Genomic DNA, 57,671 nt, shown 5'->3' on the forward strand with positions numbered 1-57,671 from the left:
AGGAGTTTCAAAGCTATTGGAAAGACATCCACGGGCCAATTGCTGCAAAAATTCCAGGACTTGCACAGTATGAGCAAAACCACGTAGTTAATGTGATTCATTTGAGTTCAAATTTGCCGCAAGGAAGCCACTCGTTAGACGGCATTTGCAGGCTCATGTTTGAAGATGAGTCAGCGATGCAGGGTGTTTTAAAGCCGGAAATAACCAAAATCCTGCAGGAGGATGAGGCGAAGTTTATTGAGGGTCTTCAAACCGTTGTAATTAGGCAAAACCCTGTAGTTCCTATAGTGGACGAATTGCCATTGGTAAAGTGTATATCGCTTATTAGAAGACACAGGGATTTGACATTTGAAGCTTTCGAACACGAGTGGGATGAAATTTATGCAGGATACTTAAAACAAATTGAGGGTTTAAAACGTTATACGCAAAACTATGTGACTGGCCGTTCAATCGAGCGAAAACCGGCAACATATGAGCAAATGCCGATTGACTGCATAGACGAACTATACTTTGAGGACATTCAAAGTTTAGAGGCGGCCATGACTTCTGATAAGTGGCAAAAAACTATGGCACAAGCTGAAACTTTAATTGAAATGATCACAAGTTATATTGTTAATCCTCATAATGTATTTAAGGTACAATAAAGAAGCTTTGGTATTTGCTACCTTTTAATATTCGACAATTGGGAAGTGGGATGGTCCAGCCTTTAGCTCTTATAAAAATAATTAGTTTAGTAATCTGAAATAATAGTAAATTGACAATTTTTTTGACAACTGGATGATATTATCTGCCAAATTATTTCCGAGGATCTTTTTATTAATAATAAAGGCACCTATTAAGGTTGTCATAAAGACGAGTAAAAAGCTAAAAAGTTAGTAGACTATTTAACAACTGAAATCGGAAAAGGTGTCGTTTATATAAATCCTGAAGAAGATGTGAAGCTTGGCTTTGTGTCGGTATTGGCTTCGTATAACAGTAAGGGAATGGAATTTGATGGTGTCATTTTAATAGGACCCCAAAAATACGGGCTCAGGAATAATTTGTGTGTAGCATTGTGCTAAAAAAGTGCAAAAATAATGAAACACCTGCTTTTTATAATGCAGGTGTTTTCTTTTTAAAGTTTTACCTTGGATTTATATGAATTTATAATCTTATAATATTTTGATAATTAAAAATATATTGACATCTCAAAAACTATAACTTAATATAAACTTGAAAGGTGATTCAACTTTCAAGTTGTATAAAAAAGGTGGTGTGATATGAAGGAATATACATATACCCAAAGTTCTGCTCCAAAAACAGATCGGGGTACAAAAACCAAGCAAAAATTATTGGTAGCTGCAGAAGAAGTTTTTGGTGAAATGGGATTTTTTCAAGCTGGTATAACTGATGTAACAAAAAAAGCGAAGGTATCTCAAGGAACGTTTTACACTTACTTTCAATCAAAAGAAGATATCTACAGAGAACTGGTAATGGACATGCAAAAACAGCTTAGAAAAGCGATTAGGTTGGGGACCCAAGGGATTCATAATCGATTGGAGCTTGAAAAGAAGGGATTTGAGATTTTTTTTAATTTCCTGAAAGAACACCGGTACCTCTTCCGGCTATTTCGGCAGGCCGAGTTTGTCGATGAAAATCTTCATCGCAATTATTTTCAGACCTTTACTAAAGGCTATATTGAAGGTTTAGCAGAAGCTCAGGACAAGGGAGAGGTTCGCAAGCTGGATCCCGAAATGCTTGTATATATCTTTATGGGTATCACAGATTATTTAGGGATGAAATGGGTTTTATGGGAAAACAGAGAAGTTACCGATTCCATGATTGAGGAAGTGATGTCATTTATTAAATATGGTATAGCCAATAATTTGGATACAAAAGGAGAATAGAGCATGAAGGATAAGGTGGTAGTCATTACTGGGGCAGCTTCGGGTATTGGTAGAAAGACTGCTTCACTTTTTGCAGAAAAGAAGGCAACGGTAGTTATTAATGATATAAATGAAGCTTTGTTGAAAGAAGTGGAACAAGATCTATTAAAAACAGGTGCCACGGTTACCCCCATTATCGGGGATGTCTCCAAGAATTCCGATGTTCAATCTATGATGGCAGAAACTATCGAACGACACGGTAAACTAGATATCTTATGTAATAATGCAGGGGTCTGGTGGCCTGATAGTGATAATGATGTTGTAAATTTGGAAGAGGAGATTTGGGACAAAATCATCTCTATTAATCTAAAAAGTGTATATTTATGCTCAAAATACGCAATCCCGAAAATGATTGACAATCGTGGTGGATCAATTATCAATATTGCGTCAATGGCCGCCTTAAGGGGGTGGAAGAATATGGACGCCTATACTGCAAGCAAGGGAGGCATTGTTTCCCTTACCAAGTCTATGGCTATTGAATATGGAAAATACAATATCCGTGTTAATGCAATATGTCCAGGATCTATCAGAACCCCCCTTACGGAAAAGTCCCAAGATGAAGTGGGCTATCCTAGCACACCCTTAGGACGCGTCGGGCTACCTGAAGATATTGGCAAGACTATACTATTCCTTGCTTCTGATGACTCCGCCTACCTCACAGGGGGAATTCTCCCGATTGATGGAGGTAGAGCGGCAAGGCAATAGAAGAATCATTCATTTTTTACTTTTATAATAGAAGGAGGTAAATCTGTGGGATTAAGACCGCTGTCTAAAGAACTGAAAGAGCAATATGTAAATAGAGGATATTGGAAAAACAAGATAGTCTCAGATTATGTAGATAAAAGTGCAAAGTTATTTCCAGATAGGGTAGCTGTGATAGATGAAGATCGCTCAGCAACCTATAAGGAAATAGAGGAAAAATCACTAAGATGCGCCGCAGGATTATATCAATTGGGTGTGCGTCGCGGCGATGTAGTTTCTTTTCAACTACCCAATATCTTGGAAGCATTCTATATCTATCATGGAATTGCGAGACTGGGTGCCATCGCTAACCCCATCGTCCCAATCTACCGAGGGAAAGAATTGCGATTTATATTAAATCAGGCCAAATCAAAGGTCATCTTTATCCCTGATTTTTATCGCAACCATGACTATGTATCTATGTATGAATCCATAACTGGGCAGCTTTCACACTCGATTAAAACGATTGTCATCGGCGATGATATCGGTCATTTTACAAGTTTTAAAACCTTTATGGAAAATGATTGGGAAAATCATGTTGATTTTACAAGCATAGGACCTCAAAACGCAGACGATTTACTTCTTCTCTTATATACCTCAGGAACAACAGCAAACCCTAAAGGGGCTCTTCACAGTCATAACACAATTCTGTACGATGCGAAATATATAATGGATTGGTTTAGATTAAATGAAAGAGATGTCATATTTAATCCCTCGCCTATTACCCATATTACGGGAATTTTATGTGCCTTGAATATGCCATTCGTTTTAGGAGGAAAGGTAGTTCTTCAAGACAGATGGGATCCAGACCATGCGGTTGAAAACATAGGTAAGCATCATTGCAGCTTTATGATTTTCGCGACCCCTTTCCTTCAGGGGATCTTATCGTCACCAATCAGGAACAAATTTGATTTATCTTCTCTGCGATATATTTGTTGCGGTGGAGCAGACATGCCGTCTTCAATGATTGACAGAGCCTCAAAAGAATTAAACTGTACCGTCGTCCGTCAATATGGAGCTACCGAACTTCCATCCGCTACATGTACGAATCTTGATGATCTTCCTGAGAAAAGAAGTGCGTCAGACGGCAGGTGGATGTCACCGACAGAGGGAAGGGTTGTCGATGATAGAGGGGAATTGTGCCCAGCAGGAACCCAAGGTGAAATCCAATGGAGGGGCCCCGATATGTTCCTAGGTTATTTGGATCAAACCCTTAATGAAGATAGCTTTACGGAAGATGGCTGGTTCAAGACAGGGGACTTGGGTTACATGGATAAAGAAGGCTATATCTACATTACCGGTAGGATTAAGGACATCATTAACCGAGGTGGAGAAAAAATCAGTGTAAAGGAAATCGAAGATATCATTTACGAACATCCGGCTATTAAAGAAGTGGTAATTGTTGGTATGCCAGATCCTACTTTTGTCGAAAAGGCATGTGCATTTGTGGTTGTTCATGAAGGACAGAAATTTGACTGGGATGAGATGATTCGTTATTTGGGTACTTATGAAATTGCTAAGCAAAAATATCCGGAAAGACTTGAAATTATCTCTGAGCTTCCTAAGACTGCAAGCGGTAAGATTCAAAAATATATACTTCGCCAACAAATAAAGGAAATTGTAGGAGGGTAAAAATGGATTTTGCTTTTACGGATGAACAGATTGCATTTAGAAATGAAGTCAGGGCATTTTGTGAAAAAGAAGTAACAAAAGAGATTATGGATGAAATTTATGTAAAAGGGGATGAGCATTCACCAAGCTTCTATAAAAAGCTAGCAGAAAAAGGGTGGATTGGTTTGGATTTTCCCGTAGAGTATGGCGGATTGGGGAAAAAACAAATCGAGATGGCCATTTTTAGGGAGGAAACAGCCTATTATATGGCACCAATGATGTCAAATGAAATCAATAACATCTTGACCCATTCCATCCTTTTGATAGGTGACGAAAATCAAAAAAAGGAATTTGTTCCTAGTGTCGCAAAGGGAAATATCCTATTTTGCATGGGGTATACCGAACCGGGCTCGGGATCTGATCTGGCATCGTTGAAGACTCGTGCGGTAAAAGATGGGGATAAGTATTTGGTGAATGGTCAGAAGATTTTTACAACTAATGCCCATATTGCAGACTATTGTGTCTTGGCGGCAAGAACCGACCCTCAGGCACCGAAGCATAAAGGCATCTCCCTTTTTATCATCGATATGAAGACTAAAGGGATTGAAATTGGACCTTTATGGACGTTGGGTGGATATCGGGTAAACACTGTATATTTTGAAAACGTTATCATCGATGAATCAACTAGAATCGGAAGGGAAAATGAGGGGTGGAAAGCGTTAGCCCTTGCATTAGATATAGAAAGATCGGGACTTGTTTATGTTGGAAAGGCACGCAGAATCTTGGATGAAACTATCAAGTATTTAAACCGTGAAAAACCAGAATGCCTGGAGCCGAACCATTGGGTCTCCGAAAAATTAAACGGATTACTGGCTGAAGTGAAAGCTGCAAGATTGCTGACCTATCGTGTTCCATTAATGCAGGCTGAAGGGAAAGTACCTAACGGAGAAGCGTCTATGGCGAAATTATATACTACCGAGCTACTTAAGAAAGTCTCTACAACCGCTATTGAAGTAATGGGTAAGGACGCATTGTTGACACATAAAAGTATGAGAAACTTGGTGAATGGGCTTTTTGAGGAAAATTATCGTTCTTCAGCAATGGGAACCATTGTTGCAGGGACTTCACAAATACAGAGGGAAATCATTGCCAAAAGAGGATTACATTTAGCTAGTAAATAGCGGAAAGGAGTGAAAAGCTTGGACTTTAATCTAACAAAAGAGCAAAAGATGTTCCAGCAAACTTTAAGAAAGTTACTAGAAAACAAGGAAGTAGAAAAGAATAGTTTTTCACGTGATTTATGGGAACGTTTGGCTGAATTAGGAACCTTTGGTTTAGGGGTGTCTGAGGAATTAGGTGGATTCGGCGATGAATACGAGTTGATCCAAGTCACGGCATATGAACTCGGTAAATACCTTGTCCACTCGCCCTTTTATGAAACAGTGACAATCAGCGCACAGGTATTCGGAAAGCAGGAAGGCTCCGTTTGGAGAAAAAAAGTAGAGGAGATTATATCCGGCCAGAAAATAATCTCCTTCATAGACAAAGCTAATAATATTATAGCAGAAAAAGAGGATCTGAAACACTGGAGAATTTATGGGAAAGCTGAAGTTGTCTCCTTTGGACAAATAGCCGATGGATTTATATGTTCTGCTTCCAACACTTTGTTCTACGTTTCGAAAGATCAAGTAACTTCTGTGGATCTTGATTTTATTGATAACCGTCCAGTATCCCAAATTTATTTCGAAAACGTGATCGTTCTTGATCAAAATAGATTGTCTGAAGTTGGACAGTCTGAAAAAATTCTTGAGTTTCCACGGAAATTAGGTCGATTGTTCACATCCTCATATATGACGGGTGCCTCACAAGGCGCACTGGATTTAGCGATAGAATACATGAATACCAGAGAGCAATTTGGTAAAACAATTAGCAGTTTCCAAGCTTTAAGTCATTGGGCAGCGGATTTACAAACCATGAGTGATGCCGCCCTACTATTCACCAGGCAGCTGGGCTGGGAGATTACAAACGGTAATGATACGGAAACATCCATCCTTTGTCTGAAGTATGCTGCTCAGGTTTATAAGAACTGTGCAACTGCTGTAGTACAGATGGCAGGCGGCTATGGCTTTATGATGGAGTATGATATGCAGCATTACTACCGGAATGTTTTAGGTACGGAACAAATCTATGAAGCTCCGCAAAATATAAGTGTTGATTTAAGACTGAAAGATCAAAAAGAAGCTTCTCTTCTTGGAGTCACTATATAAATGCAATCGGATCTATTTAACTTAGATGGGCAGGTAGCATTGATTACCGGGGGGGCTCGTGGTCTTGGTTTCATTATGGCTAGGGCCCTCGGCAGGAGTGGCGCGAAGGTAGCCATTTGCGGTAGGAATGAACAGGTCCTCCACCAAGCCAAATTGGAACTGGAAAATGACCATATTGAATGTATGACCCTAGAGTGTAATGTATCGAATCAGATGGAAGTTGAGAAATGTGTTTCGAAAGTTGCGGCGGAGTTGGGTAACATTACGATTCTCGTAAATAACGCTGGGCGCATTGTTGAGGACGATCCCTTTACGATAGAAGAAACCCAATGGAGAAAGACGCTAGATACCAATCTGACCGGAGCAATGTTTTGTGCACAAGCGGCAGGAAAGATGATGGCAGAAAATGGCGGGGGGAAGATCATTAATATTGTTTCCGTGGCAGGGTTAAGGGGAATGCGAAGGCCTATAAAAACAACGGCCTACGGTGTTTCAAAGGCAGGTTTGATTTTACTGACACAAGAACTTGCTGTTAAGTGGGCGGATAGAGGGATTTGTGTGAATGCCATCGCTCCTGGCATCTTCAAAACGAGAATGACAGAGAGAATGTTAGAGAATCAAACAAACATTATAGAGGATTTCATCCCCGCAAAAAGGATCGGGAAGCAAAAGATTTAGAGGGTGTGATTATTTTTTTAGCTTCCGCAGCCGCAAACTATGTTACTGGGCAAGTCATTGCGGTTGATGGGGGACAGAGCTCATGGTAGGGAAAGGGGAAATGAAGTTGAATTATCAATATTTAGATGTTTCGATAGAAGATAATATTGCAAAAGTAACATTAAAAAGACCACCGGTAAACGCAGTCAACCAGGACATGTATCGGGAATTGAAAGAGGCATTTGAAAATCTCGGCAAAAATGACTATCAAGCAAATGTGGCAGTCCTTACTAGCGAAGGAAAGGTATTTTGTGCAGGTAACGATTTGAATGAATTCATAACCATGACCCCTGAGAATGGGATTGAGCGAATGAGGGAGGTACGTGAAGCATTTTGGGCGATTTATGATTGTGAGATACCCGTTATCGCTGCGGTGAATGGAGCAGCATTAGGGACAGGATTTGCTCTTGCTGCTAGTTGTGATCTAATTATCGCGTCGGAAAATGCAAAATTTGCACTGCCCGAAATCAATGTCGGTGTTTTAGGGGGTGCCAAATTCGGGGCGAGAATCGTACCAGAAATGGTTATGCGCAGAATGTATTTTACTGGAGAGGCGCTATCCGTTCAGGAAATCAGCAAATACGGTGCCATCACGGAGATTACATCGCCTGAAAACCTATTAGCCGTTAGCCTTGATTGGGCAAGGAAAATTGGCAGTAAAAGTCCAAGAGCGATTAAAATGGCCAGAAAAAGTTTAAATGGCTGTGAATATATGGATTTAAAAGAAGGATATAAGTTCGAACAGCAGTTTACTTGCGAGCTGTCCGGATACGAGGAAGCAAAAGAGGCAGTCAGAGCGGTCATCGAGAAGCGCAAGCCAGCATTTAAAGGCGTTTAATCATTTAATTTTTCAGGGGGAAGGATTATGAAGAAATTTGGAATGAAATCCTTAATTTTGTTTTTTATGCTTGCTCTTGTACTTTCTGGGTGTGCCAGTAAGGAAACGGCCACATCAAAAAATGGTTCTTCGAGTTCAAAAGATAATCCTGCAAAAAGCAAGGAAAGCACCAATGGTGATACCATAAAAATTGGTTTTATCGGAGCCCTAAGTGGCAGTGTTGGTGCCGTTGGCCAAGACATGAAAAAGGGCGGGGAATTGGCTGTTGAAATGATCAATGAAAAAGGCGGTATTAATGGCAAGAAGGTAGAATTGGTCAGTAAAGACACGAAAGGCAACCCTAAGGACGGCATACAAGCTGTGAGAGACCTGACACAACAGGGAGTTAAACTCTTTACCGGTGTTGTAAGTAGTGGTGTTGCCCTTGCCATACCTCCTGTGTTGGAGCAAGAAAATGCAATCGTTATGACTACTGCAGCCGGTGCAGATGAAATTACGGGCAAAAATTTTAATCGCCACGTATTCCGTGTCAGCGATAATGCCTATATGAGAAACACCTCAGCGGCCAATTTATTTTATAAGAAATATCCAAATCTCAACAATTGGGCTAATTTCTCTCCTGACTATGCATACGGCCATGCATCATGGGATGCTTTTAACAACCAAATGAAGAAAATTAATCCAAAGTACAAGGTAGTCAAGGATTCCTGGCCAAAGTTTGGAGCTACTGATTATAAGAATGAGATTGCGAGTATTTTAGCTGCAAAGCCTGATGCTGTTTTCAGTTCCCTTTATTCTGCTGATGCCATTACCATGTCTAAACAAGCTAAGCCATATGACTTTTTTAAACAAATAGGATTGTTTGTCCTGAATTCCAATGAAGGGGACATTTCCTCTGCATTGGGCAAAGATATGCATCCGGAATGGTCCGGAGTTCACTATTATGCGGAAGCATATGACAATGCACTAAATAAAGAATTTGTCGAAAGGTTCAAGCAAAAATTTGGGGCAGAACCAAATGGGTATAATTCAGAAACCTACGTCTCCATTTTTGCCTATAAGCAAGCCATGGAAAAGTCGAATTCTATGGATACGGATACTCTTATCAAGACGTTGGAAGGAATGAAATTTGATTCGGTAACTGGTCAAAGGGAGTTTAGAAAAGAGGATCACCAAGCCATCAAAGACATCGTTTGGGTAAAGGTCGAACCAGACAATAGCGACAAAGGCTGGAAGGTAACCGAAATTGAAATCGTTCCTGGGGCAGAAGTAATGCCGCCGCTAAATTAATTAAAAATAGAAGAAACGGGAGACTACCTCTCTCGTTTCTTTTATAAAAGGAGCAAGATACTATGGATGTATTGTTACTCCCGCTTGTAAACGGCCTGACTCAAGCTGCTGTGCTGTTTATGATTGCAGCAGGTCTGACATTAATATATGGGGTATTAGGTGTTATCAATTTTGCACATGGTTCTTTTGTTATGTTGGGAAGTTATCTTACGATGTTCTTTTTTGTAGGGAAATTCGATACCGTTCTCGGCTTATTTTCCTTTATTTTCATATCAAGCGTTGTAATTACGCTATTAGGTTGGGCTGTTGAAGTGCTTGTCATGAGAAGGATGTATAAAGCGAACGAATTTTATATGGTTCTTGCAACCTACGCTATATTGTTGATAATTGAAGGATGTGTAGAAAAATATTGGGGTGCTTCGCCTTTGTCATTACCGCTTCCCGATAGCCTGAATACGACTATTTCCATTTTTGGCATATCCGTTCCATTTTACTCTATCTTAATTTGCATAATAGGGATAGCAGTTATGGGTATTTTATGGTTTTTGATGAACCATACCAATTTAGGGAGAATCATCCGAGCAGCCGCAGCAGATAAAACGATGACTAATTCGCTTGGGGTCAATGTTCCTGCTTTGTTTACAGTCGTCTTTGTTATTGGGATTTTCTTGGCTGCCTTTGCTGGCGGTCTGCTTGCCCCAACTGTTGCATTATTGCCGAATATGGGGGTAAACCTGGTCATCCAAGCTTTTGTGGTGGTAGTGGTTGGAGGACTTGGAAATATAAAGGGAGCACTTCTGTCGGCCGTACTTGTAGGGGTATTAGATTCATTTTTAGGGTTTTATATTCCTGTTTTAACAGGAATTACATCTTATATTGTGATGGCAGTTATTTTAACGATACGTCCGCAAGGGTTATTAGGAAAGGTGGGATGATATGAAAAAATCCTCGATTTTCTTTATCATAATTCTACTGCTTGGATATTTCCTCGCCCCTCTATTTGTAAATAACGCTTTTAGCTTTAAGTTAAGTGAAATATTCATTCTTGTTCTTTTTGCTTCAAGCTTCCAATTTATCGCAAGGACTGCCGGGATGTTCTCATTGGGTCATGCTGCCTTTTATGGAGTAGGTGCCTATGCTTCGGCAGTATTAGTGCAAAAAGGTTATTCCATATTTTTCGTCCTATTAATGGCAGGAGTCATAGCTTTTCTCTTGTCCATGATCATTGGGTACCTAAGCTTAAGATCTACCGGGATCTATTTTGCGATGCTTACTCTTTCCTTGGCCCAAGTTGTTTATTTGGTTATATACCGTACACCTGCATTGGGAGGGCAGGATGGCATTCCGGGAATCCTCGCCCAACCTATTAATCTTTTTGGATGGGAACTAGACATCTCCAGACCCGAAAAATATTACTATGTCATTTTCTTTACAGTGGTAGTATCGATTTTCATACTTTATATTCTTACAAATTCATCCCTAGGCCATTTTCTGAGATCGATAAGAGAAAATTCAGTACGGACCTCTTCCTTAGGGATTAATGTTAAAAGGTATCAAATCCTGGCATTTGGGATTGCGGGTTTTTTTGGAGGTGTTTCAGGCGCATTGCTTTCACCACTAGAGGGGATCATTACCCCAGAAACACTGAGTTGGACACAATCAGCATTACCGCTCATTATTGTGCTGATTGGCGGCATCAATAGCTTTTGGGGACCTATCGTAGGTGCAATAACCTTCGAAATGTTATATTCATTAACCATTGATTCAGGAGCTTCCAATATTTATTTGGGGATAATTCTGTTAGCTATCGTACTCTTATTCCCTGATGGAGTGATTGGGGTTGGAAGACGTTTTATATCAATGCTAAGAACATCCTTTTCTAAGAAGAAGGGACGGAATATGGAAGAGTTGAAAGGAGTTGGAAAGCATGGGAACTCTGCAGCTCGAAGGAGTATATAAGGATTATCCAGGTGTGAAGGTCTTGAAGGATGTAAATCTTACAATAACTGAAGGTGAAATCCATGCAATCATTGGTCCAAATGGTGCCGGTAAAAGCACCCTTTTTGGTGTGATGAATGGGGATTTATTTGCCCAAAAAGGAACCATAACCTTTGAAGGGATCAATATGAATGGAAAAGGGCTGGACTTTGCAGCGCGGAATGGAGTAAGCCGTTGCTTTCAAGTCCCGAATGTATATATCAATCTTACGGTCAAAGAAAATATCCTTATTGCATTGATGTCAAAAAATAAAATAACTAGAAATAAATTATCCTTTAAAACGTTTTTGGCACCAGTAAACGCCTATGAGGAGAAAATCAAAGAAGTACTAGAAGAGGTCGGCTTAAGCGGGACGGAAAATCAACTAATTTATGAATTGTCTCATGGAGATAAAAAACGATTGGAATTGGCAATGGCCATAACCCTCGAGCCTACTCTTTTACTCCTTGATGAGCCTACCGCTGGAATGTCTCCAGAGGAAACCTCTGAAGCCGTAAAATTGATTAAGAAAATTCATCAAACACGAAATTTGACGGTCGTCATTACAGAGCACGATATGAGCGTTGTTTTTTCCTTAGCCCACCGGATTACTGTTTTGGACAGAGGAGAAATTATTACAACAGACGTTCCCGAAGAAATAAAAAAACACCCTAAGGTGATAGAAATCTATCTGGGAAAATAGGAGGAGAACATGTTAAGGATTGAAAAATTAAATTCCTATTATGGCACCAGTCATGTTCTACATAATCTTTCCATTATGATTAAAGAAGGGCAAGGTGTGGCTTTAATAGGAAGAAATGGGGCAGGCAAAAGCTCGACGATGAAGAGTATTATGGGGTTAATGCCAAGGGTGGATGGAGACATAACTTTTGCTGAGAATCCCATCAACAAGGAAAAAACCCATAAACGAGTTCGGATGGGAATTGGCTATGTACCTGAAGACAGGCGCATTTATAAAGATTTGACGGTAGAAGAAAATATAACGATTGCTGCAAATGCTATCAAAAAAGTAAGAAAACCCCTTGAACTAAATGAGGTTTGGGAAAATTTTCCACTTTTAAAGGATCTTCGAAAAAGAAAAGGGTCTGAACTCTCGGGTGGTGAGCAGCAAATCTTGTCCATTGCAAGAAGCGTGGTAGGGAGACCTAAACTCATTTTACTCGATGAACCAACAGAAGGTATTGCACCTATTATTGTACAAAATCTAAAAGAAGTCATTAAAAATATGATTGATCAAATGGAAGTAGCCGTATTGCTCGCTGAACAAAACATTAAATTTACAATTGATCTTACCGATTATGTTTATGTAATCGATAATGGGCAGATCGTATATTCCGGCAGCTCGGAAGAATTCAAGAACAGGGAAGACCTGCATCATAAATTCCTTGGGGTTTCCTCATAAACTTAAATTCCCTCTAGTATCCACTAGAGGTTTTTTTATTCTATAAACAATTGTTATTAAATTTCTCTTCAATAAACCTTATTGTAATTAGGTCTTATTGGAAAGTTCGAAAATTCTAATGGCAAACTATAACCAACTTTTAGACTCTTATTTTATTATAGTGCAAATACAGGCTTCATTATAATTTTGAAGGTAAGGGAAAAAATCCTCAGATCTAAGTGATTTGAGGATCTTTTTAAATTAATTTTTGGTATTTTATCCTCTATTTTCTAAACGGATGTAATTTTGGACAAATTGTCCTCATATTTATCCAAAGGTAGTTCGATAACACCCTTCTGGGGGAACAAAATATGGGTATTAATAATGGATTAGTTGATTCTCTCTCTACGATTTTTTATTATGGCATTTCCTGCAACTCAGTTTCCGATTAAACCCTTCAATCTCCCGCGAGCTCCTTCCCGCCATTGTTTAACAGCCGATACCGTTACACTTTCCCGTTCGGCAATTTCCCTGACGGATAGGCCATTAATGAGAGTGTACTGAAGCCATTTCCCTTGATTCGGAGTTAATATTTCCAAAAAGGATAACAAGATCTCTTTTTCTAAAGAGGGGTCATGCCGGCCATCAGGTGCCATCTCCCAGAATTCCTCCTCTGGACAAAAACTCCTATCCTTGCTTTTTGCCATTTTATTGAGTTCGATAAGTAGCTTGCCTCTAATATATGAATAAGCATAGTTTGTGAAATTCCCTTTTTCCGGATTGAATCGTTGGTTGGCCTCCCATAAAGAAATGAGGCCAAGTTGGTAAAATTCCTCCAGGTCTGTGTATAGATGAAGAGAGTGAATGATCTTGTGGATCATCGGCTGATATTGTTCTGCTAACTGTTCAAAGCTTTCCAACGTTAGGTCCTTTCAGGAAAGCGCGCTTATGCCTCTGTATTCCCGGGTATCTCTACCATAGCCGGATTTCCTAATTTCAGCGAATCCACTCATTTCTAATTTCGTGCCGAATTACCCTCTGAAAATGGCAAAATATACAGTCTTATTTCTAATTTGGAGTTGATTTTTAGAAGTTTCGACCAAAACTATATAAATTGAGATTGGGGAAGGTTCTTAAAGGGTATTTCTTGATCCAGAATAGATACCTTACATGAGAAGCTATTACAATGAGGTTGTTCAATCGAGATGAATACAAAAATTGTTGAGTTCCCTCAATTGGAAACGGAGAGAATTAAATTTCAAATATTAACCCTTGAAAATATGGTTGCCGATGGGGGATATATCATAAAAGCAGCGAAAACTTCATTGGAACGATTGAATTTCATTTTTTAAGATGAAACAAGGGTAAATGCTGCTGAAATAGATACTAATTAATCGCCGCCATGATAAACTTAGCACACCGTGAATTCACCCCTGAAATCAGATAGAGTCATCATTCAAGGTAGGCTCCGGGTCCCTTTATTGTTATTGCCATCCAAAAATGACCGAAAGTTGACGGTGTTGCCAGTCCAGAATTAGACGGTGTAATACCACATGAGTATATGTTGATGCTTTATAATAGCTTTCGCTGCATAATTATGACGCCCACTTTAAGGCTCCATACAAGAGGCTGTGTAGAAAGCGTCAAAATAATTTATAGGTATAAGTGGCACTTATACCCCATATTAAATATTGTTAATTCTCAATCAACGTATATCTCAATTATAATTTAAATAGACAGAATAATAGAAAAATAGACAAAATCACATTTTATATTATTTATTTCAGATGGAAAGAGAATGAAACCGTGCTGACAAAGGTAATAAAGAAAAAGTGTCATACACAAAACCCATTTTTCAACACGATGGTAGAAGAAGAAATCATGACCTATTGTGAGCAAAGAATTTTTTATAAATAGATTAGAAAATAATTTATTATTAGGGAGGAATATATAACGATGACAAAAATGAAGCAAAGTGAATTTGATCTTTCTGAGGCGGACATAAATGAAGATTTACTAAGAGAATTATCAGAATTCCCACTTCTTGAAGCACTTTTTGGAAGGCGTTCCCGCCGATTTTTTCTTGGAGCAGAAATACCTGACGGACCGCTTGCATATAAATCAAAACACGAACCAGTACCGCTAAATAATTTAGAAAAACTACTAATATTATTGGGGGTCAGTGGTGTAACGGGTTGGCATCATTCAGTTACTAGACATGAACGTTATAAACCGTATCTATCCAATTATTCTGGATCAGCGTCGGGCAGAACCCATCCATCTGCAGCAGGCTTTCATACTTCTGAAGTGTTTTTTACGGATGACACAGGGACATACATTTTCCGTACCCGTGATTTTGCACCAGAAGTGGGACGTTCAGAAAGTGGGAAACTTTCTACAAAGGAACTACTGCTATCACATCAAAAAAGAATTGAGAAATTATCTGACAATCGCCTGCATATTCCCAATTATGAGCCCTATATGGAGGGGCATAATTCTTGGGTGGCCAATAAGCCAGGTACGTTCTTAGTGTTTCCAGTTGGGGATTTAGCCCAGCATACACTTTTAAATTTATGCTTCTACGTTCAGAATGGACTAGTTATCTATGACGATATTAATCAACGGAAAATCCCAGGTTTAGAGAAATACAGACATATTGTGGATGTCGATAATCCGGTTCCCCTTAGCTTCCTTGATCAATATTCGCTTGCTGAACTATCTGCAGAATTAGCCACAGCAACATACTCAGGAATGTTATTGCAGCAAGCAATTGGGCTCGGTGGCTGGATGTTTGATGGAATTGATCGCTTAACCGTTTTAGGAGCCAGTGGTGATCCGGATGTTCCCGGTCTTGGCTTCCGCTATGATACAGATGAACGTTGGGCAATACCTAACCCAACAGGACTTGAAGGAGTGTTTACTTCGTTTACACCTCCACATTATCCGACCATGAGAGATGCAGTTGAAGCATTAGTGGAACGTAAATTTGGGAAGGACGGTCCATTTCATCCTGAAACAAAGGGGATTTGGAAGAATCCGTCGATCGTGCGCAGCAGTGCACAAGTTCATGATGAAGAATTTAAAGAAATTATTGCTCTACAGGCTCAATACATGTTTGATACATTCGGGAAATTTCCGGCAACCGTACCTTCTGTCTATTCATTAATGTACTTACAGTCGCACCATCTAGATTTGGAGTATTATGACAAACTATTTGATCCGCATTCATATTTATCCACCCATGCTGAGCATTTGAAAAAGTGGCATGGCATAAAGTTGTAACCATTAAACAAGTATTGTTACTTTCGATAAAAAAAGCTATGCAATTAGATGCCTGATGACACTGTAGCCATCAAGTTAAGCAAATTAATTCGGCTCTGTTATTATTCATTGTTGATTTTCGTATAGGTACGAGAATTCATAGGCGGAGAATTTCCGGCTAATGTATAAAGAGGAAGCTTAACAAGCAATTATAAGCGAAGAAATTCCGATTAACTGCTCTAAATAAGATAAAATCCAAAGATTTGGATCAAATAAACGGAAAAGCTTCCTTTATTTTTAAGGAAATAAGGGTATTTCCCAATTTAAACGGAATTTTTCCGTTTATTTTTCAAACACAGTAAAATCAACATTCAGTATAACAGAGCCTAACAAAAAGGAATTAATCGTGATAGGCACCACCCAATTATTGGATGGTGCCTAAGATAAAAATAAATGGTAGATTTAAGTAGTTATGTAGAGGAAGTAATAATAAAATAAAGTAGAGAACCATCCCCCTGTTTACCCTCGGTTACTTGTCGTATCGATAAAATGTGCCCGAGGTCGTGCACAATAACTCGCCTTCTTCATTGCGGACGTCCGCTTCCATGAATGAAATTTTATAGCCATCCTTTTTATAACGAGACGTTGCAATCAATTTTCCGGATTTCGTTGCTTTAAAAAAAGAGGTCTTCAATTCTAGCGATACATAAGGTACGTCCTTCAGCCGAAAGTTTAAATGACCCATCGCTGTGTCAGCGAGAAAGGTAAAGATGCCGCCGTGCACGATCCCAGCCGGGTTATACATAATGTCAGTAACCGGACACGTAATGGTACATGTTTTCGCCTCATCATCATAATTAAACTCAAACTGCAGCATATTGAACATAAATATACTTTCCGGTTTGATGGCGCTTGTATCATAAGCCTGCTCCATATGTGCCATAAATTCTTGCTTGTTCACCGATAATCACCCCATGTTAAAATTTCTCCCTTTATATCATATCATATTTTTCGGAATTCTTAGACTACATAACTGAATTAAGCTAAATCAGGTAATTCGTTTGTGATTGTAATAGTAACTATATTTTCTAGTTCACACGTTAAAGCCTCCATACTCTCAAATTCCAGGAGAAATAGCTACCGCTCAACGAAGGAATTATTGATGTTAAAGATAAAGGCAACTATTAGGGAGTGGAGGAAAAAATATAAACGGATTGCCATCATTCATAAAGATGAGAAAAAAGCTAAAAAGTTAGTAGACTATCTAACAACTGAAATCGGAAAAGGTGTCGTTTATATTAATCCTGAAGAAGATGTGAAGCCTGGCTTTGTGTCGGTATTGGCTTCTTATAATAGTAAGGGAATGGAATTCGATGGTGTTATTTTAGTGAATGTCAATGAAGAGTCGTTCCCGAAAGATGACCTGCATGCTCGCCTATTATATGTGCTGCTGACAAGGGCCCAACAGGAAGTGAAAGGATTTTATCAAGATAAGCCTTCGGAGTTGCTTGATGGTTATGTGAAACAGCTTGTAAAAGCGACATCTAAATTTGATGATATACTATAAAGAAGACTAAGGCGCCTATGATGGGTGTCTTTTCTTTTTATATTAGTGTTTACATTTGGAGATTTTATATAGTTTTATACGAACGGTAATAGACAGGAATGAAACATTAATTGCTATTCCATAACTTGGAAGAAGAGAGGATGTGAAGGTTTATTCTAGTAATAAACTTAAAGAGCTATACCATTATTCGGTGGAAAATGGGTTTACTGATATTTGGACTCCGAAGAAACTAATTTTATAAGGAAAAAGATAGGACATTTAATGAATGTCACCAAAAGAATTACTCTTTGAAGCTTGGATTGATGGCTTTGAGGAAAGTTTCGTAAATAGTGCTTGATATGTAAATCCATGCAAAAATACCTTCCGATGCACTCTAATTGGAGAGTTTTGTTTTATTTAGGTAGATATATGCTCCAAGCTAAATTTGAAAAGTAGTTCTGTTTTTAGTATGGCATAAAACCAATACTATGTTATCAATTTGAACGTAAGGGGGAGTAACTCCGGTAAAGGTTAAATGGGTGAGTAATCTAAGGTCCATAAATTCATAAAACTCAGTTTTATATAGTGGTATTCTGAGGGCCTTAATAGAGGCCCTTATTGTTATTGCTGAATATTTTCTTAGAAAAAATTCTAATAAAATAAACATTATTTTTGTAAAATATCTGGGCTTCATTTCGATAGAATTTGAGCCGAGGAGTGGTGGGATCTTCCAATTTGAAATTAGAAATAAGAAACGTCGAGCTAACGTGGGCTATAAAACTTTAGAGTATATTTACACAGGTGAAATGATACTTTTTCGTAGTTACTAGTAACTTTCAATTTTAATAATCCTAAGCCAATTGCTAAAAAGTTGACATATTATATATCCAATAAATTGAGTGATATAAGTAAATTTATAATAATTAACCAATTGTGAATTTTATAAATTTTAAGATAAATAATTGACTGTAGGTAATTAATATGCTAATTTATGGTTAAATATCATAAGGATATTTACAAACCTGGAAAACAATTCAAATTATAGTTCGGATAATATAAGTAAATCAATTTATAAAAGTTGTTATATATTATTCGAATACAAAAAGGAGGTGTTGATTTTAATGTAAGGGGTTACATATTTCGGGCTTGGTATCAACGAAGCATTAGACAAAAATTTTGATCGATGGGAATTTATCACATGCTTTTATCAAAAATGCTTTATAACTTTAAAAAGCTTTCTCTTAATTTACCTAAAGAATCTTTTTTAATACCAAGTAGATTTCTGAATGATATTGGATAAAGGATACACTTAAGAGTGGTTAATTGAAAAACATTAATTTTTCATTATTGTTGGCACTCTTAAATTTACATTTTATAAACCTATCATTTCTTTTCGAAATTCCCGAAAACGAAAAATAATGATAGTATGAAAAACTTATTCTTTTTTTCTAAGTACAATTTAACAGTTAAGATATCGGTTTTAATGTAAGGAATAAAATGATCTGAGGGCAACAAGGGAAATTAATATGTTATTCAGCCGGATAAGAATACTAATAATGGGGGAGAAAGATGAGAAGAAAAAGCGCTGTTTCTATGAGTTCGATCATTCTGAGTTTGTCATTACTTTTTACTGGTTGTAGCAGTACAAATGATGATACAGCTAAAGAGGCCAGTGGTAAACCGAAAGAGATTGTAATCGGAAATATAGGAGCCATGACTGGTTCTAGTGCTACACTTGGGGTGGCGCAATCTCAGGGGGTCGATTTGGCGGTTAAGGAGATTAATGCAAATGGTGGTATCTTGGGTGCCAAAGTGAAAGTAGTTAAACGTGATGATGGAGCCGACCCAACTAAGTCGAAAACTTTTGTGGAGGAGTTGGTGGACAAAGAAAAGGTGGATTTTATGGTTGGTCCTACCAACTCTACACCTGCCGCTGCTTCAATGGCATTTCTTCAGCAAAACAAAATTATTTCCATACTTCCGATAGCAACAAGCACCCAACTGATTAATCCAAATAATCCGTATGCATTTAGACTTCTGCCGTCAAATGCTATACAGGCAAAGGCTATTGTGAAAATTGCCGTTGAAGAAAAAGCTAAAAAAATTGCACTGGTTGCTGATACTTCAGCACTTGGCACGGATGGTATGTCCGTTATGGAAGAAGCCATGAAAAGTCAGGGTGTAACCCCTGCAGTCAAAGTTACCTATAAAGCAGATGATGCAGACATGACACCTGTTGCTCAGAAGATCAAGGATGCTAAAGCAGACGTTGCATTATTCTGGACCTTGGGTGCTGATGGTGCAAAAATTGTTAGGGCCCTTGAACGGATTGACTACATTAATGATTTAGATATTATTGGCTATACAGGTTTAAACATGCCGAATTTCACTGAACTGGCCGGTCCTGGTGCTAATAAAGTGAAAACTGTTACTGCTGGTAGCTGGGCATTAGACACTGGCAAAGAAGAGTTAGCTCCAAAATATTGGAAGATGTACCAAAAGGTCGTTTCTGAATATGGCGAAAAAGACAAACGAGATACTAGTGCAGGCATGATTGCTCAAGCATACGATGCAGTGTATTTGCTGAAATGGGCCATCGAAAAAGCCGGTACAACTGATAGTGATAAAGTGAAAAAGGTTTTGGAAACGGATATAAAAGATTTTGATTCTGTATATGTAAATAAATATGCATTTACAAAAGAATCTCACGAAGGATTTCCTGTTGCGGAATTGTTAAAGGTCAAAATAGGTGACATGGCTTACGGTGAAATCTTTAAAAAAGCGGATTAGTTCTTAACATAAGTGTCGTGCACCTAGTGGTGCCGGCACTTATCAAGTAATTTGGGGAAATTTTTTATAAAACTATTAATCAAATTTGAAAGGAGACTATTGATGCAAGAAATAATAACTGCCCTTTCCAATGGAAGCATTTACGCATTAATGGCGCTTGCTATTGGCATAATTTATTCTACCACACAGATTATAAATTTTGCTCACGGTTCTGTCATTATGATAGGTGCCATGACAAGTTACTGGTTACTAAGTATTTTTCATATGAATTATATTACGGCTATTATTCTGGCTGTCATTATTAACATAGTCCTAAGTATAGTGATTTATAAAGTATCTGTAGAAAAATTAGGAGATCTAACCCAGAATTCAGGATGGATTGTCACTCTCTTTGGTGCAGGAATCATTCTAGACAATACGGCCCGAATGTTGTTCGGTACAGAGCCAAAGGCGTATCCATTCCTTTTTGATGGAAAAGTTATTCCGATTTTTGGTACGAAGATTATGGTACATGAGATTATGATGATTCTTGTTGCAGTATTAATAGGTGCTCTTTATCAGATTGTGATGCAAAAGACTAACTTCGGCCGTGCTGTTAGAGCAGTTTCCTTTCGTCCAGATACCGCTCGGATTATGGGCATTAGGAGTAATCGCATTGTGTTGATGTGTTTTGCAATTTCAGGTGCTGTAGCAGCAATAAGTGGTGCTCTTATTGCCCCGATAACCTTCGCAAGTTATACAATGACCTACTCAGTAGGTATTAAAGCCTTTGCAGCGGCATTGATTGGCGGGCTAGGAAACACCAGGGGTGCATTCGTTGGAGGGCTTTTACTAGGGCTGATAGAGGAAATTGCAAATATGATTGTTCCAGGCGGATTCGTAGATTCTATCAGTTTTTTAATTATGATAATAGTTATTATAGTTTTACCGGGGGGGATATTAAGTGCCAAACTCTTTAATAAAGGCGAACTCAATGCAGAAAAAATATAGTCGTATTTTTAAAATGGTTTGTGCCGCCGCATTACTGATTAGTTTTGTTCTCCCTCTATTTGCTGGTGACTATTATATGCGGCTTATATCATTAATCTTTATATATATTATTCTTGCAGTAGGGTATAACATTTCAGCGGGTTTTAGCGGAATTACCTCATTCGCTTTTGCCGCTCATTACGGTGTAGGTGCATATGTTTCCGCAGTAGCGATTACCCGCTATAATATGCCGTTCCTTGTAGGATTACTTGCAGGTGCATTAGCATCAGGTTTAGTGGGTTTGGTAGTTTCCCTTCCAGCTTCTAAAGTCAAGCACCATTACTTGGCCCTTATTAGTATAGGACTATTAGAAATAGTGCAGCAAATACTGAATGAATGGCAATGGTTTACTGGCGGGTCCGGGGGAATGTACATACCTTCCTGGGACATTTTTAGCATTAGTTTAAATAACTTTCAGAAATATTATGTGATTTTCATTATTATGTTGTTCTGTGTAGTTTTACAGAGGAATCTGATGAAAAGCCGGTGGGGCAGAGACTTAATAGCAATCAAAAATAATGAAATTGCAGCTGCGGGGGTAGGTATTAATTATAGCAAGTATAGGATAGCTGGTTATTTTCTAAGTTCTATACTTGCTGGTCTGGCGGGCAGTGTATATGCCAGCTTTAGCGGTTATTTGAGCCCCGATACCTTCAATTTTGAATTTACAGTATTCATACTGTTGATGGCGGTTGTTGGAGGTGAGGGTACTCTTAGTGGTCCAATCATCGGGGCGGTTTTTGTCACATTTATACCTATGCTATTTAATGCGGCTCCTGACTTAAAGCAAATTGTATTCGGTGCGCTCCTCGTCATCTTGCCGCAGGTAATGCCTGCTGGTATTGCAGGAACTATTAAGAAGTATTTTAAGGAAATCGACAATAACAATTATATAGTGGAAAAAACAGAGGGCAATGAGTTTGACATTGAACGTAATGTTATTAAGAATAATTCGGAAATCGAAGACATTCTGGTTGTTAAGGGACTTACAAAGAGATTTGGGGGAGTAACAGCTGTAGACGGTTTAGATATGACCATTAAAAGAGGAACTGTTCACTCACTAATAGGTCCCAACGGTGCTGGTAAGAGTACTACAGTAAATATGATTACCGGGATAGACAAACCCTCAGAAGGCTCCATCACTTTCAATGGGAAGGAAATTACCGGTGACAAATTTTTTAATCTAACGAAGAAGGGTCTCTCACGGACGTATCAGCATGTTAGGCTCTTTAACAATCTATCAGTAGTTGAAAATGTTGCAATCGGGGGACGTTTGTTTTATAGCTATTCGATAATCGACTCTATTTTCCGGACTCGAAAAATGAAGAAGGAAGAACGGAAATCATTTCATGAGGCGATGGAATATTTAAAGATAATCAATCTTAACGACAAAGCAAATTACGATCCGGAAAGCCTTTCTGCAGGTCAGCAAAAGTTATTGGAACTTGCTCGAGCCCTTTATATGAAGCCAGATCTTTTAGTATTAGATGAACCATGCGCTGGCCTTTCCGAAACGGAAACGATGGAATTTGCAAAGATCATTCATAAAATCCGTAATGCCGGTATTTCGATTTTGATGATTGAGCATCATATGGATCTTGTGATGGAAATTTCCGATTACATTACAGTAATCGATTACGGTAAAAAAATTGCTGAGGGCGACCCTGCCAGCGTAAATACTAATCCTGTTGTAAAAACAGCATATCTGGGCGAGGGGGCATAATCTATGTTACAAGTAGAGAACTTAACGATTGGTTATGGAAAGACTGAAGTAGTACACAATATATCTTTTCATGTGAAAAGAGGAGAGATTATAACAATTTTGGGTGCAAACGGTGCAGGAAAAAGTACGATCCTCAACACCATTGTTGGTCTGCATCAAGCAAAACAAGGGAGCATTCGTTTTCAGGATAAGGAAATTTCCAAAAATCGGCCTGATCAACTGGTTCGGAGAGGGATTCGGTTAGTGCCGGAGGGGAGGCAGATATTCCCTCAACATTCTGTTCTGGAAAATATTCTTTTAGGAGCGTACATTGAAAAGAATGCTAAGAAAGTCCAGACACGATTGCAATCTATTTTTGAAAGTTTTCCACGGCTCGAGGAGAGAAAAAATCAGATGGGAGGAACTCTTTCCGGAGGCGAGCAGCAAATGCTGGCTATTGCACGAGCCTTAATGACGGACCCCTCATTGTTAATTCTTGATGAGCCTTCACTTGGGCTTGCTCCAATCATTGTAGGAGAAGTCTTTGACCTTTTAAAGCAAATTAGTTCTTCAGGCGTCACAGTTCTATTAGTAGAGCAGATGGCAAATAGTGCATTAAAAATTTCCGATCGCGCCTACGTCCTAGAAACCGGCCGGATTGTTCTTGAGGGCAGGGGAGAGGAAATTAGGACTAACTCAGATATTGCCAAAGCATATCTGGGAAATGTTTAAATGAGCATTTACAATATAAACCTGAATTAATATAATGAACACGAAAAAATAATAATTTTACCACAAAGGTGATTACGTAAATGACTCTTAATATGTTAAACATACTTTGGCTTGCGAAAAGTGAATATCCAGCAGGCAGCAGTCTTACTCCTCATAAACATGATTATTATCAGATTTACTATGTTATTAGTGGAGAAGGAGATTTTATTGTAGGGAATGAATCCGTGAAAATGGGTCGGGGGAAGTATCTTTTTACAAGACCAAATGATATCCATGGCATTTCCAGCACACGAGATGTAGATGGAAATCCGTTACGAATGTTGGAAGTAAAGTATGTTGTGTTTGATAACGAGCTTGAAGAAAGTCTAAATCAGATACCTATTGTGTGCCAGGGAACAGATAATATTGAAGAAATGCTGGCATTGGTCTTTAAAGAAGGAATTGATACACTTCCTTGGTATTTAGAAATAGCAACGCATACATTTATTGCTGTGCTATACTACATGATTAGATTTCAGAAAATTGAGTTATCAACAAATCCCAAAAAGTCTAAAGTGGTAGATCAAATTAAAGAGAATATTCAAAAAAATTATAAAAATGAAATTTCTTTGGACCATTTAGCAAAGTTTGTTGGTCATAGCAAAAATTATATTTGTAAAACATTTAAAGAAAATACTGGTATGACCATCAATCTATATCTCAATAAAGTGCGAATTGATAAAGCTGGGGAGTTACTGCTTAACACCGATTATGATGTAGCAGAGATTGGTAGAGAGGTAGGATACAATAATATTTTTCATTTCATCAAGACGTTTAAGAAAATTGTCGGTACATCACCAGGGAACTTCCGAAAAAATGAACTCACTGGCAACGCACTCGTGAGTTCTAAAGTAAAGGCGATTGCAACCATTCCAACTCAACAAACAAGGCATGATATATAGCGATTCTTAAAGATATTTTTTAAAAAAATGAGGTGAAATTTATGAGTGTACTATCTGGAGTAAGAGTTTTGGATTTAACCCATTATATTGCTGGACCTTATTGCAGCCAAATGCTTGCTGATTATGGTGCTGATGTCATAAAGATTGAACGACTGGAAGGGGAGGTTGGAAGAACATCATCCCCGATGCATGATGATGTCAGTTTGTATTTTGCCTCAGAGAATAGGAATAAAAGAGGGATTTCATTAGATTTGAAAAGTTCGAAGGGTAAAGAGATTCTTCTCCGCTTAGTAGAAACGTCAGATGTTTTAGTTACCAATTATGGTTCCAATGTACCCGAAAAATTAGGTTTTAGCTATGAAACTATTTCCGCTATTAATCCGAAAATTAGCATGGTACATATTACTGGATTCGGATCAACCGGCCCTTATCGGGATTACGGAGCATATGATGGTGTCATTCAGTCAATGAGTGGGTTAGCAGAATTAACTGGACATCCAGATGGGCCGCCAACCTATGTTGGAACTTTTATTGCCGATCATATTGCTGGTTTGCAAGCAACTTTAGGGACAATGTTTGCCTTGTTTCATAAAGAAAAAACTGGACAAGGCCGCTTCGTGGATATTAGTATGCTTGATGGTTTGGTTTCTTTATTAGGGTTTAGCGTCGCTGAAGCCAAGTTACATGGCATCAATAAACAAAGGTGGGGAATGAGTGATCGTTTTCAATATTCGAAAGCGTTCCCTACAAATGATGGGTATGTATTTTTGGGAGCCTATATTAATGCACCGGAGAAAAAGTGGATAGAATTAGCTGAACTAATAGGCAAAAGTGAATGGGGTCAAATTGATTCGCCATTCTTGAGGGAAGAAGAAAGATTTAAAAACAGAAAAATAGTGGATAATACGATTGCGGATTGGACGATTAAACATACGAAAGAGGAAGCTTTTCAACTTTTACAACAAGCGGGTATTGCCAGCAGTCCAGTCAATAATTTAGAGGAAGTCATCAATAATCCTCAAATCCAACATAGAGAAATGATTCGGACTCTAACGATGGGAGATGTTGAAGTTCCGGTTCCCGGCGCTGCTATTAAGATTTCAGGAAAACCCGTACAAGAGTTTACCGTTCCTCCAGCTCTAGGTGAACATTCAGAGGAAATTTTAGGTCAGTTGGGTTTTTCCGAGAAAGAAATAAAGGATTTTATCGCAAACAATATAATTGGATTTGAAACGAATAATCATAGTCTTAGGGAACTGGATTTAAAATTATAATATTAATTAGTAGGATATGCGGAATGTTTTGGGAGAATGAGAGGGGGAAATTATGAAACTTGAAGGAAAAGTTGCCATTATAACTGGTGGCGCTGGCGGCCTTGGAAAAGAAACTAGTTTGTTATTTGCTAGGGAAGGTGCACACGTTGTTGTGGCTGACTATAATAAAAGTTTAGCGGAAGAAACAGCAAAAGAGATTAACGGTATTGGATTGGGTGTAGATGTTTCAATACGTGATCAAGTGAATAGGATGGTCAATGAGGTTATTGAACAATTTGGAAAAATTGATATCTTAATAAATAATGCTGGTATTACAATGGACTCTACTCTTGTAAAAATGACTCAGGAGCAATGGGATCAGGTTATATCCATTAATCAAACTGGTGTCTTTCATTGTACACAGGCAGTTGTTCCCCATATGATTAAAGAGGGATATGGTAGAATTATCAATACTAGTAGTATAGTAGGGAGAATGGGTAATTTTGGTCAAACGAATTACGCTGCAACGAAAGCGGCTGTTATTGCGATGACTCAAACTTGGGCAAAAGAGCTTGGCCGGAAAGGAATTAATGTGAATGCTGTTGCTCCAGGCTTTATCATGACCGCAATGACAGAAAAAATGCCCGAAAAAATTCTAAATGGAATGAGAGAGAAAGTACCACTTCAACGGCTAGGTACACCAAGAGATATCGCCAATACTTATTTATTCTTGGCCAGCGATGATTCCAGCTATATCAATGGAGCTGTCATCCCAGTAGACGGAGGTCTTTCTATATAATAAGCACCATAAGTGATAAAAAGTGGTTGAAGGGCTGCTCTTAAGGGGCAGTTTTTTATTTTCAATTTATTATTGGTCTATTATTAGGATTCCTCACAAATCGAAGCCACACCTTTATGTCACCAAAAGAATTACTCATGCATAATCATTTTTAAAAATAATAAAGAGTAGAAAGAATGACCAAAAAATAAAATTTTGGGTCAAGAATGAAGTGCCCAGGCTATCAAGTATAACCTATGTAATTAGTTATACTGGCAATCTTTTTGTATATTTTATATTCGGGTTTGGCAGAATTAGTCGCAATAAACAAATTAGTAAATCGAATTGGTAATCCAAATGATATTGCAAACTTAGCTTTATTCTTAGCAAGTGAGGAATCTGATTTCATTACTGGACAAGTAATAAATGCAGATGGTGGTATTCTTGCTCAAAACGCCGCGGTACCACAAGTAAAAATAAAAAATTTATCTTGGGAATTTTAAAAATAGTTAAATATAAAAAAGTAATATTCAACAAGAAGGCAGATAGATAAAAAAATAAAGAAATATCTAAAAGGATTGAATTCTGTACTGCACAGGACTCAATCCTTTTTCTACAGATTTACTAAACTGATACGTCTTTTAGAATGAAATGATTACGCTCCCATTATAAAATTTTATAAAATCCCTTTCCTAAATAATTCTCCAACCGCGTGTGATCGATTTTTTGCTTCAAGCTTTTTAATCGCTGTTTTTACATATTGATTAATGGTTAATTCACTAATTGCCATACTTTCAGACATTTCCTTCGTGCTTTCTCCTAATGAAATTCTCCTCATTACTTCCAATTCTCGCCGGCTTAAGAATTGTATTCGTTTATCATAATTCCTACCAATAATCTCTTTTCCCACTTCTTTTCCATAAAAGGTAAAAGTTAATAGCAGTTGATCATCGATCTTTGCGTTCTCTTCAAACTCTGTACTACAAATATAACCAAAAACAACCGAATTAAAGAAAATCGGAACGACTACAAAGGAATTGAGGTTAGAAGGTATAGGATATTTAATACTCATTTGTTTAAGGTATTCAAGCCCAGTACAATATTTTGCTTTTCTTTCATTAATCGCAGAAAAAATAATGGGAAAAGAACGAATGTCTTCACGAATTTCTCCTATATGAATACCTCCCGATGGATTAAGAGAAATCATTCCTTCGGCAAGATAACCTAAAGGAGAATATCTTAACAAAAAAGAATCTTGGACAGGGAAGAGTTCCATGTAAATCTCCAAAATTTTAAAAAACTTTTCCTCATGGTTTAAGATAGGCTCCAGACTTTGAAGTGATTGCTGAATGGTAGTGAATGAGACCATAAAACATCCCCTTTTTTTGGGGATATTATACTCTAAAAGTGCGGAATATTCAATTATTTCAAAAGGTAGTATTCTTTAAATAGGCGGTGGATTCTTCCATTCCAATAAATAAGATGCTTTACATTTAGACTTAAAACTGGGGAGGTAAAAAATGAACACAAATCAAGTAAATAATTTGGATGTCGTCGTGCTGGGAGCCGGTTTTTCTGGATTATACATGCTCCATCGTCTACGAGAGGCCGGCTTTTCAACCAGAGTCTATGAAGCAGGGGATGGTGTGGGCGGTGTTTGGTATTGGAACCGCTACCCAGGTGCACGTTGTGATATCGAAAGCATTTATTATAACTATTCTTTCTCAGAAGAGCTTTATCAAGAATGGAATTGGACTTCTAGATACCCTGATCAGCCAGAAATCCTTAGTTACCTAAATTATGTAGCCGATAAATTTGACCTGCGTCGGGACATTCAGTTTAAGACTCGAATTATTGCAGCCCATTACGATGAGAAAAAGAATCTTTGGAATGTAAAATTAAATGATGGAACAAGTGTGTCAGCAAAGTATTTCATTTCTGGTGCAGGGTGCCTATCTTCCGCTAATCTCCCTAATTTTAAGGGATTGGAAAGTTTTAAGGGTAAGTGGTATCATACCGGCAAATGGCCCCAAGAAAAAGTCGATTTCAAAGGAAAGCGGGTTGGGGTAATTGGCACTGGTTCAAGTGGTGTTCAGGCCATTCCCGTCATTGCAAAAGAAGCTGGTCACCTAACTGTTTTTCAGAGAACCCCCCAATATACAATTCCAGCTAGAAACCACCTTTATGACCCAGCGTTTATCAAACAAACGAAAGAAAACTTTGCTGAAATTAAAAGACTTATGCGCGAAACCGATACGGGTAATGGCCTTCAAATTAGAAATATCTCAGCATTATCTGATTCGCCTGCAAAACGAAGAGAGATTTTTGAGAAGGTTTGGGAAGAAGGAGGTTTTGGTCTAACGTCTTCTTATAATGATTTTTTAATTAATGAGGAAGCAAATCATACCGTCAGTGATTTTATCCGTTCAAAAATAAAAGAAATTGTTCATAATCCGGAAACTGCTGCAAAGCTGCTGCCAGACTATTATTTTGGGACAAAGCGCCCAATCTTGGATAGTGGTTATTATGAGACCTATAACCGAGAAAATGTCACTTTAGTCGATGTCAAGGAAGCGCCAATAATAGAGATTACCCCAAACGGCCTTCGGACAATAGATGGCGAGTATGAACTGGACATCATTGTTTTTGCAACTGGTTATGATGGGATGACAGGTCCATTGTTTAAAATGGACATACGTGGAAAAAGCGGGATGTCGTTAAAGGAAAAATGGGAAGAGGGCTCTATGGTAAGGACATACCTAGGGCTTGCAACGTCCGATTTTCCAAACTTTTTTATGATTACTGGGCCTGAGAGTCCGTCCGTTCTTGTCAATATGCCTTCAGCGATTGAACAGCATGTGGAATGGATTATCGACTGTCTTGAATACCTCCGCGAGAAAGGTGTTGATGCAATTGAACCTACTATAGAGGCAGAAGAAGCATGGAGTAAGCATTGCCGGGAGGTAGCGGAGGCGACTCTTTATGTGAAAACCGAATCCTGGTACACTGGAGCGAATATTGCTGGGAAGCCTCGAAGTTTCCTTATTTATTTGGGGGGATTTGTTCATTACACACAAAAATGCAATGAAGTCGCTGCTTCGGGATACAATGGGTTTACATTGTCCACAATCAAAGCTTTGCGTTAATGGTTTCTACATCGGTAGTTTGCTATTTTTCATGACCAATACCTAAATTGGGCCAAATCATATTTGTAGCAAGTTCCGATCTAGGAACAAAGAGAAAGGGAGTGATGGCATGCCTTTAAAAAATAGTGTAGCAGTTATTACAGGGGCCGGAAGCGGTATTGGCCGATCTGTCAGTTTAAAACTATCAGAGAAGGGAATGCTGGTCGTCCTCGTTGATTATGACAAAAAAGGGGGAGAAGAAACGCTTCACCTTGTAAAGGAAAACGGGGGAGAAGGAATTCTTATACAAGCAGATGTATCGAAGGGATCCGATGTTGAGAGGTATGTTAGCAAAACAATAGAAGAGTTTGGGAGAATTGATGTGTTTTTTAACAATGCTGGTGTTCTTGGCATTCCGTCACTTTTGGCCGATTATAGTGAAGAGACTTTCGACCGCATCATTGCGGTAAATTTAAAAGGATCTTTTCTTGGGCTTAAATACGTGTTAAAAGTAATGGAAGAGCAGCAATCGGGAGTCATTATTAATACGGCCTCAACAGCCGGTGTTCAAAGTACGCCATTTTTAGGCGGCTACTCTGCGAGCAAACATGGTGTCGTAGGTCTCACGAAAACCGCCGCTGCTGAATACGGACCAAAAGGAATCCGGATCAATGCGATTTGCCCGGGTGGTGTTGTAACGAATATGACGAAGGACATGGATATGTCTGACCCAGTCCAGAACGGTCCACTTGGAAGACCTGCTTCTCCTGATGAAATTGCCAATGTTGTCTGCTTTCTCGTATCAGATGAAGCTAGTTACATGAATGGTTCCATTGTAACTATTGATGGAGGTTTAACCGCATAAACTTTCTTCAAAGGAAAAGTGATTTTTTAAAATTGTAAACGCATACAATTAAACAAACCTGCCTAATAGGTGAAATAAAAAAACAGAGGTGAATGATAGATGAAAAATAGGATTGATCCTGAACTACGAGAAATACTGGAATTGTTTCCGCCACTTGACTTAGAAAATGTTGAAGCAACTAGACAAGCATTGGCTGCCCTCTCACAAACTATTGAATTACCAGTGGATGAGGCTGTTAATATTTATGATAGGATGGTACCGGGCCCAAATGATCATCCTTCTGTTCGGGTGCGCATTTATGAACCAAGAGAGAAACGCGAAACTTTGCCTGGTATGTTATGGATTCACGGGGGAGGTTATGTTCTTGGAGTTCCGGAAGGTGATGATAGTCTGTGTCAACGCTTTGTTAAAGAGGCAAATTGCGTCGTTGTTTCCGTTGATTATCGGCTAGCCCCAGAACATCCTTATCCGGCAGGATTGGAGGATTGCTATTCAGCGCTTAAATGGTTTTCAGAACATGCTGAGGAGTTAGGGGTTGACCCATCCCGAATCGGTGCAGCGGGTGCCAGTGCAGGGGGTGGACTAACTGCCGCCCTTTCTTTACTGGCAAGAGACCGAAAAGGGCCGGCGTTATGTTTCCAGATGCCATTGTACCCCATGATCGACGACCGAAATAATTCTCCATCAAGTCTGGAAATAACCGGAAATATGGTTTGGAATCATGATTTGAATCAAAAAGGCTGGACGATGTACTTAAATGGTGCTAACGGATCCGACGATGTTCCTGCATACGCTGCACCTTCCCGGGCAACAGATTTATCCGGACTTCCTTATACTTACACCTGTGTAGGCCAATTAGATCCTTTTCGAGATGAAACACTTGATTATGTGACACGACTTTGCCGTGCCGGTGTAGATGTTGAATTTCATTTATACCCAGGATGTTTCCATGGGTTTGAGGGGGTTGTGCCAACCGCAAGCATTAGCAGGCGGGCACTCGATGAATATATCGGTGCCGCTAAACATGTGCTGCATCGTGAAGTTCTCCTGCAAAAAAAGTAATGAAGTATAGTAGGATAAAAATAGAAAAGAACCTCATTTTTAACTCGGGCTAATTAGAGGTATAATATCAAAAACGTGCAGTACTCTTAACTATTTAAGGTCTGCACGTTTTTTGTTAAGAATGATATGTTCACTTATTTTTATACCCTTTAGAGTTATACAAAGAATTCCGATCCATAGGAATCTCTTTAAATGGCCCTTTAAGAGTTAGATTCAATTTAAATTATCCCAATTTAATTTTTTCTTTGTAGGACCACAACCCCAGATTCACCAAATTTGGCAAATCTAAATTTTCTAAATCTGGTAGAATAGAAATAACCTTGAATTTCCAAATGTAGATTAGTAAAATCCTCCATAAAGGTAAACATATTAAGCAGGTGACTAAATGCTAAATCTTACATATTTTCAATCGCTATTTAACGAGGACAACACAGAAATTCGCTGCCGGAAGGTACTGGACGAAATTTCACCGGTTGTGAAACCAATCTTTCAACAATTTGTAGAAAGAATCGGGATTACAGTCGGAAACGAGTACATAATAAGGAGCTATGATACGACGCTTACCACTACCTATCATGATGCTCGTAACCCTACATATGCAGAAAAGAAAAAGGATTCCGATATTGGCCGGAAACACTATATAAAACTGAATCGGAAAGTGGATGACAAGGAGTACAATTTCCTCACCCTTGAACTTGAGGGGATTAGCAGAATGTTGATGATTCATTCTGAACTGAATTTCATCCCGTTTTGGGCATGGGTTCGGAACGATAAAATTCATGGTGTCCTGGAGGCGATTCCGTCCGATTATTCTATTTTTACGGGGTGGAAGGAAAAGTCGGTGATCCCAAAAGAGGAGTTTGTTCCGTTTGTCAAAAGCTGTATTAAACCACGCAAACGGCCAAACTTTGAAATTGGAACAAGCCTGCCGTTGGAAGGGAACTTGGAAGAGGAATCCCTGATTGCCGAGCTTGTCTCCGCTTGGGAAAAGCTTGGCCCATTCCGGAGTTTTTATAACGAAGAAATTGATGTTTCAACTCGAGCATATGATGCCCTGATGCTCCTCGCCGCGACCCGAAACATTAAAGAAACCCATTTGCTGGGTCGTCCCTATTCTGTCGATATAGGGCCATTGGAAGATCAAAAACAGGGAAAACGCCAGCCTTTTAATATTTATGATGGGGAGCAAATGTTGACAAAGGGGTATATGAGCTACCTTGATTATAGTGATAAAGATTCGCCATTCCAGACGATTATCGTGCAGCTGGAGGGTCATAATCATATTTTCACAAGTGCCAGAGCCATAATTGGGGACGGCACGATAGAGTGGTGGATTACCAAGTCATTCGCGGGACAGAACCAGGAGAATGCGAAGGTAATGGCCAACGCGATGCGATTGTTAGGTGAGCATCATATTCAGGTAAAAGGAAGTTCCTATTATGTAGGAAGCTTCAATAATGAAACGCAGTCCTTTGTGGAAGGGGCTGAAGCGGTCAAGAAAACGTTTATCGATGCTGGCCTCCTTTTTGCTCATGTTAAAGGGAAGCTGGAATTACGGTCTGATGCTCCAACTGTCGGAACAGGTGAAGAGGACGACCCCGAGACGGAACCGGGTTTAGAACCGAACTTTACGTTCAGTGAAATCATCAACATGATTTCTAACAGTCAATTTACATTTTCCAATGACATTATTCGGGACTTACATTTGAATCTGACCGCTTTGGATGATAAGCATTTTGTGCTGTTAAGCGGAATTTCTGGGACAGGGAAAACTCAGCTTTGCCGCTTATATGCCAATGCTGTTTATGGTTTGGAATATGAGAGTGAGAATCCGTATTTTACGATTATTCCGGTGCGTCCGGACTGGACTGATGCGACAGCTTTGTTCGGTTATTATAGTTCCTTTGAAAAACGCTATGTCAAAACGGAGTTCCTCCAGGTTCTTCTGCATGCATTAAAAGAGAGGGATAAGCCTCATTTTATTTTATTAGATGAAATGAACTTGGCCCGTGTGGAATATTACTTGAGCGATTATTTAAGTGCAGTTGAATCCCGCAAAGAAATTCCGCTGCATCAGGATGATCAGATTACTGATATTCCGAAGAAACTGGTAATTCCGCCAAATGTTTATGTGTTGGGAACCATTAATGTTGACGAAACCACCCATTCTATCTCTGATAAAGTGCTGGACCGTGCCTTTGTCATGACGCTTTCCGATGTTGATTTTGATTCGTATTGGGAGAGGGTAGACCAGGATTTGAAAGCTGCGCTTACGAACGAGTTTACGATTTTACGGGAATTGCATCGCACGTTATCCGTTTATGAGCTGCATTTTGGTTATCGTTCGATGGGGGAAATGCTGCAAAAGCTATATGCCAATCATCAACTCCCTGAAGAGTATCAACTGGATGCGATGGAAGCATTGGATCGGGTGATTTCTGAAAAAGTTTTAACGAAAGTTCGGGGGGATGAGCGGATTTCTGATATGCTGGCGAATTTGGAGGAATGGCTGACCATGAATATTAGTTCTGCGTCCATCTCACTTCAGCACGTGAAACGGATGAAAGAGGAGTTAGAGTATTATGGTGCAACCCAATTCTGGCGATAACCAGTTTGAGCTTTTTGATAAGCAGCTAGGCTGGATTCCATTTTTGGATGCGTATCTAAGAGAAGCGACCGAATATAAGCTGCGTTATCACGGTACACAAATGGATGTGAGATTTCAGGGTATTCCGGTCCCATTTTTTCAAAAAGAGGGAAAAGGATATTCCACATTTATGACTCCATTTCAATCTGGCTCCGTTAAGGTTTGTTTGAACGGTCAGGAATTTGATACCTTTGTTTATCCGGATGATCGGAAACTAACGGAGGGTCAGTTCAACCTGATGCTGGAAGAAATCTTGTCGGAGGCGAATAGCTGCTTCCAGCTCAGCGGGTTGACGACCCATGTCAATGCATCAGGGCGAAACCGTGATATCACGTGGACACAGTGGAGTTATTTGGATCAATCCTTTCATCAGTTGAAGCACATTTTTTCAAAAATTGAAAAGCAGCCGCTCCGCCGTTTGGACAAGTATACCATGATGATGAAACGGGAAAAGGTCCAGCAATCGGAACACGTTACTTTAAGGTGGATGGATCTGCAAGGGCACGGCGATGAGATTCCGAGTACGGTACAAAATGTGAAAACATTGGAAACACGAAATCTGTACGAAAATCAAGTGCTAAAGCAGCAGTTGCAGGATTTATATCGGCTTCTCCGCAAGTATGAAATGATTGAACATGAAGAGGTTGCGGGCAAAGCGTTGAAGTATAAAGGGATTGTCCAGCGCTGGCTGAACAGTTCTTTTATGAATGAAGTCACAGCAAACGAAGGTCCTTATACGATTACGCAAAAGTTTCGTAAGCATCCTGTTTACCGCCTGTGGTATCAATGGTTTGACCAGCTTTATAAGCATAACCGTGAGGGCATCGGCTTTGATTACCCGATTTCATTAAAAGACACGTTTCAATTGTATGAAATGTGGTGCTTTATGAAGGTAGTCAGGATTCTGAGGGAAGCTGATTTTGTGTCCGATACCGCTGGTTTGTATAAGTTAACGAAGGATGGCATTTTTCTTAATCTGGCCGAGAATAAGGAAAGCAAAATTCAGTTGCGTGGCGGTGTGAGCCTGTACTACCAACGGGCCTATCAATTCAACTCCCCAAATTTCCATACGTATACGCAAAAGATGATTCCGGATATTGTTCTGGAAGGGGAAAACGGCCTGATTGTGTTTGACCCGAAATATCGCGTTCCGGACAATCTTGGTACGGCATTGGGAGAAATGCATAAATACCGTGATGGCATTCTCATGCGGGACACCGGTGAGCGAGCGGCTCAGGAGGTGTATATCCTTACACCCACAACCGACGAAGTGTCCGAAGGGATGAGATATTTCCATCACGATTACCATGATCATTATGGTATGGGGGCCATTCGGGTGATGCCAGGGGATGAGGATGAATATTTGAGTTCGAAGATTGTCGGGAGTGTTAAGCTGTTGTCTAGATAGGATATTAAATAGGGTAACTTTGAAAAATTCAAGTTGAATTTAAATGGAAACATACGTTCCTATCGGCGTGTGGGAATGGTATAATATATATGCAATAGAATAGGATATTTCAAGGGTGGTCGGCACACTCCCAAACAGAAAGGGGGTGATGCTGGATGACAGTTTATGAATCATTCATGTTTGCGATTGGTTTTGCAGGTTTAATCGTAACCATTCTGTCATTTAACCGAAAAAAATAATCCACCCTTGAGTTAGTGACGGCTCGGGTGGATTATCCTACCAATATGCCGATCCCCTGCTGAGGGATCCGTCTATTGCTGGACCGGACATGTTACTGCATGTTTGGTCTTTTTTAAATTATTCCACATTTAATCATATTATAACTGATATTTATAAAAATAAAAATAATTACTACGAACTACTAGAAAGGTATTTTTAATACCAGACGTTGAGGATACGATTCTGTCCATGAATAATTGCAGATAAGAAAAGGACAGAATAGTAATGAAAGAGGAGGAATCTATGAAATGATTAAAGAAATTTACTGGAATGCACCGGTAATACAAATTCAGCATAACGATTTTGGCGAATGGGAAACAATGCTATGGACGAACAGGAACTGTTGGAAAATTGTCTTTGAAGCTTTAGAAAAGTATTATTCTGCAGAGGAATATCGAGCTATAGACGCAAATGGAGAGATAATGGAATACCCACCAAAAAAAGAACCTCATAAGTTTTAAGGGAGCCAGACAGCGAGGGCTCATTTTGTATTTGGGAACTCGTGTAACACTCTTAAAAGCTTCAGCTGAGAAAAAAAGATATTGATAATCTTTTATGGAAAAACAATCTTATGACTGCGTTTAGTTTAATGCATATATTATTGGTTCAATGTGGAAAACGATAGAAAAAAAGACCGTAACATGAAGGAGAACGGGTTCCTATTAGGAGTACAAAAACGTAATTAGCATTTCATTTTTTAGGTTCAAATCACATATGATTTGGACCCTTTTTGAGTAGAAAATTGTTTAGTTTAGTTTTAAGATGTTTGAATCTGGATAGTGAATATTTGTAGGAATTTAACACAATAGTAATAAAAAGTAATAAAAAGAACCCATCAGAATATCATTTAAATGGGAGGGGGAGTTAGATGGAAAATCAAATGGAAGCAAGACAACAGGGAAATGGAATGGCGGTATCGGCTCTGGTATTGGGATTGGTCGGTTTGGTATTGGGACTTGTACCGTTTTTGGGTTGGTTTATGTTGCCAGCTTGGATATTAGCCATTGTGTTTGGAGCGGTTGGACTTAAAAAAGGTCAAAGCAAAGGGATGAGTTGGACTGGAATTGTATTAGGTATCATTACGTTTATATATAAATTTGGGTTTTGGATATTGGTTGCCATTGGTGCCAGTACGAGTACATAAATATTTAAAACAACTGTTGAAGGAGTTCTTGAAGACTATCGAGTACAAGGCATTGCGACCAAACTATTTAACGAAGTGTTTGAATGGGCAGAGGAAGTTGGAATTTCAAGATGGGTTCGTTTTAAATGGAGAAAGCGTCCAATGGTTAAAAATTAACGGGAAATTTGTAAATGAATATTACCTATATAAATTGTTGTGATGCCAATAAATAAACAATTAAAGCACCTTCGAAAAGGTGCTTTAATAATGTCTAAATTACTGCTAAATTCCTTGCTAATCTCAGTCGGGACGATATCAGCAAAAGAGCAAGGCTCTAAGTTTTTAGAATTTAGCTTTACTACCAAAGTCCCTTCAGCAAAATTCGATACTCTTCCTGGGCTTCACTTGGCACTCCGCCATAATAGGCCGCCTGATAGTCTTGATTTAGCTTCTCCAGCAAATTTTTCACTCCATATTTCTTGCCTTCATATTCCAGCACCGTTTTCTCCGGTGGAATTTCCTTTATGATTCTATTAATATATTCTTGGGAGGTCTCCGTTTTATGAACAGGAAAGCCGTTCTTTTTCCCCCAACTCTGCAATTGATAGTAGTACCAATATACCGAATCATGATAAAAATGAGGAAATCTTTTGCGCCAGTTTAACCTTACCTTATTCATGAGGGCCCACAGTTTTCTTTTAAAATTTCCCCACCAGGATTTTTTTGAGACCAAAACCTGCTTTGGTTTCATACCAATAATGGTTCGTTTGTTTTTCAAAACCTTCATAAGCACGTACATGAAAACAGCAGACAGAACGACTACAATTCCAACGATCAACCAAATGGTTGAAGAGGAAGATACTGTTTCTTTTACAGCATCATGTGCCACAAATTCCCTTCGAGGTTCTAAGATTTCCATTTTTCCATTAGGAACGCCTGGAAATAATCCTACGACCCATAATATAAACCGTGCAGCGAATGACCCGGCCCACTTCAAGCCCTCCCAAAATCTTACTCCCACAGAAATCACAGCCTTATTAACGCCTGGTAGTAACAAAACCAAGGAAAAAAAAGGGATGGAGACGAGCGCCGCGATTAGTAAACTTGTGAGCGGCCCTGCATGACCGACCTTACGAATATCTGCTGAGTATCCCTCATCATCCTGAGCATGACTTTGTAGAGATAGGATCATCCCAATTAAACTTATAGCTATTGCTAAAATAAATGAATAATGTAGAGCTTCAACTTCCCAACCTTTTTTCATATAGGTGAAAGCGAACACAAGATACAAAATAATATTCACTTCAAAGCAACGCAGCATGTCCCGTCGTTTTGGCTTTTTGTCATAAAGACCAGCACTGCGAATCCATATAAACCCTGCTGCTATACTAATTGCTAGCCCAAAGAACCAGGCACCTTCCGGAACAAAGATGGTCTTCCAATTTTGGTAAAGCACTATTCCCATAAAGAGAAGGTTTGCCATAACACCAACTAAAAAAGTCCTTTTAGAAAGGAAAACATTGAGAAAATAGCCGGCAATACCTGCAATCCACCACCATGCTGCACTGAAAGAAACGAACTTATTCCACTCCAGGCTTGTAAACAGTACAATAGTATAGTAAATCCATAACACTTCACTAAATACGACAATAAAAGAATTAGAGATTCCTTTGATCCGTTCCATCTTCATGACCCCTCTGCTACAGAGCCGCTTGCTTTAAGAAAAATATCCAGTTTCTTAGCATTTACTTTCTCGGCAAAGTCCGATTCCTTTTGATAAAAAAACCGAACATCTGGGAGCTTTTGTTTATATTTCTGGTACCAAAGAACATGGTCCTTCGTCACACTTTCACAAAAAATGAATAATGGACCCGATAGAAGCCGGTTGAAAAGTAGTTCAGTCAGAACCAAATCGTTTTGGGGAACTCTTTGAGTACTTTTCGCCAATACATCTAGCATTTGCCTCAAATCGGGGCTTGGTGTGACAACGCTCATTTTTTCTCCCTTGTAGGAAATCGAATTAGTTGCATAACCAACCCGTATACCTTGATCATGGTATCTCACCGCAACCGAGGCAATCACGGAGAGAAACTCTTCAAACCTATCAATCTGTTTTGTCGTGTATTTCTTTTGTTCCACCTGGTCTTCAAACAATGTTCTATTCATAACAAAGCCTGAGACATCGCCATAGACCATAATCTGCTCCGACACAACAGGCTGATAGACATTTCTCTGCAGTCTCCCTGTCCGAGCACTGGCCCGCCAATTGAATCTTCTAAGCTCATCGCCTGGCTGATAATCGCGGATGCCGCTAATGAGCAAAGGATCTTCCAAAAACCCGCCATTCTTTCCTTTTGCCGCCCATTGCATCGAAGGTCGAAAGGCGGGGACCATGACAGGGACCAATTGGGGATACACATATAACGATTTATTTAGTGAGTGCTCCTCCTCAGACTCTGCAAAGCGGAAACCGTCACCCGAGCGGAGCTTTACATTTCCCAAATCATACACACCGCGCCTGTGTGCTTTTCCGTCAATCGTCCATTTCACCCGCTGATGCGAGAGTAACCATAAAAATCGAATGAAATAGGTATCTCGTTCTTTTTCACCGATTGTAATGTCTTTATTTTTTGGAAACTCCCATTCCAGCCAAATTAACGGAAGCCATTTATCATTAAAGACAGCAGGATGCATTTGAAACTCCTCGCCCGCAAATAACCTGGATTTAGATAGTTCCAGTGTTGGCTGAACCTTTTTCAAGGATTGGTTTTTCCAGGCGATAATGAAGAAGCCTAAGAAAATTAAAAAAGAACTCACCAAAATGAGCGGTACAAATCGAAACCAAACACCTACTAGAAAGAAGGCAAGCAGCACCCATATGGCATGCTTTTGGAAAAAATAACTTGTGTCTATGGCTTTTCGCGGCTTATCCGTTTCTTCCGTTTCCTGTTGAGTGGTTTGTTGATCCGCACTCATATACGAACTACCTCTTCATTTGGGATTTCCTGTGCAGCAAGGATATTGGCAAGGACATCCTCTGAATTCGTCCCGTTCAGCTGCGCTTCCTTTTTTAATAAAAGACGATGACTCCAAACAGGCCTGACCATTTCCTTTACATCATCTGGCACAACAAACGTCCTTCCTTGCATAAGTGCCCATGTCTTCACCGTCTTATAAAGGGCTTTCGTTGCTCTCGGACTTACGCCAATGGATACAAGCGAATGATTTCTAGTCGCGTGCGCTAGCTCCGTAATATATTTTCGAATGCCTGCATGGACGACAACCTCTTGAGATTGCTGCTGCAGATGTTGAATTTGCAGTGGATGTAAGAGGCTCTTGATGTCCCCAAAAGGGGTTTCATCGCCAACCTGTTCAAGCATTAATTCTTCTTCCTCTTGAGAAGGATAACCTAAAGTTAGCTTCATTAAGAATCGGTCAAGCTGTGCCTCGGGCAGCGGGAAGGTCCCTTCCATCTCAACCGGATTTTGTGTTGCAAGAACGATAAAAGGACTCTCCAACTGATAGGTTTGTCCATCAATCGATACCTGTCTCTCTTCCATACACTCCAACAAACTAGATTGGGTGCGAGGGAGGGTCCGGTTTATTTCATCAACTAAAAGTACATTTGTAAAAACAGGGCCTTTCCTAAAATAAAATTCACTCGTCTTCTGATTAAAAATCGATCCACCCAGGACATCTGATGGAAGCAGATCCGGTGTACACTGAATCCGTGAAAACTGACAGTCAAGGCCCTTCGCAAATGCTTTGACCATCGTTGTTTTCCCTGTACCGGGCAAATCCTCAAGCAGCACATGTCCCTCTGTTAACAGGGCTGTTAATAGCAGCTTCAATTCTTGTTTTCTACCAATAATGACCTTCGACATTTCCTGCAAGATCTCTTCCAATATCTCTTGAGATAGATGTTTTGCCATTTGAATCCTCCTGAAAGCGGTTTACTATTATTATTTTAGCTTAATATTTTGAAAATTGATAACATAATATCTTCCATAGAAAAGGGATTAAGCAGTAGGACAGGGGTGGGGGAGTTTGACCCTAATTTTCAATTTTTAGATGAATGGGGGAGTGGCTGTGACTTGAGAGGCTTGCGATTTGTTGTTTTAAAAAATGTCATTTAGCTAATATTTTAGTAGAATGAAAGTATGATGCTCGTAAATAACAGAATCTTTGAATGGGGGATCTATATGAAAGATTATGATGAAATACAAGTAACAAAAAAAGTTTTGAAATCTATCACTTGCAACAAATGTGGAAAGTCTAAAACAATTACTGACTTCGGCTTCGAACAAGATGAATTCCATTCCTTTAATTTAACATTTGGATATGAATCGATGTATGATGAACAAAGATGGAAGTTTGATATTTGTGAAAGCTGCCTGGTTGATTTTGTAAAAACTTTCAAACATGCTCCGGACGTCTTTGAAGACTAGTATTTGCTAGAAAAAACAATCCACCCTTGAGTTAGATACTCTGGTGGATATTTTTTCGTGAAATTTAATCAGAGACATTAAAGAGAATGATTATTTTCAATCGCCCTCGTTAACTCTATTTTGACTAACTTCACCAAATGTTCCCTATTAAGCGAATTATCATTCTTGGTATAAACATTAAGATGTTCCAAATCACTTCAAATATAAACTCAATTAGGGTATCTTTAAAAAAGCCGTCTCTATTTCTTTTTTTGTTTTTCATCTTCTAACTCCCAATAATCAATCGTTGTTTAACTATCGATTCTAGCACATTGAAACTTTTCTTACTCACATTTCATTTTATATCATATAGAGCACCTTCCAGAACAAAAGGTACTCTATACACACGAATCATTGAACTCCTCGTTATTCTTTTCCACTAAACTCTAAAATATTTAAACCCTCAGATGCCTCTGGTGCTTCAAAAAATTTAGTAACATGAATAAACACCGCTTCCGTGTCAAAAGCTGCTCTATCGGGTTGTTCGTTACGCCTTTTTGCAATTTGACGTAAGCATTGCTCGTTATTTAGATTAAGGAAAATTAGTTGATGGCTTGCATTGATCTCTGACACCATATCCAAAAACCACTTTCGCAGTTTTTGAGTGTTAGCTGGAAAATCCATCACTACATTCGTACCGACACTTAATATGTTTTGGACATGCTTTTTCACCAACGGCTTGAGCTGCGCTGAGAATTTTAGATAATCATCAAATGATGCAATCTGATTGGGATAAAGAGATGAAAGCCATTCATCCTCAGACAACAGTACCGCATGTTTATCTATCGCCAATTGTTTTGATTTAGTTGATTTTCCAGCACCCATTTTTCCGCAGAAAAAGTATAGCGTCCCCAATTGTTTCATATTTTTTAACCCCCCGCGCTTATTTTCGTTTAAACTTTTTACTTCGTTTAGTCCCAATTTAATTATTCTCCAATTTCATTTATATTCCTTCTTTAACAAACCTGGTTTAGTTTAAGTGAAACCTCCACAATCTCCATGTGCACGGGAATTGAACCAATGGACAGAGGAAAAATGGGAAGAGCATTATGAAAAACTATCTTTTGATGATGGTGGCTGGGTTCCGGCTGTTCCTAAAGCTAGAAGACGATGTCGGGTGGAAGGCTGTGATGGTATTCCTGAGCCTGATGTAAATTATTGTGATGAACATATTAGGGAATCTTAATTTCTTTAGTGGAGTGGAGGGAAATACACTCTTTGTAGGTAGCATGGATGACTGCTCAAGCAGAACAAGCTTTTTAAATAAAAAGCTCAGTTATAGCTTAATGTTGATTTCAATGTATTTGAAATAAACGTAAAAATTCCGTTTAACTTGGGGAATACCCTTATTTCCTTAAAAATAAAGGAAGTTTTTCCGTTTATATGATCCAAATCTTTGGATTTTGTCTAATTTAGAGCGGTTAATCGGAATTTCTCCGCTTATATCTGCTTCTTAATCTTCATCTATATACATTAGCCGGAAATTCTCCGCCTATCAATTCTCATGCCTACACGAAAATCAACAATGAATAATAACAGAGCCAAATAAAAAAGCGTAATATATGAAGGCTCAGAGCATAAGACTCTGGGCCTTTAAATAGTTACATTCTCTTCTTCCCGCATTTCTTTAGTTACATAGAAATATTGATTAGCAGACGCTTTTTTGGGGCTAATTGAAGGGGATTGAAATGGAATTAAGAGGTCATTCTTTTTTGCCAGGTGTTTTGATTTTTTTCAAAATGAGGTCTGTTGCTTTTTTTGGATGTAAACGATATAGGAAGTCCATGATTTCTGCATCGTTTCCGGCTAATACTCGGTATTTATTGTTTTCCATCCCTTTAATAATGAGCGCAGCCGCTTCATTTGGGCTGAGCATCTTATAGGAATGGTTGTCAGCTCCTTCGAATTCTATTTTCGCATTTTGGACGAGGTTAGTGTCGACTGCCCCAGGAAAGACGATGGTTACGCCTACATTGGTATCTCTAAGCTCTAAATGTAGGCCTTCCGTAAACATTTTGACAGCCGCTTTTGAAGCGGAGTAAATCGATTGAAGCGGCACCGGAAGAAATCCACCCATGCTTGAGACGTTGGTAATGTGCGCTTCTGGTCGAATTATAAGGTATGGCAAGAACGATTTACACATATAGAGCGTTCCATAAAAGTTGATATCCATGACTTTTTGAATATGATCATAATCAAGATCGTTGACAGTCTGAAACTGTTGAAGAATTCCCGCATTATTAATGATTCCATCTATGCAGCCGTGAGCCGCGATGATCTCTTCTGGAAGCTTTTCTACAGCATCTCTGTTAGCTACATCAGCCATGTGTGTCGAGATCTTATCGCCATATACAGTAGCGAATGATTTTATTTCCTCTAGCTCGTTTTTGTGAATGATGGAAGCGACTTTAGCTCCTTTTTCCAGGAGTTGAAGGACGAGCTCTTTCCCAATCCCGCCACCAGCACCTGTTACGACAATCACTTTATTGGATACTTTCATCCTATACCCCCACATTTTTGTTATGAAAAATTACCTATTCATGATATGTGAGTAAAGTGGATGAAATTCTTCTTTTATGTGGTAGGAAAGACCTCTTTTTGGTTTATTATGGTAAAATGTTAAATATGGGAGGAGATGTTTTGAATAAATTCCTAAAAATTACAATTGGCGTTTTGAGTGTCATCTTATTAGTAATTGGTCTACTTTTAGTAGTCTTTCTATTAGAAATGAAACCTGATAAAGATAAAGAAGAAAAGATCAAGATTCAAGCGGAGCAATATTTAGAAGATAAATTTAATGATAATTTTGAGATTTATGACACTCTGTATGATAATATGGGGAACTTTGGATTTGATTATGCTGCTAAGGTTAGAGATAAGAAAAGTAATACAGAATTTTTAGTCTATTATGATAATGAAGCCGAACAAATGGTTGACACATATATTGCTGATAAATGGACGGGGGAGTTAGAAACTGAAATAGGTCCTTTTATTAAAGAGAATTTTGGAAAAACAACTGTGATCCATGTTTTCTTTAGCAATGATAGGATTGGGCAGGAATTGGGTATTGACCCTGTTAACCCTAGAAGTTATAAAGAGTTCGTCGTTGAACCGGCCATCCGTATTACGGTTCCTAGAAAAAGGACAGACTTGGACGAAAAAACTCTTAATGAGTTGATATCTTTTCTAAAAAGCGAAGCCAAATTGCAACATGGTTCGGTTATTATCGAATACATCGCTGAAAATGGAGTCATTTTAGATGATGAATGGGGTAAAGAGTTTTAATTAGATATGTATATTAATTAAGTGGTTGAAGTTGATTAAAATGAGTTTATTTCCAAATACAGGGGTGATTGATTATGCAAAGAAAATTTATTCTTCTATCCTATTTGTTGTTCCTAGTTCCTCTTTTATTTATTGTGAATTTTTTATTCGATATTATCACACTTGAGAAAATACAAGGATTACCAATATTTTTCCCATTTATTTTTTGTTCGGTCGGTCTTTTTTTTGCTTCAAAAGCGTTTCAAATTAAAAGGAGTCCAATGGCTCTTGGTGCTATAATAGCAAACTCTGTTTTATTCTTGTTTCCATTTATTTATATGATGGGAGGAACCTTAATTTTTGGTGTTTAAAAATCAAAAATCCTATTCAGTTAATGGGGGAGGGCTATCAAAATGAAAACGAAAGTCCATTTTCCGTTTATCTATTTTTTATGGGAAACACGGGGACGGTTCTTTTGCATCATTTTCCCTTGAAAAAACCAAGCGTTTTTAATAAAACTTTACATAACAACCGCTTATATTATATTTTCGAGAATATCTAGTTTCACCATAAAGGAGAAGAGAAATTATTTAAAGAGGGGGAGAAAACAATTTGATAAATTATAATGGTCGTACATTTGTTTCAATTGAAAATACAGCTAACGGAGAAGTTTCATCAAAAACTTATTTTAAATATAATCAAGAGGGAAATATCATTTCAGCAACATATAGTGGAGGAGAAATCGTCAAAGGTTTTCTGATTGGAATCGTAAATGAAGATGGCAGCTTAGAGTTTAGGTATAATCATATAAATACAAAAAATGAAATTAGAGGAGGAGAATGCGTTTCGACTCCCGAAATCTTAACTGATGGTCGAATTAAACTTTATGAGAAATGGAAATGGATTGATGCTGAGTCAACTGAGGGAAATTCGATCATTGAGGAAGTTGTTATATAAAATATTAAAAAAACAAAAAGCTTTACTTTAACGAACATGGGCTTTGCTAGAATAACCAGCAAAGCCTTTTATTCTGATTCCGACATCTTTCCTAATCATCATCTGGCACAACAAACATCCTTCCTTGCATAAGTGATTTTCCTGTTTTTTACAAATGGATATTATGCGAATTATTAATAGAAGAAAGTAAGATGAGAAGATTGAAAAATCACTTAAAATTTGTTGCCTAAAATGCAATAGGACTAAAGGATATTTACGAAAAATTCAGAATATAATATACAAAAGGATGTAAGAAGGGGTTTATTTGAGACGAATAGCTGATTTAATGTGGGAAGGCTTTACTTTGAGACAGATTTTCCATAAAAAAATAGTTATACCGTATCTTCTGTTTTTATGTTTTCTTATTTTATTTGAAGTATATTTGATTATTTTTCTGTTTACATCACTTCAATTAATTGCCCCAATTGGTTATAAGGCTACTTTGTATTTTTACGGTATTGTATTATTTTTAATTTTCCTCTTTGGTTATTCAATAATGGTACTTATTGAAACCGTTAAGGGAATTAGAAGAAAAAAAGGTTTGCTTATATAACCAACCAATAAAGAGGTTGGTTTTTTTTGTTTTATCGGAGCTGAAATTGGTTGAAAAGTTCCACTTCCGTGTTTATAAGGATTAAGGCAGCTAAAAGTTATTGCCATAAAACATTCACATCCTTTTTAAATCCATACCGTTCTTTTTCTTCATTAAACTAAGACGGGTTTTGGATTTGTAACCAAGTATATATATTTTTTGATATTTTGCTATTATTAGACAGTAATTTAAACGTATTGGGAACATCACTTTTCTAAGATAAAAAAATTTTATGGTAGTTTATAAATAATCAATATTTTTTTTATTCGATAAATTATGATAATTTTTATATAACGCCTTTAATAAGCTTATTAAGTTGAGAAAAAGTAACAAAGAGGAGACGGGGATAGAAGATGAAAAGTGGGAGGGAATTGTCATGAGTAGAACTACGGGGCTTAACATTGCAAATCGTATGGACCGTTTACCTATTTCTTCGATTCACAAGAAGGTTATTTTTGCTTTAGCGGTTGCTTATTTTTTTGAATTTGCGGATTTGAATACGTTTTCATATGCAGCACCTGCATTAATGAAACAGTGGGATTTGCCAATGAATGTTATTGCAACCATTAACTCCAGTGCCTTCTTCGGAATGTTTTTGGGGGCTACCCTAGGCGGCTGGCTTGGCGATAAAGCAGGAAGAAAGAAAGCTATTATGATTGGACTAGTCCTATTATCTGTATTTTCAGGGTTGAATGCGCTTGCTTGGGATGTGTGGTCACTTTCCATTTTCAGATTTGTAACAGGGATGGCTGCTTCAGCTTTATTGGTGAATGCGAATACTTACATAATTGAATTCTTCCCAAAAGCTGTTCGTGGTAAGTATCAAGCTTTAGCAGTAGGAATTGGTATTACAGGTATCCCAATTACGGGTTATGTTGCTAGTTTGGTAGTTCCTATGGCGGATTTTGGATGGAGACTTGTATTTGTATGGGGAGCGTTGGGAATCTTCGCTTTATTCGGTATCGTAAAATTGTTTGAAATACCACGTTGGTATGAAATGAAGGGACAAGTAAGTAAAGCGAAAGCAACCATTGAACAAATTGAAAAAATCGTTGCAAGTGAAAAAGGTCCTTTAGCTAAGCCAGATCCTGAAGTTTCAGTTGCTCGAGTAACTACAGGTAAAATGTCTGATGTTTTCAAGGGAATTTACCGTAAACGTACAACCATTCTAATTGCAGTTTGGATTCTTCAAACAATCGCTTTCTATGGATTTGGATCATGGGTTCCAACTCTATTGGTGAATCAAGGAATTGATATCTCGCGTACCTTACTTTATAGCACATTAATTACCTTGGGTGCTCCATTAGGCGCATTTACGGGTGCAATGATTTCGGACCGCTTTGAGAGAAAAACAAATATTATTGCTTCTTGCTTCTTCCTTGCAATTGCTGTGTTTTTATTCGGGGCCACATTAAATCCTGTGATGATCGTTATCTTTGGTTTCCTTATTAACTATATCGAAAGAACCTTCTCATCAAATCTATATACGTATACATCAGAACTTTACGGAACAGAAGTGCGTTCTTTTGGACAAGGATTGACATATGGTATCGGCCGTGCATCCAATATTATCGGACCATTTATTATTAGTTTTGTATACACAGGATTCGGATACTTAAATGTATTTATTCTAATATCACTTGTTTGGGTTTTAACAGCTGCAGCTATATTCTTTGGTCCGCGTACTTCTAAGAGAAGTCTTGAAGAAATCAACGGAACACAATTGAATAAAAAATTCTCACAATCATCAAATTTTTAGTCTGAAAAAAAAGCACTCTAAGGGGTGTCGTTTCCATTCAACAGTTATAAATGTTAGGGTTTTTATAGGATTATTTATGATCTAAGGTGATTTTACGGAGAGAAGCTAAACTAGTTTTAGCTTCTTTTTTTTATACTAGTCTTATCATTTTTTTTTATCACTTATAATCTATCATAAATTAAATTTATGCACCCGTATAAATTTTTAATATTTTTTTTATTCTTAATATTATATTAAAGTTATATTAAAGGTTGAGACATCATGAAAGGGGATTTAATCATGGAGACGGATGTTTTAGTAGTCGGCGGCGGGAACGCTGCTCTCGCTGCTGCACTATCAGCTCGCGATCAGGGGGTAAAGGTGCTGGTAATTGAAAGGGCTCCTAAATTTTATCGCGGCGGAAATAGCAGACTTACCCGGGACTATAGGGTAATGAATACACGTGAGAATAAGTATATGACTGGCATGTATCCTGAGGAAGAATTCTTGGAGGATTTAAGGCGGGTTGCTGGTGGGGAAATAAATGAACCTATTGCAAGATTAGTTGTGCGTAAATCCGAGGAACTTCCCGACTGGCTTAACAAACAGGGGATTCAATGGCAGCCGGCACTATCTGGGACCCTTCATTTAGGAAGAACAAATATCTTCCAGCTTGGCGGCGGTAAGGCTGTAATGAATTCGTACTATCAAACTGCTAAAGCAAAAGGGGTAGATGTCTGGTACGATTCAAAGCTTGAAGATATAGAAATGAGCGGCACTAAGTTCAAGGCTGCTAAAGTTCGCAGGAATAACCGGATCGAGACAATTAAAGCAAAAGCGATCATATTTGCCGCTGGTGGTTTTGAAGCAAATATAGAATGGCACAAACGTTACTGGGGAGACGCTGCTGAGAATTTTATTATCCGTGGTACCCCATATAATCAAGGGAATGTTCTTGAGATGCTCCTAAATAAAGGTGCATCCCAGATTGGAGAACCTGATGCGTTTCACGCCGTCGCGGTTGATGGCAGGGCACCAAAGTTTGACGGAGGAATTGTTACCAGGCTTGACAGTGTTCCATTTGGGATTGTGGTAAATAAGAATGGTGAGCGGTTTTACGACGAAGGTGAAGATTTCTGGCCGAAACGCTATGCCATTTGGGGAGGACTGATTGCCCGGCAGCCAGATCAAGTTGCTTATTCGATCATTGACAGTCAGACACTTGGAAAATTCATGCCTTCCGTATTCGAACCAGTATCTGCAGGAACAATCGAGGAATTGGCGGAAAAACTTGGCCTTAACCCCACAGTGGTTGCTAAGGCCGTTGAGGACTTTAACAATGCCGTTCGTCCGGGAACGTTTAATCCAGGTGAATTAGACGACTGTAAAACAGAAGGATTAAAACCGGTAAAAAGCCATTGGGCGGTACGGATCGATAAGCCTCCATTTTATGCTTATCCACTGAAGGCTGGAATTACCTTTACATACCTTTCAGTAGAAGTAAATGAACAGGCAAGGATCAAGTGGAAGGATGGAAGCCTCTGTGACAATATGTTTGCAGCAGGAGAAATGGCAGCAGGTAATGTACTGCGCCGTGGATATCTGGCTGGGTTTGGACTTACAATGGGGGCGGTTTTAGGGAGAATTGCAGGGGAGGAAGCAGCAAATGCAATCCAAAGAGCTACTAGATGATGGAAAACGACAAATGAGATTATGTAATGCTTGTCGCTACTGTGAAGGATACTGTGCCGTATGGCAATCTATTGAGTGGCGTCGGGATTTCACAGATAATGATATGACGTATTTGGCCAATTTGTGCCATGATTGCCGGGACTGCTACCATGCATGTCCATTTACAACCCCACATGAATTTGGCATTAATCCGCCAAAACTGTTTGCGCAATTGCGTGAAGATACCTATCGAAAGTATGCAAGTCCGAGAATATTTGCCAAGGTACTCGGAGAAAAACGAAGCGGCTTTTGGATTACATTTTTCTTTGGAATCATTTTAATGGTAGCTTTAATTTTGGGAACGAACGGAACTTCTGGACTTTTAGAAGCAAAAGTAGGAACAGGAGCATTTTATAAGTCCATGTCAGAGGCTGTCATGATTATTGCTTTCTTGGCTTTAGGAATTTGGATGGTTGGCGGCTGGTTGACTGGAATGAGCAGATTCTGGAAGGACATTAAATCAGCTAAATCTGAAAAAATCATTGGAAAAGATATTGTGAAAGGTACAAAATATGCGCTAAGCCTTCGTTATCTGGGAGGTGAAGGGGCAGGTTGCAATTATCCAACAGATGAACCTTCTACTATTCGCCGTAAATTTCACCATTTAGTATCTTATGGTTTTATGCTAGATCTTGCTTCAACAGCATTAGGGGCATTTTACGCACATATATTACACATTCCTGCGCCATATCCTGTGTACCATCCAGTAGTACTTCTGGGAATCTTAGGCGGCATTGGAATTATTATTGGAACTATTGGACTGTTGGTGCTTAAAGCAAAAAGCGATCCTGAAATCAGCGACGAAAAAGCAGCAAAGTCAGGAACTTCATTTATAGTTGCATTACTAGTTGTTGCTGTGACAGGAATGATTTTGTTGCTGGCTCGTGAAACTGCAGCTATGGGAATTTTGTTGGCAATCCATTTAGGAAGTGTTGCAGCTCTATTCTTCACAGCTCCATATACTAAATTTGCCCACTTTGTATATCGTTATTTAGCTCTTATCCGTTATGCACAAGAAGAGCGCATTGCACATCAGCCTGTTGAAGTGAAAGTGGGAAAGCAGCCTGTTAAGACAGGTACAACGGTTGCGGGCAAACATTGATTGCAGTTTGTTAGAAGCTAAATATTATGAAAAAAAGCAATGCCAGGGTTTAGTAATCGCATATACAAATAAAATGGCTTTCGGTTGTTTACCGGAAGCCATTTTATTATGAGCAAATATTTTTGTAACGGCGTGACAAATGTTAAGGCATTGGTCAATCCCTGTACTAAAAAATATGGCTGTGTTATTCCTGTATGTATATCACTGTGTTTGAAAATAAACGTAAAATTCCTTTTAAATGGGGAAATACCCATATTTCCCTATAAATAAAGGAAGTTTTTCCGTTTATGTTATCTAAATCTTTGGATTTTGTCTTATTTAGAGCAGTTAATCGGAAAATCTTCGATTATATTTGCTACTCAAGCCTACCCTATATACAATAGCCGGAAATTCTCCGCCTATTAATTCTCATACACTAAACATCAATAATGATAGAGCTAAAAAAATAATTACGGCACGACATTCACAGGTAAAATGTTGTGCCATGCTTACGGAAGCAATCACTGATTAATTAATTGTTTTGGCTTTTCGTTAATATAGCTGGCTGCGGTGGCCCCAGCTATTTTTCCAAATACTGCGCCCGACATCAAACCTGACCCGCCTGGATAATTACCGTAAAAAATTCCACCGATCATTTCCCCAGCAGCAAATAATCCCTCTATAGGTTGTTCTTCCTTATCTAAGACTTGTCCTAATGGATTTACGTGCAAGCCCCCAAATGCGAATGTAATTCCACATGTTACGGGGTAAGCATAGAAAGGAGATTGTTCAATACGAAGTGCCCAGTTTGATTTAGGTGGAGTTATTCCCTTAGTGCATTTGCCATCTTTCTCTGCAGGCCGATATTCACCTTCCTGTACTGCACAGTTGTACTCTTCAATTGTTTTAAGGAATTGCGATTTATTTACTGGCAACAAATCAGCAAGCTCTTCCAGGGTATCTGCTTTATAAAACGTTGCTTCATTCAGGTCGTATTCTTTCCGAAGCATCGAGCGGACCTGTGCATCATAAATTTGATAGGCTACATGACCAGGCTGTTTTAACACCTCGTGTCCATATTTAGCATAGGTGTAGTTTCTAAGATCTGCGCCTTCATCTACAAAACGTTTACCTTGATTATTTAACATTACGCTGTATGGATAGGAATGTTTTTTGAAAATATCTCCAGGCTTTGAAAAGTCACCAACTTTTGGAGCATTATAATCTGTTCCGATTGAATGACATCCAGACCACTCTCCAAATTTTTGAGCGCCTACTTCAAGAGCCATTTTAATACCGTCTCCAGTGTTAAACTCGGTTCCACGAACTATGGCAGCTTCCCATTCCGAACCAAGGTTTTCAGTTCTCATTTGCTTATTGGCTTCAAAGCTGCCGCAAGCCAAAATAACACCCAATGTATTCACAGAAACAATATTACCTTCTTTTTCAACCACTACCCCAGTAATTTGGTTATGATCTGTTTCTAATTTCACAGCCCGAGAATTATACCAAATATCAATGCCAAGTTCTTCTGCCCGTTCAAAGAGCCTCTTCATTAATCCCACGCCTTTATTTTCAGTTTTAAGTGGTAATCCACCCCAAAAATGACGTTTACCGTCTTGAATAAAGGACTGATTATCATAATTTAATTCAAACTTAATTCCTTGGTCTCGCATCCAACAAATAGTTTCATAAGATTTGGAGACCAAATGTCTTGCCAACTCGGGGTTGCTTTTACCATTTGTTACACGCATTAAATCATTATAAAAATCTGATTCACCATATTCCGGTAAAACAATCATTTCTGCTTCTTCATTTGTTAACTGAGGAATGACCTTTCTAACAGCCTCTAAATTATTGTAGGCAGCCCGAATGGCTCCATCGGTAAAAAAAGAGTTTCCACCCCGTTTTTCAATAGGTCCCCGCTCCAATACGAGAACTCTTGCACCATTTTCTTTTGCAGAGATGGCTGCACATAAAGCGGCGTTTCCTGCCCCAACAACTACTACATTATAATTTTGTCTATTTTCCAATATAATCACTCCTTTTATGTTGATAATAAGGTAATGTTTAGAATAAAAAAAATATTGTTTTTTTATTAGATTCCATAAAATTTATTTATAGATTTGTTTATATCAATAAATCCTCCAATAAAGATAGATTTCTATATTTATGTTGTATATAATTTTAACCATCAGATAATTTTTAATTAAATTCAAATAACCATAAAAAAAATTTATGGTAAAAGGAGAAAAAAGTTATGGATGAAAAAGACTGGAACATGTTGGTCACTCTCTATGAAGAGCGAAATATAACTAAGGCAGCACAAAAATTATTTATTTCACAGCCGGCCTTAACGTATCGGATCAAACAATTAGAAACTGAGTTTAAAACAAACTTGATTGCGAGAGGAAAAAGAGGTGTCGAGTTTACTGTTAAAGGAGAATATCTTGTTCAATATTCAAAAGATATGCTTAACCAATTAAGAAAAGCGAAAGAACATGTTTCTAGTTTGGATAAGGAGGTAAAAGGAACGTTGCGATTAGGGGCATCTGGCTTGTTTGCCCGCTATCAATTACCCGTTTTATTAAAGAATTTCCTCCACTTATACCCCGATGTTGAGATTACCCTTAAAACAGGGTGGAGCTCTAATATTCTCCAAATGCTTCAAAAGGAAGAAGCACATGTCGGCATTGTCAGGGGACCATATAATTGGAACGAAAATAAAGTATTAATTCAAAAGGAAAAAATCTTTATCGTGTCTAGCAAAAAAATAGATGTTAAGGATCTTCCATTTCACCCAAGGGTCAATTATATGACAGACCAGTCATTACGAGATGTCATTGAAAACTGGTGGCAGGAAACGTTTACCGTTCCTCCTAATGTCTCAATGGAGGTTGACCGAATTGAAACCTGTAAAGAATTAGTTCTTAACGGTTTAGGTTACGCTATTTTACCGGAAATCTGTATAAAGGAAGATGACCCCCTTTATAAAGAACCGATTGTTTTAAATAATAATAGCTTTTTGCAACGAGAAACTTGGATTTTTTACAGGGATGTTACGTTGGAATTATCACAGGTTAAAGCATTTATAGATTTTCTAATTGAAAGTAGGCAGCCAAAAGGGGAGCTTTCATAAGGGGAGGGAACATGTTGAAAAAGTGGGATTTATCTAACCAAAGCAAAACAATACAATTTATAGCTGCTATTATAACCGCTTGTTTTGGAGGGTTGCTCTTTAATCTGATAAAGGTGCCAATTCCTTGGCTCCTTGGGCCAATGGCAGCTCTTTTAATTGCATCACGATTTAGAAATGTTAGATTTTATTGGCCCGTTGCAATGAGAGATACGGGATTAATAATTGTAGGTTATTCAATTGGAATTTCGTTTACAAAAAGTTCACTTTCAGACATCATTAGCCATCTCCCTTCCATGCTGATCCTGACAACCTTAATCGTCCTAGCTTGTGCAGGTATGGCTTTTTTTATCTCAAAATGGTCGGGCATTGATTATCCAACAGCATTAACGAGCAGTATTCCTGGCGGATTATCACAAATTGTTATCTTTGCTGAAGAAATGAAGGGGATTGATCTTACAATCGTTACCTTTTTCCATGTAACTAGAGTTCTGATCGTTGTTTTTTTACTCCCGTTTGTCGTTTTTAGTCCTATCTTTTTAAAAGAAAGAACAATGGGCTCAGCAGAAGAAATAGTGAACAACAGTATACCATGGAATCAGTTTTTTCCAGATATTTTGTTTTTCGCAGTTATTTGCTTGTTTGCCGCTATCATCGGTAAAAAAATTAAATTGCCGGCACCATATTTTTTAGCACCAGTCATGGTTGCTGCCTTACTTAACCTTTTTGTTTTAAAGGGATTACCTCTTCCTCCTTCTTTCCTTAACTTCGCTCAATTTATGGTTGGCGGTTATATAGGTTTGCTATTAAAACCCGAAAAAATGGAAAGTAAAAAGAAAATTATATCCTTTGCTCTAATCAGCGGGATCATTATGGTGGGGATAACAATGGCTTTTAGCCTGCTGTTAACAAATACATATCATTTATCGACAATAACCGGATTTCTAAGTCTAGCCCCTGGCGGCATGGATCAAATGGGAATAATTGCTCATGAGGTCAATGCGGATTTATCAACGGTGACTAGTTATCAACTTTTTCGAATGCTTTATATATATATTGCTGTTCCTCCTTTATTGAGATTGGTATTAAAATTAAGCATTAAAAGAAAAAACAACAATTCTATAAATATTGATGTTAAATGATAGGGGATTCACAAAATATTTTTATGGGACAACTCCCGTAGCGGGGGGACTTACTGATCAGGTTAATACTCAATTAAGAAAGATTAATAGGGGAAGTTAAAAGGAAAAGAATTAATCGTAAGTGATTACTTCTTTTCCTTTTTTTATATGAGCCAGAAAAGAAAATTTAGGAGAATAATAAATTATTTTTATAGTAAAACGAAAAAAACGATATTTTATTTATTCAGAAAATTAAATTACGATTAATCTAATCTAATAATTCACACTATTAGAAGGTTAAAAAAGGGGTGAACTTAATTAATAAATGAGAGCTATAAGCTGTTACAGCAATACTATAAAAAAATAAGGAGAGATTCTATTTGAACAGAAATGTAAGGGATTACAATGACTCAAGTGTGGGGAATAAGAAAAATAAACTTATCAATTTAGCAAAAATGTCTTTGCTATCCTTAGCATTACTGCTTCCATTGGCAGGTTGTGGAAGCGATGCTAGTTCTGTGGGTGCTTCAAAGGAAGGAAATAAAGACTCAGATATTCAAAAACTAGAAATTAAACTATCACATGTTGCATCGGATAACACTCCAAAGGGCTTAGCGGCACTTAAATTTAAAGAAATGGTCGAAGAAAAAAGCGCCGGCAAAATAAAAGTTAAGGTTTTTCCATCAGGCCAGCTTTACGGTGATAATGATGAGATTGAAGCAGTTCAAGCGGGGAACGTGCAAATAATCATACCTGCAGCAGCTAAATTAAGTGGTTTTGAAGAAACCTTCGAGATATTTGATTTGCCGTTTATGTTTAAAAATGAAGAACATCTTCGTGCTTTTGAAGATGGAGAGGCAGGTCAACAACTTCTGGCAACATTAGATAACCATGGAATGAAGGGGCTGGCATTTTGGCCAAATGGTTTTAAGCATATTACTAATAATAAAGTAGCTATTAACGAGCCAAAAGACCTAAAATCTTTAAAAATACGTACACATGGCGGTCAAATTATAAATGAGTTTTATGATGCATTAGGTGCTTCTTCGACGAAAATAGCCTTCAATGAAACATATCAAGCCCTTCAATTAGGTACAATTGATGGTCAGGAAAATAGTATTGTCAATATTGAAACACAAAAATATGGTGAAGTGCAAAATCATCTGACCATAGCAGGTCATGCCAGATCAGAATATGCTGTTGTTACTAATAAACAATGGTGGGATGGATTAAATAAAGAAACACAAGCTCTATTAACAGATGCAATGAAAGCAGCGACTGAAGAAGGAAGAAAACAAGTAGAAGAGCTCGAGACAGGATCGATGGAAAAAATCAAGAATGAAGGAAAGATTAAGATCGTTGAATTGTCAGACAAAGACAAAGAAAAGTTTAAGCAAGCCACAAAACCTATTTTTGATAAGTGGGCAAAGAAGATGAATCAAGAAATTTTAACTAAAGCTATTGAAGCTGGAAACTAAAAAGAGGGATCTTACTCTCTCTTTTTAGTAGAACAAGTCAAATCTTACTATCAGCTTTTATATAAGGAGGCAGGGGCCTTGGGTATGATTAAAAAAATATATTTGTTTTTTGAGGACTTTTCCTCAGCTCTTTTTCTTATAACAGGTTTAGGTCTTATGTTTTATGAGGTAATTATGCGCTACGTGTTTAATTCTCCGACAATATGGATCAATGAAACAGCTAGTATTCTAGTAGTATGGGGAATTCTGTTTGGGTTATCTGTCGGACTTCGTGATAACCACCATATTAGCGTAGATATTTTTTATACATTATTTCCAAGAAAAATACAGAAATTCATTGATATTTTCGCCAATCTTGTTGGTATCGGCTTCTGTATTTTCCTGACTTATAATGGATTTGTGTTAGTGGAGCATTCTTTTAATAGTGGTCAAGTTACAATGGACACAAGGACACCGTATTGGATTTACTACCTTGTTATCCCTATTTCTGGGCTGATGTTTATGATCCGCTTTATTGATAAGACCGTAAAGATAATCAAGAATAATGGAAGAGAGGAGAACCTGGATGGAAACCATACTGCTTTTTAGTACATTTGCTATACTCCTTCTTCTTAGGATTCCGATTGCTGTAGCTTTAATAGCTGCAACAACATTTATGTTTTGGCTGGATGGGAGTTTTAATATGTGGACTATTCCACAAAAAATTTTCACTAGCATGAATTCTGTTACCTTAATGGC

At 38.3% G+C, this 57,671-nt stretch carries 53 protein-coding genes (2 of these 53 only partly in view); 44 read left to right on the forward strand and 9 right to left on the reverse strand.

All coding sequences use genetic code 11. From position 1 onward, the window contains the following. The 13 genes from KHA99_RS21165 to KHA99_RS21225 form a co-directional block, all read left to right on the forward strand. Positions 1-644, forward strand: partial view of an EthD domain-containing protein gene (locus tag KHA99_RS21165; protein WP_213119459.1) — the 3' portion only. Its footprint begins 49 nt before the window's first position; only the last 644 of its 693 coding nucleotides appear in the window; its start codon lies off the left edge, out of view; it ends in the stop codon at positions 642-644. A gap of 615 nt (positions 645-1,259) precedes the next feature. After that, the gene (locus tag KHA99_RS21170) at positions 1,260-1,886 is read left to right on the forward strand and encodes a TetR/AcrR family transcriptional regulator (RefSeq protein WP_213119460.1); all 627 of its coding nucleotides are present in this window, start codon (positions 1,260-1,262) and stop codon (positions 1,884-1,886) included. Positions 1,887-1,889: 3 nt separating this feature from the next. Then, on the forward strand, positions 1,890-2,630 hold the full coding sequence (locus KHA99_RS21175) for an SDR family NAD(P)-dependent oxidoreductase (RefSeq protein WP_213119461.1): 741 nt from the start codon (positions 1,890-1,892) through the stop codon (positions 2,628-2,630). Between the two features lie 45 nt (positions 2,631-2,675). Further along, positions 2,676-4,298 (forward strand): AMP-binding protein, encoded by a 1,623-nt coding sequence (locus KHA99_RS21180; protein WP_213119462.1) that lies wholly within the window; start codon positions 2,676-2,678, stop codon positions 4,296-4,298. 2 nt (positions 4,299-4,300) lie between these two features. Next, positions 4,301-5,458, forward strand: a complete 1,158-nt coding sequence (locus KHA99_RS21185) for an acyl-CoA dehydrogenase family protein (protein WP_213119463.1) — start codon at positions 4,301-4,303, stop codon at positions 5,456-5,458. A gap of 18 nt (positions 5,459-5,476) precedes the next feature. Beyond that, on the forward strand, positions 5,477-6,544 hold the full coding sequence (locus tag KHA99_RS21190; RefSeq protein ID WP_213119464.1) for an acyl-CoA dehydrogenase family protein: 1,068 nt from the start codon (positions 5,477-5,479) through the stop codon (positions 6,542-6,544). Further along, the gene (locus KHA99_RS30950) at positions 6,545-7,222 is read left to right on the forward strand and encodes an SDR family NAD(P)-dependent oxidoreductase (protein WP_249366805.1); all 678 of its coding nucleotides are present in this window, start codon (positions 6,545-6,547) and stop codon (positions 7,220-7,222) included. It begins immediately after the preceding gene. A gap of 82 nt (positions 7,223-7,304) precedes the next feature. Further along, the gene (locus KHA99_RS21200) at positions 7,305-8,099 is read left to right on the forward strand and encodes an enoyl-CoA hydratase-related protein (protein WP_213119466.1); all 795 of its coding nucleotides are present in this window, start codon (positions 7,305-7,307) and stop codon (positions 8,097-8,099) included. A gap of 27 nt (positions 8,100-8,126) precedes the next feature. Then, the gene (locus tag KHA99_RS21205) at positions 8,127-9,389 is read left to right on the forward strand and encodes an ABC transporter substrate-binding protein (protein ID WP_213119467.1); all 1,263 of its coding nucleotides are present in this window, start codon (positions 8,127-8,129) and stop codon (positions 9,387-9,389) included. 62 nt (positions 9,390-9,451) lie between these two features. Beyond that, positions 9,452-10,324, forward strand: coding sequence for a branched-chain amino acid ABC transporter permease (locus tag KHA99_RS21210; protein WP_213119468.1), 873 nt, complete (start codon positions 9,452-9,454; stop codon positions 10,322-10,324). 1 nt (position 10,325) lies between these two features. Continuing rightward, positions 10,326-11,348, forward strand: coding sequence for a branched-chain amino acid ABC transporter permease (locus KHA99_RS21215; protein ID WP_213119469.1), 1,023 nt, complete (start codon positions 10,326-10,328; stop codon positions 11,346-11,348). After that, positions 11,317-12,069, forward strand: a complete 753-nt coding sequence (locus KHA99_RS21220) for an ABC transporter ATP-binding protein (protein WP_213119786.1) — start codon at positions 11,317-11,319, stop codon at positions 12,067-12,069. The genes KHA99_RS21215 and KHA99_RS21220 overlap by 32 nt, the downstream gene beginning before the upstream one ends. Before the next feature lie 9 nt (positions 12,070-12,078). Further along, complete coding sequence (locus tag KHA99_RS21225; protein WP_213119470.1) at positions 12,079-12,789, forward strand: ABC transporter ATP-binding protein; 711 nt, start codon at positions 12,079-12,081, stop codon at positions 12,787-12,789. Between the two features lie 416 nt (positions 12,790-13,205). On the opposite strand, the gene KHA99_RS21230 is transcribed toward KHA99_RS21225, so the two are convergent. Next, positions 13,206-13,688, reverse strand: coding sequence for a sigma-70 family RNA polymerase sigma factor (locus KHA99_RS21230; protein WP_213119471.1), 483 nt, complete (start codon positions 13,686-13,688; stop codon positions 13,206-13,208). A gap of 1,036 nt (positions 13,689-14,724) precedes the next feature. On the opposite strand from KHA99_RS21230, the gene KHA99_RS21235 reads away from it, so the two are divergent. Next, positions 14,725-16,050 (forward strand): hypothetical protein, encoded by a 1,326-nt coding sequence (locus KHA99_RS21235; RefSeq protein ID WP_213119472.1) that lies wholly within the window; start codon positions 14,725-14,727, stop codon positions 16,048-16,050. 508 nt (positions 16,051-16,558) lie between these two features. Here the strand turns inward: KHA99_RS21235 and KHA99_RS30955 are convergent. Continuing rightward, positions 16,559-16,990: a PaaI family thioesterase gene (locus KHA99_RS30955; RefSeq protein ID WP_213119473.1), complete on the reverse strand. Its 432-nt coding sequence runs from the start codon at positions 16,988-16,990 to the stop codon at positions 16,559-16,561. Between the two features lie 201 nt (positions 16,991-17,191). Between KHA99_RS30955 and KHA99_RS21245 the strand changes: the two genes are divergently transcribed. From KHA99_RS21245 to KHA99_RS21285, 9 genes are all read left to right on the forward strand, one after another. Then, a complete protein-coding gene (locus tag KHA99_RS21245) occupies positions 17,192-17,596 on the forward strand; it encodes an ATP-binding domain-containing protein (protein WP_213119474.1) in 405 nt (134 codons plus the stop codon). A gap of 1,548 nt (positions 17,597-19,144) precedes the next feature. Further along, positions 19,145-20,365: an ABC transporter substrate-binding protein gene (locus tag KHA99_RS21250; RefSeq protein ID WP_213119475.1), complete on the forward strand. Its 1,221-nt coding sequence runs from the start codon at positions 19,145-19,147 to the stop codon at positions 20,363-20,365. A 102-nt stretch (positions 20,366-20,467) separates the two neighbouring features. Beyond that, the gene (locus KHA99_RS21255; RefSeq protein ID WP_213119476.1) at positions 20,468-21,355 is read left to right on the forward strand and encodes a branched-chain amino acid ABC transporter permease; all 888 of its coding nucleotides are present in this window, start codon (positions 20,468-20,470) and stop codon (positions 21,353-21,355) included. Beyond that, positions 21,309-23,117: a branched-chain amino acid ABC transporter ATP-binding protein/permease gene (locus KHA99_RS21260; protein WP_213119477.1), complete on the forward strand. Its 1,809-nt coding sequence runs from the start codon at positions 21,309-21,311 to the stop codon at positions 23,115-23,117. The genes KHA99_RS21255 and KHA99_RS21260 overlap by 47 nt, the downstream gene beginning before the upstream one ends. A gap of 3 nt (positions 23,118-23,120) precedes the next feature. Continuing rightward, positions 23,121-23,828 carry an ABC transporter ATP-binding protein gene (locus KHA99_RS21265; protein ID WP_213119478.1) on the forward strand — a complete coding sequence of 236 codons (708 nt, stop codon included), beginning with the start codon at positions 23,121-23,123 and terminating at the stop codon, positions 23,826-23,828. Between the two features lie 80 nt (positions 23,829-23,908). After that, positions 23,909-24,769 carry an AraC family transcriptional regulator gene (locus tag KHA99_RS21270; protein WP_213119479.1) on the forward strand — a complete coding sequence of 287 codons (861 nt, stop codon included), beginning with the start codon at positions 23,909-23,911 and terminating at the stop codon, positions 24,767-24,769. 41 nt (positions 24,770-24,810) lie between these two features. Further along, positions 24,811-26,043 carry a CaiB/BaiF CoA transferase family protein gene (locus KHA99_RS21275; RefSeq protein WP_213119480.1) on the forward strand — a complete coding sequence of 411 codons (1,233 nt, stop codon included), beginning with the start codon at positions 24,811-24,813 and terminating at the stop codon, positions 26,041-26,043. Positions 26,044-26,095: 52 nt separating this feature from the next. Continuing rightward, positions 26,096-26,821: a beta-ketoacyl-ACP reductase gene (locus KHA99_RS21280; RefSeq protein ID WP_213119481.1), complete on the forward strand. Its 726-nt coding sequence runs from the start codon at positions 26,096-26,098 to the stop codon at positions 26,819-26,821. Between the two features lie 284 nt (positions 26,822-27,105). Continuing rightward, positions 27,106-27,303 (forward strand): SDR family oxidoreductase, encoded by a 198-nt coding sequence (locus KHA99_RS21285; RefSeq protein ID WP_307852124.1) that lies wholly within the window; start codon positions 27,106-27,108, stop codon positions 27,301-27,303. Positions 27,304-27,476: 173 nt separating this feature from the next. Here KHA99_RS21285 and KHA99_RS21290 read toward each other — a convergent pair whose 3' ends face one another. Further along, positions 27,477-28,169 (reverse strand): response regulator transcription factor, encoded by a 693-nt coding sequence (locus tag KHA99_RS21290; protein WP_213119482.1) that lies wholly within the window; start codon positions 28,167-28,169, stop codon positions 27,477-27,479. 151 nt (positions 28,170-28,320) lie between these two features. On the opposite strand from KHA99_RS21290, the gene KHA99_RS21295 reads away from it, so the two are divergent. The 8 genes from KHA99_RS21295 (at position 28,321) to KHA99_RS30960 (ending at position 37,486) form a co-directional block, all read left to right on the forward strand. Then, positions 28,321-29,946, forward strand: coding sequence for a flavin-containing monooxygenase (locus KHA99_RS21295; RefSeq protein ID WP_213119483.1), 1,626 nt, complete (start codon positions 28,321-28,323; stop codon positions 29,944-29,946). Between the two features lie 109 nt (positions 29,947-30,055). Beyond that, a complete protein-coding gene (locus KHA99_RS21300) occupies positions 30,056-30,790 on the forward strand; it encodes an SDR family NAD(P)-dependent oxidoreductase (protein WP_213119484.1) in 735 nt (244 codons plus the stop codon). A gap of 99 nt (positions 30,791-30,889) precedes the next feature. Further along, positions 30,890-31,852, forward strand: coding sequence for an alpha/beta hydrolase (locus tag KHA99_RS21305; protein WP_213119485.1), 963 nt, complete (start codon positions 30,890-30,892; stop codon positions 31,850-31,852). 385 nt (positions 31,853-32,237) lie between these two features. Next, a complete protein-coding gene (locus KHA99_RS21310; protein WP_213119486.1) occupies positions 32,238-34,460 on the forward strand; it encodes an McrB family protein in 2,223 nt (740 codons plus the stop codon). Then, entirely contained in the window at positions 34,435-35,907 is a 1,473-nt protein-coding gene (locus tag KHA99_RS21315; protein ID WP_213119487.1) for a DUF2357 domain-containing protein, read from the forward strand. Before KHA99_RS21310 ends, KHA99_RS21315 begins: the two co-directional genes overlap by 26 nt. 527 nt (positions 35,908-36,434) lie before the next feature. Beyond that, on the forward strand, positions 36,435-36,647 hold the full coding sequence (locus KHA99_RS21320) for a hypothetical protein (protein ID WP_213119488.1): 213 nt from the start codon (positions 36,435-36,437) through the stop codon (positions 36,645-36,647). A gap of 407 nt (positions 36,648-37,054) precedes the next feature. Then, entirely contained in the window at positions 37,055-37,330 is a 276-nt protein-coding gene (locus KHA99_RS21325; protein ID WP_213119489.1) for a hypothetical protein, read from the forward strand. 51 nt (positions 37,331-37,381) lie between these two features. Next, entirely contained in the window at positions 37,382-37,486 is a 105-nt protein-coding gene (locus KHA99_RS30960; protein WP_284037945.1) for a hypothetical protein, read from the forward strand. Positions 37,487-37,667: 181 nt separating this feature from the next. Here KHA99_RS30960 and KHA99_RS21335 read toward each other — a convergent pair whose 3' ends face one another. From KHA99_RS21335 to KHA99_RS31665, 3 genes are read right to left on the reverse strand one after another with little or no spacing between them, the layout of a single operon-like run. After that, entirely contained in the window at positions 37,668-38,993 is a 1,326-nt protein-coding gene (locus KHA99_RS21335) for a hypothetical protein (protein WP_213119490.1), read from the reverse strand. 2 nt (positions 38,994-38,995) lie between these two features. Next, positions 38,996-40,285 (reverse strand): DUF58 domain-containing protein, encoded by a 1,290-nt coding sequence (locus tag KHA99_RS21340; RefSeq protein ID WP_213119491.1) that lies wholly within the window; start codon positions 40,283-40,285, stop codon positions 38,996-38,998. Further along, positions 40,282-41,241, reverse strand: a complete 960-nt coding sequence (locus tag KHA99_RS31665) for an AAA family ATPase (protein WP_213119492.1) — start codon at positions 41,239-41,241, stop codon at positions 40,282-40,284. The genes KHA99_RS21340 and KHA99_RS31665 overlap by 4 nt, the downstream gene beginning before the upstream one ends. A gap of 270 nt (positions 41,242-41,511) precedes the next feature. Between KHA99_RS31665 and KHA99_RS21350 the strand changes: the two genes are divergently transcribed. Beyond that, a complete protein-coding gene (locus tag KHA99_RS21350) occupies positions 41,512-41,757 on the forward strand; it encodes a hypothetical protein (protein WP_213119493.1) in 246 nt (81 codons plus the stop codon). Positions 41,758-42,162: 405 nt separating this feature from the next. On the opposite strand, the gene KHA99_RS21355 is transcribed toward KHA99_RS21350, so the two are convergent. Then, on the reverse strand, positions 42,163-42,660 hold the full coding sequence (locus KHA99_RS21355; RefSeq protein ID WP_213119788.1) for a P-loop nucleotide/nucleoside kinase family protein: 498 nt from the start codon (positions 42,658-42,660) through the stop codon (positions 42,163-42,165). Positions 42,661-42,808: 148 nt separating this feature from the next. Between KHA99_RS21355 and KHA99_RS21360 the strand changes: the two genes are divergently transcribed. After that, positions 42,809-42,982, forward strand: a complete 174-nt coding sequence (locus KHA99_RS21360; protein WP_213119494.1) for a hypothetical protein — start codon at positions 42,809-42,811, stop codon at positions 42,980-42,982. A 516-nt stretch (positions 42,983-43,498) separates the two neighbouring features. On the opposite strand, the gene KHA99_RS21365 is transcribed toward KHA99_RS21360, so the two are convergent. Then, a complete protein-coding gene (locus KHA99_RS21365; RefSeq protein WP_213119495.1) occupies positions 43,499-44,296 on the reverse strand; it encodes an SDR family NAD(P)-dependent oxidoreductase in 798 nt (265 codons plus the stop codon). Positions 44,297-44,436: 140 nt separating this feature from the next. Here KHA99_RS21365 and KHA99_RS21370 point away from each other — a divergent pair, with 140 nt between their 5' ends. From KHA99_RS21370 to tcuB, 6 genes are all read left to right on the forward strand, one after another. Then, positions 44,437-45,081 (forward strand): hypothetical protein, encoded by a 645-nt coding sequence (locus tag KHA99_RS21370; protein WP_213119496.1) that lies wholly within the window; start codon positions 44,437-44,439, stop codon positions 45,079-45,081. Between the two features lie 74 nt (positions 45,082-45,155). After that, the gene (locus KHA99_RS21375) at positions 45,156-45,431 is read left to right on the forward strand and encodes a YnaG family membrane protein (protein ID WP_213119497.1); all 276 of its coding nucleotides are present in this window, start codon (positions 45,156-45,158) and stop codon (positions 45,429-45,431) included. Between the two features lie 241 nt (positions 45,432-45,672). Further along, on the forward strand, positions 45,673-46,017 hold the full coding sequence (locus KHA99_RS21380; protein WP_213119498.1) for an avidin-fold protein: 345 nt from the start codon (positions 45,673-45,675) through the stop codon (positions 46,015-46,017). Positions 46,018-47,024: 1,007 nt separating this feature from the next. Beyond that, complete coding sequence (locus KHA99_RS21385) at positions 47,025-48,407, forward strand: MFS transporter (RefSeq protein WP_213119499.1); 1,383 nt, start codon at positions 47,025-47,027, stop codon at positions 48,405-48,407. Between the two features lie 279 nt (positions 48,408-48,686). Beyond that, positions 48,687-50,078: an FAD-dependent tricarballylate dehydrogenase TcuA gene (gene tcuA / locus KHA99_RS21390; protein ID WP_213119500.1), complete on the forward strand. Its 1,392-nt coding sequence runs from the start codon at positions 48,687-48,689 to the stop codon at positions 50,076-50,078. Next, entirely contained in the window at positions 50,053-51,219 is a 1,167-nt protein-coding gene (gene tcuB / locus KHA99_RS21395) for a tricarballylate utilization 4Fe-4S protein TcuB (protein WP_213119501.1), read from the forward strand. Before tcuA (KHA99_RS21390) ends, tcuB begins: the two co-directional genes overlap by 26 nt. 500 nt (positions 51,220-51,719) lie before the next feature. On the opposite strand, the gene tcuA (KHA99_RS21400) is transcribed toward tcuB, so the two are convergent. Further along, positions 51,720-53,240 carry an FAD-dependent tricarballylate dehydrogenase TcuA gene (tcuA, locus tag KHA99_RS21400; protein WP_372447623.1) on the reverse strand — a complete coding sequence of 507 codons (1,521 nt, stop codon included), beginning with the start codon at positions 53,238-53,240 and terminating at the stop codon, positions 51,720-51,722. A 218-nt stretch (positions 53,241-53,458) separates the two neighbouring features. On the opposite strand from tcuA (KHA99_RS21400), the gene KHA99_RS21405 reads away from it, so the two are divergent. The 5 genes from KHA99_RS21405 to KHA99_RS21425 form a co-directional block, all read left to right on the forward strand. After that, positions 53,459-54,337 carry a LysR family transcriptional regulator gene (locus tag KHA99_RS21405; protein WP_213119503.1) on the forward strand — a complete coding sequence of 293 codons (879 nt, stop codon included), beginning with the start codon at positions 53,459-53,461 and terminating at the stop codon, positions 54,335-54,337. 14 nt (positions 54,338-54,351) lie between these two features. Further along, complete coding sequence (locus tag KHA99_RS21410) at positions 54,352-55,476, forward strand: AbrB family transcriptional regulator (RefSeq protein ID WP_213119504.1); 1,125 nt, start codon at positions 54,352-54,354, stop codon at positions 55,474-55,476. 359 nt (positions 55,477-55,835) lie between these two features. Next, a complete protein-coding gene (locus tag KHA99_RS21415; protein ID WP_249366806.1) occupies positions 55,836-56,933 on the forward strand; it encodes a DctP family TRAP transporter solute-binding subunit in 1,098 nt (365 codons plus the stop codon). An 84-nt stretch (positions 56,934-57,017) separates the two neighbouring features. Continuing rightward, a complete protein-coding gene (locus tag KHA99_RS21420; RefSeq protein ID WP_249366807.1) occupies positions 57,018-57,521 on the forward strand; it encodes a TRAP transporter small permease in 504 nt (167 codons plus the stop codon). Beyond that, positions 57,499-57,671, forward strand: the 5' portion of a protein-coding gene (locus tag KHA99_RS21425) for a TRAP transporter large permease (RefSeq protein ID WP_213119506.1). It continues 1,108 nt past the right edge of the window; only the first 173 of its 1,281 coding nucleotides appear in the window; the start codon lies at positions 57,499-57,501; the stop codon falls past the right edge of the window. Before KHA99_RS21420 ends, KHA99_RS21425 begins: the two co-directional genes overlap by 23 nt.

This window comes from Neobacillus rhizophilus (assembly GCF_018343535.1).
GTDB classification, from domain to species: Bacteria; Bacillota; Bacilli; order Bacillales; family Cytobacillaceae; genus Neobacillus; species Neobacillus rhizophilus.

Coding starts and splice junctions, on each gene's coding strand:
- KHA99_RS21170 (WP_213119460.1), top strand. CDS start 1,260: ATGAAGGAATATACATATACCCAAAGTTCTGCTCCAAAAACAGATCGG.
- KHA99_RS21175 (WP_213119461.1), top strand. CDS start 1,890: ATGAAGGATAAGGTGGTAGTCATTACTGGGGCAGCTTCGGGTATTGGT.
- KHA99_RS21185 (WP_213119463.1), top strand. CDS start 4,301: ATGGATTTTGCTTTTACGGATGAACAGATTGCATTTAGAAATGAAGTC.
- KHA99_RS30950 (WP_249366805.1), top strand. CDS start 6,545: ATGCAATCGGATCTATTTAACTTAGATGGGCAGGTAGCATTGATTACC.
- KHA99_RS21200 (WP_213119466.1), top strand. CDS start 7,305: ATGGTAGGGAAAGGGGAAATGAAGTTGAATTATCAATATTTAGATGTT.
- KHA99_RS21205 (WP_213119467.1), top strand. CDS start 8,127: ATGAAGAAATTTGGAATGAAATCCTTAATTTTGTTTTTTATGCTTGCT.
- KHA99_RS21210 (WP_213119468.1), top strand. CDS start 9,452: ATGGATGTATTGTTACTCCCGCTTGTAAACGGCCTGACTCAAGCTGCT.
- KHA99_RS21215 (WP_213119469.1), top strand. CDS start 10,326: ATGAAAAAATCCTCGATTTTCTTTATCATAATTCTACTGCTTGGATAT.
- KHA99_RS21220 (WP_213119786.1), top strand. CDS start 11,317: ATGGGAACTCTGCAGCTCGAAGGAGTATATAAGGATTATCCAGGTGTG.
- KHA99_RS21225 (WP_213119470.1), top strand. CDS start 12,079: ATGTTAAGGATTGAAAAATTAAATTCCTATTATGGCACCAGTCATGTT.
- KHA99_RS21235 (WP_213119472.1), top strand. CDS start 14,725: ATGACAAAAATGAAGCAAAGTGAATTTGATCTTTCTGAGGCGGACATA.
- KHA99_RS21245 (WP_213119474.1), top strand. CDS start 17,192: ATGTTAAAGATAAAGGCAACTATTAGGGAGTGGAGGAAAAAATATAAA.
- KHA99_RS21250 (WP_213119475.1), top strand. CDS start 19,145: ATGAGAAGAAAAAGCGCTGTTTCTATGAGTTCGATCATTCTGAGTTTG.
- KHA99_RS21255 (WP_213119476.1), top strand. CDS start 20,468: ATGCAAGAAATAATAACTGCCCTTTCCAATGGAAGCATTTACGCATTA.
- KHA99_RS21265 (WP_213119478.1), top strand. CDS start 23,121: ATGTTACAAGTAGAGAACTTAACGATTGGTTATGGAAAGACTGAAGTA.
- KHA99_RS21270 (WP_213119479.1), top strand. CDS start 23,909: ATGACTCTTAATATGTTAAACATACTTTGGCTTGCGAAAAGTGAATAT.
- KHA99_RS21275 (WP_213119480.1), top strand. CDS start 24,811: ATGAGTGTACTATCTGGAGTAAGAGTTTTGGATTTAACCCATTATATT.
- KHA99_RS21280 (WP_213119481.1), top strand. CDS start 26,096: ATGAAACTTGAAGGAAAAGTTGCCATTATAACTGGTGGCGCTGGCGGC.
- KHA99_RS21290 (WP_213119482.1), bottom strand. CDS start 28,169: ATGGTCTCATTCACTACCATTCAGCAATCACTTCAAAGTCTGGAGCCT.
- KHA99_RS21295 (WP_213119483.1), top strand. CDS start 28,321: ATGAACACAAATCAAGTAAATAATTTGGATGTCGTCGTGCTGGGAGCC.
- KHA99_RS21300 (WP_213119484.1), top strand. CDS start 30,056: ATGCCTTTAAAAAATAGTGTAGCAGTTATTACAGGGGCCGGAAGCGGT.
- KHA99_RS21305 (WP_213119485.1), top strand. CDS start 30,890: ATGAAAAATAGGATTGATCCTGAACTACGAGAAATACTGGAATTGTTT.
- KHA99_RS21310 (WP_213119486.1), top strand. CDS start 32,238: ATGCTAAATCTTACATATTTTCAATCGCTATTTAACGAGGACAACACA.
- KHA99_RS21315 (WP_213119487.1), top strand. CDS start 34,435: ATGGTGCAACCCAATTCTGGCGATAACCAGTTTGAGCTTTTTGATAAG.
- KHA99_RS21320 (WP_213119488.1), top strand. CDS start 36,435: ATGATTAAAGAAATTTACTGGAATGCACCGGTAATACAAATTCAGCAT.
- KHA99_RS21325 (WP_213119489.1), top strand. CDS start 37,055: ATGGAAAATCAAATGGAAGCAAGACAACAGGGAAATGGAATGGCGGTA.
- KHA99_RS21335 (WP_213119490.1), bottom strand. CDS start 38,993: ATGGAACGGATCAAAGGAATCTCTAATTCTTTTATTGTCGTATTTAGT.
- KHA99_RS21340 (WP_213119491.1), bottom strand. CDS start 40,285: ATGAGTGCGGATCAACAAACCACTCAACAGGAAACGGAAGAAACGGAT.
- KHA99_RS31665 (WP_213119492.1), bottom strand. CDS start 41,241: ATGGCAAAACATCTATCTCAAGAGATATTGGAAGAGATCTTGCAGGAA.
- KHA99_RS21350 (WP_213119493.1), top strand. CDS start 41,512: ATGAAAGATTATGATGAAATACAAGTAACAAAAAAAGTTTTGAAATCT.
- KHA99_RS21355 (WP_213119788.1), bottom strand. CDS start 42,660: ATGAAACAATTGGGGACGCTATACTTTTTCTGCGGAAAAATGGGTGCT.
- KHA99_RS21365 (WP_213119495.1), bottom strand. CDS start 44,296: ATGAAAGTATCCAATAAAGTGATTGTCGTAACAGGTGCTGGTGGCGGG.
- KHA99_RS21375 (WP_213119497.1), top strand. CDS start 45,156: ATGCAAAGAAAATTTATTCTTCTATCCTATTTGTTGTTCCTAGTTCCT.
- KHA99_RS21385 (WP_213119499.1), top strand. CDS start 47,025: ATGAGTAGAACTACGGGGCTTAACATTGCAAATCGTATGGACCGTTTA.
- tcuA (WP_213119500.1), top strand. CDS start 48,687: ATGGAGACGGATGTTTTAGTAGTCGGCGGCGGGAACGCTGCTCTCGCT.
- tcuB (WP_213119501.1), top strand. CDS start 50,053: ATGCAATCCAAAGAGCTACTAGATGATGGAAAACGACAAATGAGATTA.
- KHA99_RS21405 (WP_213119503.1), top strand. CDS start 53,459: ATGGATGAAAAAGACTGGAACATGTTGGTCACTCTCTATGAAGAGCGA.
- KHA99_RS21420 (WP_249366807.1), top strand. CDS start 57,018: ATGATTAAAAAAATATATTTGTTTTTTGAGGACTTTTCCTCAGCTCTT.